The sequence below is a fragment of the Pseudoalteromonas sp. SG45-3 genome (assembly GCF_014164075.1).
GTDB classification, from domain to species: domain Bacteria; phylum Pseudomonadota; class Gammaproteobacteria; order Enterobacterales; family Alteromonadaceae; genus Pseudoalteromonas; species Pseudoalteromonas distincta.
On the sequence record NZ_JACJEN010000026.1, the window covers coordinates 1 to 46,482 of the forward strand.

General features: G+C 38.3%; 45 protein-coding genes. 18 read left to right on the forward strand and 27 right to left on the reverse strand.

All coding sequences use genetic code 11. The features are described 5' to 3' along the window. Positions 1 to 372: 372 nt before the first annotated feature. Positions 373 to 801: an Lrp/AsnC family transcriptional regulator gene (locus tag H5126_RS19375; protein WP_002958609.1), complete on the reverse strand. Its 429-nt coding sequence runs from the start codon at positions 799 to 801 to the stop codon at positions 373 to 375. A gap of 194 nt (positions 802 to 995) precedes the next feature. Between H5126_RS19375 and H5126_RS19380 the strand changes: the two genes are divergently transcribed. From H5126_RS19380 to H5126_RS19395, 4 genes are read left to right on the forward strand one after another with little or no spacing between them, the layout of a single operon-like run. Beyond that, positions 996 to 2,201: an aspartate aminotransferase family protein gene (locus tag H5126_RS19380; RefSeq protein WP_182712441.1), complete on the forward strand. Its 1,206-nt coding sequence runs from the start codon at positions 996 to 998 to the stop codon at positions 2,199 to 2,201. 50 nt (positions 2,202 to 2,251) lie between these two features. Next, the gene (astA, locus tag H5126_RS19385; RefSeq protein ID WP_024595454.1) at positions 2,252 to 3,286 is read left to right on the forward strand and encodes an arginine N-succinyltransferase; all 1,035 of its coding nucleotides are present in this window, start codon (positions 2,252 to 2,254) and stop codon (positions 3,284 to 3,286) included. A gap of 7 nt (positions 3,287 to 3,293) precedes the next feature. Then, entirely contained in the window at positions 3,294 to 4,760 is a 1,467-nt protein-coding gene (gene astD, locus H5126_RS19390) for a succinylglutamate-semialdehyde dehydrogenase (protein ID WP_024595455.1), read from the forward strand. A 35-nt stretch (positions 4,761 to 4,795) separates the two neighbouring features. Continuing rightward, complete coding sequence (locus H5126_RS19395) at positions 4,796 to 5,599, forward strand: DUF1338 domain-containing protein (protein WP_182720911.1); 804 nt, start codon at positions 4,796 to 4,798, stop codon at positions 5,597 to 5,599. A gap of 80 nt (positions 5,600 to 5,679) precedes the next feature. Here the strand turns inward: H5126_RS19395 and H5126_RS19400 are convergent, their stop codons facing one another. Continuing rightward, positions 5,680 to 6,960, reverse strand: a complete 1,281-nt coding sequence (locus H5126_RS19400; protein WP_002958615.1) for a flavohemoglobin expression-modulating QEGLA motif protein — start codon at positions 6,958 to 6,960, stop codon at positions 5,680 to 5,682. A 146-nt stretch (positions 6,961 to 7,106) separates the two neighbouring features. On the opposite strand from H5126_RS19400, the gene H5126_RS19405 reads away from it, so the two are divergent. The 7 genes from H5126_RS19405 (at position 7,107) to H5126_RS19435 (ending at position 13,885) form a co-directional block, all read left to right on the forward strand. Further along, entirely contained in the window at positions 7,107 to 7,364 is a 258-nt protein-coding gene (locus tag H5126_RS19405) for a DUF3081 domain-containing protein (protein WP_008169639.1), read from the forward strand. Further along, the gene (locus H5126_RS19410) at positions 7,364 to 7,669 is read left to right on the forward strand and encodes a hypothetical protein (RefSeq protein WP_002958617.1); all 306 of its coding nucleotides are present in this window, start codon (positions 7,364 to 7,366) and stop codon (positions 7,667 to 7,669) included. Before H5126_RS19405 ends, H5126_RS19410 begins: the two co-directional genes overlap by 1 nt. Positions 7,670 to 8,078: 409 nt before the next feature. Beyond that, positions 8,079 to 8,654 carry a transcriptional regulator BetI gene (gene betI / locus H5126_RS19415; protein WP_002958618.1) on the forward strand — a complete coding sequence of 192 codons (576 nt, stop codon included), beginning with the start codon at positions 8,079 to 8,081 and terminating at the stop codon, positions 8,652 to 8,654. A gap of 1 nt (position 8,655) precedes the next feature. Further along, entirely contained in the window at positions 8,656 to 10,119 is a 1,464-nt protein-coding gene (gene betB / locus H5126_RS19420; protein ID WP_182720910.1) for a betaine-aldehyde dehydrogenase, read from the forward strand. Between the two features lie 11 nt (positions 10,120 to 10,130). Then, positions 10,131 to 11,798 carry a choline dehydrogenase gene (gene betA / locus H5126_RS19425; protein WP_182720909.1) on the forward strand — a complete coding sequence of 556 codons (1,668 nt, stop codon included), beginning with the start codon at positions 10,131 to 10,133 and terminating at the stop codon, positions 11,796 to 11,798. A 158-nt stretch (positions 11,799 to 11,956) separates the two neighbouring features. Next, positions 11,957 to 13,174, forward strand: coding sequence for a BCCT family transporter (locus H5126_RS19430; RefSeq protein ID WP_182720908.1), 1,218 nt, complete (start codon positions 11,957 to 11,959; stop codon positions 13,172 to 13,174). A gap of 9 nt (positions 13,175 to 13,183) precedes the next feature. Further along, entirely contained in the window at positions 13,184 to 13,885 is a 702-nt protein-coding gene (locus H5126_RS19435; protein WP_024603578.1) for a TorF family putative porin, read from the forward strand. Positions 13,886 to 13,968: 83 nt separating this feature from the next. On the opposite strand, the gene H5126_RS19440 is transcribed toward H5126_RS19435, so the two are convergent. The 3 genes from H5126_RS19440 to fdxA all read right to left on the reverse strand — a co-directional run bounded on the left by H5126_RS19440 (position 13,969) and on the right by fdxA (position 18,995). After that, positions 13,969 to 15,723, reverse strand: a complete 1,755-nt coding sequence (locus tag H5126_RS19440) for a putative bifunctional diguanylate cyclase/phosphodiesterase (protein WP_370626122.1) — start codon at positions 15,721 to 15,723, stop codon at positions 13,969 to 13,971. A 568-nt stretch (positions 15,724 to 16,291) separates the two neighbouring features. Next, positions 16,292 to 18,535: a carbohydrate binding family 9 domain-containing protein gene (locus H5126_RS19445; protein ID WP_182720907.1), complete on the reverse strand. Its 2,244-nt coding sequence runs from the start codon at positions 18,533 to 18,535 to the stop codon at positions 16,292 to 16,294. A gap of 136 nt (positions 18,536 to 18,671) precedes the next feature. Then, the gene (fdxA, locus tag H5126_RS19450) at positions 18,672 to 18,995 is read right to left on the reverse strand and encodes a ferredoxin FdxA (protein ID WP_002958626.1); all 324 of its coding nucleotides are present in this window, start codon (positions 18,993 to 18,995) and stop codon (positions 18,672 to 18,674) included. Between the two features lie 194 nt (positions 18,996 to 19,189). Here fdxA and H5126_RS19455 point away from each other — a divergent pair, with 194 nt between their 5' ends. Beyond that, positions 19,190 to 20,797 carry an NAD(P)/FAD-dependent oxidoreductase gene (locus H5126_RS19455; RefSeq protein ID WP_182720906.1) on the forward strand — a complete coding sequence of 536 codons (1,608 nt, stop codon included), beginning with the start codon at positions 19,190 to 19,192 and terminating at the stop codon, positions 20,795 to 20,797. A 95-nt stretch (positions 20,798 to 20,892) separates the two neighbouring features. Then, positions 20,893 to 22,392 (forward strand): amidase family protein, encoded by a 1,500-nt coding sequence (locus H5126_RS19460; RefSeq protein ID WP_182720905.1) that lies wholly within the window; start codon positions 20,893 to 20,895, stop codon positions 22,390 to 22,392. 31 nt (positions 22,393 to 22,423) lie between these two features. Here H5126_RS19460 and H5126_RS19465 read toward each other — a convergent pair whose 3' ends face one another. Next, entirely contained in the window at positions 22,424 to 23,728 is a 1,305-nt protein-coding gene (locus H5126_RS19465) for a DEAD/DEAH box helicase (protein WP_002958629.1), read from the reverse strand. A 129-nt stretch (positions 23,729 to 23,857) separates the two neighbouring features. Further along, a complete protein-coding gene (gene dapA / locus H5126_RS19470; RefSeq protein WP_154902881.1) occupies positions 23,858 to 24,775 on the reverse strand; it encodes a 4-hydroxy-tetrahydrodipicolinate synthase in 918 nt (305 codons plus the stop codon). Between the two features lie 171 nt (positions 24,776 to 24,946). Here dapA and H5126_RS19475 point away from each other — a divergent pair, with 171 nt between their 5' ends. Then, entirely contained in the window at positions 24,947 to 25,600 is a 654-nt protein-coding gene (locus H5126_RS19475; protein WP_138490422.1) for a DUF6058 family natural product biosynthesis protein, read from the forward strand. Between the two features lie 8 nt (positions 25,601 to 25,608). Here the strand turns inward: H5126_RS19475 and H5126_RS19480 are convergent, their stop codons facing one another. The 7 genes from H5126_RS19480 to H5126_RS19510 form a co-directional block, all read right to left on the reverse strand. After that, positions 25,609 to 26,373 carry a 2-keto-4-pentenoate hydratase gene (locus H5126_RS19480; protein WP_165724030.1) on the reverse strand — a complete coding sequence of 255 codons (765 nt, stop codon included), beginning with the start codon at positions 26,371 to 26,373 and terminating at the stop codon, positions 25,609 to 25,611. 138 nt (positions 26,374 to 26,511) lie between these two features. After that, positions 26,512 to 26,916 carry a hypothetical protein gene (locus H5126_RS19485; RefSeq protein WP_002958658.1) on the reverse strand — a complete coding sequence of 135 codons (405 nt, stop codon included), beginning with the start codon at positions 26,914 to 26,916 and terminating at the stop codon, positions 26,512 to 26,514. A 109-nt stretch (positions 26,917 to 27,025) separates the two neighbouring features. Further along, positions 27,026 to 27,184 (reverse strand): hypothetical protein, encoded by a 159-nt coding sequence (locus H5126_RS19490; RefSeq protein WP_007378675.1) that lies wholly within the window; start codon positions 27,182 to 27,184, stop codon positions 27,026 to 27,028. Positions 27,185 to 27,372: 188 nt separating this feature from the next. Continuing rightward, positions 27,373 to 27,717, reverse strand: a complete 345-nt coding sequence (locus H5126_RS19495; RefSeq protein WP_182720904.1) for a hypothetical protein — start codon at positions 27,715 to 27,717, stop codon at positions 27,373 to 27,375. Positions 27,718 to 28,491: 774 nt separating this feature from the next. After that, positions 28,492 to 28,779 (reverse strand): putative quinol monooxygenase, encoded by a 288-nt coding sequence (locus H5126_RS19500; RefSeq protein ID WP_002958660.1) that lies wholly within the window; start codon positions 28,777 to 28,779, stop codon positions 28,492 to 28,494. 78 nt (positions 28,780 to 28,857) lie between these two features. After that, positions 28,858 to 29,673 carry a 2,5-didehydrogluconate reductase DkgB gene (dkgB, locus tag H5126_RS19505; protein WP_154902884.1) on the reverse strand — a complete coding sequence of 272 codons (816 nt, stop codon included), beginning with the start codon at positions 29,671 to 29,673 and terminating at the stop codon, positions 28,858 to 28,860. Between the two features lie 418 nt (positions 29,674 to 30,091). Continuing rightward, a complete protein-coding gene (locus H5126_RS19510; protein WP_039487557.1) occupies positions 30,092 to 31,264 on the reverse strand; it encodes an MFS transporter in 1,173 nt (390 codons plus the stop codon). A gap of 116 nt (positions 31,265 to 31,380) precedes the next feature. Between H5126_RS19510 and H5126_RS19515 the strand changes: the two genes are divergently transcribed. Then, positions 31,381 to 32,268 (forward strand): LysR family transcriptional regulator, encoded by an 888-nt coding sequence (locus tag H5126_RS19515; RefSeq protein ID WP_182692513.1) that lies wholly within the window; start codon positions 31,381 to 31,383, stop codon positions 32,266 to 32,268. A gap of 107 nt (positions 32,269 to 32,375) precedes the next feature. Next, positions 32,376 to 33,416 (forward strand): metal-dependent hydrolase, encoded by a 1,041-nt coding sequence (locus H5126_RS19520; RefSeq protein ID WP_182720903.1) that lies wholly within the window; start codon positions 32,376 to 32,378, stop codon positions 33,414 to 33,416. Positions 33,417 to 33,490: 74 nt separating this feature from the next. Here the strand turns inward: H5126_RS19520 and H5126_RS19525 are convergent, their stop codons facing one another. After that, positions 33,491 to 34,453 (reverse strand): sensor domain-containing diguanylate cyclase, encoded by a 963-nt coding sequence (locus H5126_RS19525; protein ID WP_182720902.1) that lies wholly within the window; start codon positions 34,451 to 34,453, stop codon positions 33,491 to 33,493. Positions 34,454 to 34,776: 323 nt separating this feature from the next. After that, a complete protein-coding gene (locus H5126_RS19530; RefSeq protein WP_039487544.1) occupies positions 34,777 to 35,046 on the reverse strand; it encodes a hypothetical protein in 270 nt (89 codons plus the stop codon). 241 nt (positions 35,047 to 35,287) lie between these two features. Between H5126_RS19530 and H5126_RS19535 the strand changes: the two genes are divergently transcribed. After that, a complete protein-coding gene (locus tag H5126_RS19535; RefSeq protein WP_182712301.1) occupies positions 35,288 to 35,554 on the forward strand; it encodes a type B 50S ribosomal protein L31 in 267 nt (88 codons plus the stop codon). Further along, positions 35,551 to 35,685: a type B 50S ribosomal protein L36 gene (gene ykgO / locus H5126_RS19540; protein WP_002958669.1), complete on the forward strand. Its 135-nt coding sequence runs from the start codon at positions 35,551 to 35,553 to the stop codon at positions 35,683 to 35,685. Before H5126_RS19535 ends, ykgO begins: the two co-directional genes overlap by 4 nt. Positions 35,686 to 35,748: 63 nt before the next feature. Here the strand turns inward: ykgO and H5126_RS19545 are convergent, their stop codons facing one another. From H5126_RS19545 to H5126_RS19595, 11 genes are all read right to left on the reverse strand, one after another. Then, the gene (locus H5126_RS19545; protein WP_002958670.1) at positions 35,749 to 36,135 is read right to left on the reverse strand and encodes an OsmC family protein; all 387 of its coding nucleotides are present in this window, start codon (positions 36,133 to 36,135) and stop codon (positions 35,749 to 35,751) included. An 83-nt stretch (positions 36,136 to 36,218) separates the two neighbouring features. Then, a complete protein-coding gene (locus H5126_RS19550; RefSeq protein WP_002958671.1) occupies positions 36,219 to 36,608 on the reverse strand; it encodes a cytochrome b562 in 390 nt (129 codons plus the stop codon). 169 nt (positions 36,609 to 36,777) lie between these two features. After that, complete coding sequence (locus tag H5126_RS19555; protein WP_002958672.1) at positions 36,778 to 38,556, reverse strand: sugar phosphorylase; 1,779 nt, start codon at positions 38,554 to 38,556, stop codon at positions 36,778 to 36,780. 55 nt (positions 38,557 to 38,611) lie between these two features. Beyond that, the gene (locus H5126_RS19560; RefSeq protein ID WP_002958673.1) at positions 38,612 to 39,832 is read right to left on the reverse strand and encodes a glycosyl transferase; all 1,221 of its coding nucleotides are present in this window, start codon (positions 39,830 to 39,832) and stop codon (positions 38,612 to 38,614) included. Further along, positions 39,825 to 41,570, reverse strand: coding sequence for an HAD-IIB family hydrolase (locus tag H5126_RS19565; RefSeq protein WP_182720901.1), 1,746 nt, complete (start codon positions 41,568 to 41,570; stop codon positions 39,825 to 39,827). Before H5126_RS19565 ends, H5126_RS19560 begins: the two co-directional genes overlap by 8 nt. A 145-nt stretch (positions 41,571 to 41,715) precedes the next feature. After that, positions 41,716 to 42,954, reverse strand: coding sequence for a uracil-xanthine permease family protein (locus tag H5126_RS19570; protein ID WP_182720900.1), 1,239 nt, complete (start codon positions 42,952 to 42,954; stop codon positions 41,716 to 41,718). A 10-nt stretch (positions 42,955 to 42,964) separates the two neighbouring features. Then, entirely contained in the window at positions 42,965 to 43,594 is a 630-nt protein-coding gene (gene upp / locus H5126_RS19575) for a uracil phosphoribosyltransferase (protein ID WP_002958676.1), read from the reverse strand. Positions 43,595 to 43,740: 146 nt separating this feature from the next. Next, positions 43,741 to 44,697: a phosphotransferase gene (locus H5126_RS19580; RefSeq protein ID WP_182720899.1), complete on the reverse strand. Its 957-nt coding sequence runs from the start codon at positions 44,695 to 44,697 to the stop codon at positions 43,741 to 43,743. Positions 44,698 to 44,967: 270 nt separating this feature from the next. Beyond that, positions 44,968 to 45,393 (reverse strand): hypothetical protein, encoded by a 426-nt coding sequence (locus tag H5126_RS19585; RefSeq protein ID WP_182720898.1) that lies wholly within the window; start codon positions 45,391 to 45,393, stop codon positions 44,968 to 44,970. A gap of 82 nt (positions 45,394 to 45,475) precedes the next feature. Beyond that, positions 45,476 to 46,027: a hypothetical protein gene (locus H5126_RS19590; protein WP_182693008.1), complete on the reverse strand. Its 552-nt coding sequence runs from the start codon at positions 46,025 to 46,027 to the stop codon at positions 45,476 to 45,478. 124 nt (positions 46,028 to 46,151) lie between these two features. Further along, the gene (locus H5126_RS19595) at positions 46,152 to 46,340 is read right to left on the reverse strand and encodes a hypothetical protein (RefSeq protein ID WP_182712307.1); all 189 of its coding nucleotides are present in this window, start codon (positions 46,338 to 46,340) and stop codon (positions 46,152 to 46,154) included. Between the last annotated feature and the right edge of the window lie 142 nt (positions 46,341 to 46,482).

Below are 46,482 nucleotides of genomic sequence, written 5' to 3' on the forward strand. Positions count from 1 at the left end.
ATTATCTTCAATTGGGTATATTTCACCAGCTCAATATGAAACAGACTACTATGATAATTTAAACGAGTCAGGTAAAGTGGCCTGACTTAAACAAACTGGTCTCCGATGAACTCGGGGCGATTCACTCCTGCGTTATTCTAATTGCTTACATCCATGTAAGAATAAATAAAAACCGAGCAAAGCTTCCGCGCCCTGCTCACGCCCCCTACCCTGCATCTATGTAGGCAACCAAGAGAAAATAGCGCCTAGGAAGAATCTTTTGGGGGCTGTTAATTTAACCTTGAAGGTTCAACAGACCCTAGCCTTTTTATTATTGACCTAAAGTATACCGAGTGTTCACTTAACGACTAAAAACAAAGGAACTACCCAACCCTAGCGCTTAAATTTAGTTTCTAAAATTACAGAAGATGTTGTTCGCTCCACCCCATCAAGATTTCCTATATCGTCCAACAAATGACTAAGCTGTTCTAAATTTTGAGCTTGGACCACTGCAATTAAATCAAACTCACCACTTATGGCATAGAGCTGTGAAATAGCATCAATTTGCTTAAGCTCAATGTTTGTTTTAGTTGTTAATTTTTGTCTTACTTTTATAGACACATGAGCTGATACCATTTTACTAAGGTAGTCGTCACCGTAATCAACGCTGTAACCTTTAATCACACCGGTTTCTTCTAATTTGAGCATTCGGCTCTGTACTGTTGAACGAGACAAGTCAAGCATTCGCGCAAGATCAGAAATACTCGCTCTTGCATTTGTTTTTAGTACAGAAAGTAGCTTTTCATCTTGTGGAGTTATCATAATGGTTATTTTCTTCGTTATTTTGACTTTTATTTTAATCATTTTTCACAAAATAGCACTGCAATTTTAACAGCTAACCTTCGATAATGACCTCTATAAGAAATAATAACGTGTTTGCTGAAGAATAAAGGCTATATTCTTCTTTGAGTTAGCAACTAATCTTTTATCTAAGCCCATTAAATTTAGGTGTAAAAATGCAAGTAACAAGAGACTTATTTAACGACGTAATGGTACCAAACTATAACCCATCAGCAATTATCCCAGTTCGTGGTGAAGGTTCACGCGTTTGGGATCAAAATAACAATGAGTTCATTGATTTTGCCGGTGGTATTGCCGTTAACTGTTTGGGTCACTGTCATCCTGCATTAGTTAAAGCATTAAAAGAGCAAGGCGAAAAAATTTGGCATTTATCAAATGTTATGACCAATGAGCCAGCACTTCGTTTAGCTCAAAAAATGGTTGAAGCAACATTTGCTGATAAAGTTTACTTTGCAAACTCAGGTGCAGAAGCAAACGAAGCAGCCCTCAAGCTAGCGCGTCGTTATGCATTGGACGTATATGGCGCTGAAAAAACGCAAATTATTGCATTTAATAAAGGTTTCCATGGTCGCACATTCTTTACAGTAACTGTGGGCGGGCAAGCGGCTTATTCAGATGGCTTTGGTCCAAAACCTGCTGACATAGTACATTGTGATTTTAACGATATAGCGGCATTTGAAGCGCTGATCAGCGATAAAACATGTGCTGTTATGATGGAACCATTACAAGGTGAAGGCGGTATTATTTCACCAACAGATGAATTTGCTAAAAAAGTACGCGAACTTTGTACTAAACATAACGCGTTACTTATTTTTGATGAAGTACAAACGGGTGTTGGTCGCACAGGCGATTTATACGCCTATGAAGGTTTAGGGGTTGTTCCTGACATTTTAACAACGGCAAAAGCATTGGGTGGTGGTTTTCCTATTGGCGCTATGATCACTCGTACACCTATTGCTGAGCATTTAAAAATTGGTACTCACGGTTCTACTTATGGCGGAAACGCACTTGCTTGTGCTGTGGCCGAAGCGGCATTTGATACAGTAAATACACCAGACGTACTAAACGGTGTTAAAGAGCGCGAGCAATTATTCCGTGACGGATTAAACGCAATTAACGAAAAATATAACGTATTTAGCGAAGTACGTGGTAAAGGCTTATTAATTGGCGCAGTACTAAATGACAAATTTGAAGGCCGCGCACGCGACTTTTTAATAGCCAGTGCTAATAATGGTTTGATGAATCTTGTAGCGGGTATGAATGTAATTCGTTTTACACCGTCTTTAATTATTCCGTTTGAAGATATTAAAGAAGGCTTAGCGCGCTTTGAAAAAGCCGTTAGCGACGTAGTAAACGGTTAATATAGTTTAAATTAGCACGCCTAATGGCGTGCTATTGGAGCAAGCAATAAATGCAAGTATTACGTCCTATTACTGCCAATGATTTTGACGCGCTTAAACAAATAGCGATTGAATCCGGTCATGGGTTTACCTCTTTACCTGTGGACGATACACAGCTTAAAGAAAAAATTGAACGTGCTGAAAAAAGCTTTGCCAAAAACATTAACCAGCCACTTGATGAAAGCTATTTATTTGTTTTAGAAGACAGTGAAACAGGTGACGTTATTGGCACAACCGCTATAGAAGCCGCGGTAGGTTTATCGGTGCCTTTATATCATTATCATTTGGGTAAAACAGTACACCACTCGCCTACTTTAAATGTATATAACACCGTTGATATTTTAAGCATGTGTAACGACTACACTGGTTGCTCAGAAATATGTACATTATTTTTGCGCGAAAATAGCCGTAAAGGCCTAACGGGTCGATTTTTATCTCGTTCACGCTTTTTGTTTATGGCTCAGCACAGCGAGCGTTTTGCCGATACTGTAATCGCAGAAATGCGCGGTGTTAGCGACGAAGACGGTCATTCTCCTTTTTGGCAATGGCTACAAGAGCACTTTTTTAGTATCGAATTTCCACAAGCGGATCACTTAGTTGGCTTAGGCGATAAGGTGTTTATTAGCGAGTTAATGCCTAAGTACCCTATTTATGTGAACTTGCTTAGTAAAAAAGCCCAAGCAGTGATTGGGCATGTGCATGAAAAAACAAAACCTGCGCTAAAACTATTAGAAAAGGAAGGTTTTGAGCACAGAGGCTACGTTGACTTATTTGATGCAGGCCCAACAGTTGAAGCAAAGCTTGGTAATATTCGCAGCATTCGCGACTCTCAAGTTTGCCCTGTTACGATTGGCGAGCTTGATCACATATCACAAAATAGCTCTGATACGCTGGCCGTATGTAATCAAGGCGTAAGTGGCTTTAGAGCGACATTTACCAAAGACGCACACTACAATCATGCAAAACATACCCTCGTCATTAGCCAAGATGTGGCTAAGGCACTTAATTTAAGCCAAGGAGATGCAGCGCGATTTTTCCGCCTGTAAATAATTTATGAATACACACCTAATTAATAATCAGTGGCATGTGGGACTTGGTCCAGCATTTGAGTCAATCAATCCAAGTAATGGCGATGTGGTATGGCAAGGTAATGGCGCAAACACTGATCAAGTAAATTCAGCTATAAAAGCAGCTAGAGCCGCGCAATTACAATGGGCAGACAAACCACTTAAAGAGCGTATCGCCATTTTAGAAAACTTCGCAGCACAATTAAAAGAACACAGCGAAGAATTTGCTACTATTATTGCACGCGAAACGGGTAAGCCATTATGGGAAACCCGCACCGAAGTGGGCGCAATGACAGGTAAAGTAGCTATATCTGTAAAAGCGTACCATGAGCGTACAGGTACAACCGAAAACCCAATGCCCGGTGCTAAAGCGTTTATTAGACACAAACCGCATGGCGTTGTGGCTATTTTTGGCCCATATAACTTTCCGGGGCATTTGCCAAACGGGCATATTGTTCCTGCAATTTTAGCCGGTAATACTGTTGTATTTAAGCCATCAGAATTGACTCCACACGTTGCAGAATTTACCCTCTCACTTTGGTTAAAAGCAGGTTTGCCAGCGGGTGTTATTAACCTTGTGCAAGGTGAAATTGAAACTGGTAAAGCGCTTGCTTCTCATAAAGATATAGATGGCTTGTTTTTTACCGGTAGCTCAAACACAGGCCACTTATTACATAAACAGTTTGCAGGACACCCTGGCAAAATTTTAGCGCTTGAAATGGGCGGCAATAATCCTCTTATTGTAAAAGATGTGAGCGATATAAGCGCCGCTGTACACGATATTATTCAATCAGGCTTTATTACCTCAGGTCAACGTTGTACGTGTGCACGTCGCTTATTTATTGGAAAATCAGCCAACGGCGATGCTATTTTAGAAAAGCTAATAAGCGCAACTAAAAACATAGTTGTAGACGACAGCTTTGCTACAGAGCAGCCTTTTATGGGTGCAATGATAAGCGAAAAAGCAGCACTGGGTATGGTTGCCGCGCAAAGTGAATTAGTCTCAAAAGGTGCACAAATCCTTGTTGAACTTAAGCAATTAAAACCAGGCACAGGTTTTGTAAGCCCGGGCATTATTGATGTAACAAACATTACCGACATGCCAGATGAAGAGCATTTTGGACCGCTAATTAAAGTGTATCGTTATACCGACTTTGACAGCGCAATTATTGAAGCCAACAACACAAGCTTTGGTTTATCTGCAGGTTTACTTAGCGACAGTGAAGATGACTACACTCACTTTTTAAAGCGCATTCGTGCCGGTATTGTTAACTGGAACCGCCCCATTACAGGTGCCTCCAGTGCAGCTCCATTTGGCGGTATTGGCGCCAGTGGTAATCACAGAGCAAGTGCATACTATGCCGCCGATTATTGCGCATACCCTGTCGCATCTGTGGAGTCAGACAAAGTGAGCTTACCGCAAACCCTAGCGCCGGGCTTAGTAATTGAATAAGCAATAAAACCAAATTTTAGATTTAAGGACTTAACATGAATACTGATGTAAACACATTATTTGAGAACCTTTGGGAAAACTATTTAAACGTAACTCCATCGGCAGATAAAATTCATGACCTTTTAGGGTCAACGCAAAAAGATGACATCATTAACGATCATATTGCGCTGCGTACATTTAATATAGAAAAAGTGGGTCTTGAAAAGCTCGCCGCTCACTTTTTAGCAATTGGTTACAAAGAATGTGGTGAGTACCACTTTGAAGCTAAAAAACTTTACGCAAAACACTATGAGCATAGCGATCCTAATCAGCCAAAAGTATTTATCTCTGAACTATTAGTAGAAAAATGCTCGCCAGAGTTACAAGCCATCGTGACAGATATGGTAAGTCAAATTGACGAAAGTGCAGTTACAGCAGACAACTTTTTATATTCAGGCACGCATTGGCAAGTAAGCACCGATACTTACAAACAACTGCTAGCTGAAAGCGAATATGCAGCGTGGATGTCGGCGTGGGGTTACCGTACCAATCACTTTACCGTAAATATTAATACGCTTGCTAAGTTTGATAACATTCATGATGTTAACCAAGCCCTAAAAGACGCCGGCTTTTCGCTTAATACGTCAGGCGGTGAAGTTAAAGGCTCACCAGAGGTGTTACTAGAGCAATCGTCAACACTTGCTGATGAATACTCAGTTACCTTTAGTGACGGTGATATGAGCATTCCTAGCTGCTTTTATGAGTTTGCTATTCGTTACCCTAAAGCAGACGGCGAGCTTTATACTGGTTTTGTTGCAGCCTCAGCTGACAAAATATTTGAAAGCACGAACGCTCGATAGCAAAACCTAAAGTACCTTATTTTAAAAAGCCCGTTATGGGCTTTTTTTATGTCGATGTGTCGATAAGTTATATTGATTAATTATAAAAATAGCGGTTTATAATCGTTTTCTAACTTTTCAAACGACAAGTCGCCAATAAAACGACCGAAGCTCAACCAAGTTGCCAAACCGCGTAAATCTTTAAAGTGTGGTGGTACAAATTGTGGACTCTCTATTACACCTAAATCATGAAGCTGCGATATTAATCTAAAATCATCTATCGATATTTTACCTACCAGTAATAAAGGAAGTCTATCTATTCGACCAAGCTGTATTGCAACGCGTATTAAGTTATAAACCAGTACAAAGCCTTTAATGTAAGCAATATCTTTTGTAAAAGGCAAACCTGTTGGCGTACTGCCTCTAAATACACGCTGCGCAAGTGTGTAGCTGTCATCTTTTGATAAACCTTGCGCTACGTAGTCACGGTAAATGTCTACAAACTCGGCGCCATCTATTACCTTTGTAACGGCTTGAATACGATTCACTAATTTAGATAAACGCCTTGGAGTTGATTTTAAAGTAATAATTTCGGTAAGGACCGCTAAGCCTTCTTGGGTAATAGTGGAGCTTGGCGTGCCTTTACTCAAACACGTTAAATAAGGCTGAGCTAAACCATTTTGAGTGGTACCGACGTGTATCCACCCTTCGTGAACTTCTAAAATATCAAGTTCGCGCTGAGAAAACTTAACATCTTGATTAAGCTTTATATTATTAGCACCTGCGGCTGCATCACTAACAATACCATCGCTAAGCATTACCTCAACGTTTATGCCTGCCATACTAGCAGTTACTTGCTCAGACAGAATACGCACTGCATCAACAGCATCAATATTTTTAGGGTCGTCAGGCAGTATGTCGGCTATAAGTAAATTTTGCAGCGGTTTATCTAGCATATTAGCTAGCTCAGAAAGTGAGGGCTCACCGGCATGAAATAAATCTTTAGGGTGACCAAATAACTCCACCGATAAGTCATGAAACTCTGGTGTGCCACGATACTCAAGCATACTTAATACTGTTTTATACTCTGTGCACATTTTTCCCATGTATTGAGCTATGGGATTTAACTGCCCCAATTGGTTAATAATGTTACGGTGCAAAGTAGAAAACGCTTGGCGTAACTCGCTAGGTACAAAACCAAGATCGCGCTGTTGATAGTATGCACGATCGATCAGTGGATTTTTTTGACATTTTTGTCTAAAAAACTCCTCTTTAGTTTGTTTATCCCAATTAATAGCATCGAGTATCCTAATAGGCGTTTGCAATGCAATTAATTGATCCGATAACTCACGAGTTTTTAGTAGTAACGCCTTGTCTATCATGGTGTAAGCTCAACAATAAATGAATTTTGAGCATAATTTAAAAAGGCCAAATTACAAAGCAATATCACATTTTTTTAGCTATTGTTTTTAAGATGATCGACCCTCATATCTATATCGTATTAGCTTTTTAATAAAAGGTATAAAACATGAAAAACGAACTCGACAATAAACAGATTTTAGCCGTATATGAACGCATAATTCAAAAAGGTGAAATGACTGATGAAGGCAAACATTATCAGGGAGTTACTGCATATTCAGACGTAGACGGTTACACCGTATATCTACAAGGTAGCGGCGTAGAACTGCGCTTTGGTTTTCATAATACTTACCACCTTGACTACGAGCATGAAAAGCATAAAGACGACTTTTTGAAAAAATTATATAACATTGCAAACGAGAGCTAATGCACCCACGAAAACTAAGACACCGCCCGACCAGTAAGCTCAATACTACTTTTATTAATCAAGTAGTAGAAGAGCTTAAAGCTAATCCAAGTAAAGTCTCTATTATTCAAGACAACCTAGAACAGTACCGTTCTCAAACTCATTTAAAGCGTGGTTTTTTACTGGCTATAGAGCGCTTTGATTGGGTATTTGAAGCAAGCAAAGATATTGATTTCATTTGCCAGCAAATTTTAGCTGATGACTACATTGGCAATAGACTAAGACGTTACCCCCTACTTTTTAAAGGCGTTATTAATAATGCCTAACCTTTCAATACCAAGCGCTTTAAAGCGATAAAACCACAAAGTTTACTCTCCATATAAATTTATTAGAGCACTAAGCAATTGCAGGTTTAGTGTTCTTTTGTATCAAAATAATACTATTAGTACTCTAACTATTATTGTTCTAATGGTTTTTTGACATTTTATTCATTTATTGCTGTAAACAAATCATTACTATTATTAAATTTAAAAATTAAATTCTCAAGCTACTGTTTTAAATAAAATTAAACAAATAAAAACCACATCTTCTTTGTCCTATTAATTGCTCTTTTATTAATGATTAATCTACATTTTGGCATCTAGGTATTTACTTCAGCCTTGAATTGTTAGAGCTATTACCTTAAGCTTATGTTTATTGAACGTTCAATTAATAAAAATTATGCCTAAAGTCGGAATGGAACCTGTCAGACGTCAGCAGCTAATTGACGCAACTATAGAGTCAGTTGCTACTAAGGGACTACAAGGCACAACTATAAACAGCATTAGTAAAAATGCAGGTTTGTCGTCAGGCATCATTAGTCACTATTTTAATGGTAAGCAGGGGTTAATTGAAGCCACGGTTAGATACTTACTAACAAGCTTAAAGCAAGGCTTAATAAGTAAAGTAAATCATCAAACCACTGCCATTGAGCGTTTAATGTTTATTATCGAAGCCAACTTTGCGCTTGTACAACAGCGTAATGATACAACCCGAACGTGGTTAAGTTTTTGGGCGCAATCGATGCATGATGAAGAATTACACAGACTACAAAACGTAAACAGTAAACGCTTGCAAAGTAATTTAGCATTTTCTTTTAAGCAATTAATGCCTATTGAGCAAGCAAATCAAGCTGCAGAACTTAGCGCCGCAATGATCGATGGCCTATGGTTAAGAGCAGTACTGAGTAAATCAGACAATAATCAGTTTAAACACAGTGAAAAGTTAGCAAAGAGCTATGTACTTTCACTTATCAAGCAATATGGAGCCTAGCGTGACTACACCTGTCTATCAAAATTTTATTAACGGCCATTTTCTTGCAAACCAGAGCGGCAAAACATTTGATGTAACAAACCCAGCAACGGGTGAGGTTATTTACGCAGTAGAAATTGCCGACGAATTTATTCAAAACGCAGCCATTGCCAGTGCAAAGCAAGGTTTTGCACAGTGGTCAGCAATGACACCTATTGAACGTAGTCGTATTTTATTAAAAGCAGTGGCTATTTTACGCGAGCGCAATGATGAGCTAGCACTTGTAGAAGTACTCGACACCGGCAAACCAATGCAAGAAGCTAATTGTGTTGATATTGAAACCGGCGCTGATGTAATTGAATACTTTGCAGGCCTTGCGCCAGCACAAGTAGGCCAACAACAAATGGTTGGTGATGACTTTTACTACACACGTAAAGAGCCATTAGGTATCTGTGCGGGTATAGGTGCATGGAACTACCCACTACAAATTGCATGTTGGAAGTCGGGCCCTGCCCTTGCTGCTGGTAATGCATTTATATTTAAACCATCTGAAGAAACACCACTTGGCGCTATTAAACTTGCAGAAGTATTTGTTGAAGCTGGTGTACCTGCAGGTGTGTTTAATGTTGTTCAAGGCGCAGGCGATGTAGGCCAGTGGCTAACGCAGCATAGCGATATTGATAAAGTATCGTTTACGGGTGAAGTAGGCACAGGTAAAAAAGTAGTGGCAAGTGCTGCCGGTACGTTAAAAGATGTCACGATGGAACTTGGTGGTAAATCTCCACTATTAGTATTTGATGATGCCAACATAGAGCAAGCGGTTAGCGCTGCTATGTTAGGTAACTTTTATACGCAAGGCGAAATTTGTACTAACTGTACACGTATTTACGTTCATAAAAATGTATATCAGCAGTTTATTGATGAGCTTAAAGCGCGCACTGAGAAAAACATTATTGCTGGCGACCCACAAGATTTAAATACAAACTTTGGAGCACTTATTTCTAAAAAGCATCAAGAACTAGTAATGAGCTACGTTAATAAAGGCATAGAAGAAGGTGCAACGCTTTTAACTGGTGGTACAACGCTTTCACCAGAATCTGCACCTAATGGCTATTTTGTAGCACCGACTGTGTTTATTGATTGTAATGACGACATGACTATCGTTAAAGAAGAGATATTTGGCCCAGTAATGAGCGTGCTTGTTTTTGACGACGAAGACGATGTGATTGCACGCGCTAACGGTACACACCTAGGCTTAGCTGCTGGCGTATTTACGAGTGATATTAAACGTGCTCACCGCGTAATTCATAAGTTACAAGCCGGTATTTGTTGGATTAATGCATACGGTAACTCACCGGCTGAAATGCCAGTTGGCGGTTATAAGCAATCGGGTATTGGCCGTGAAAATGGTATACAAACGCTTGATCAATACACGCAAACTAAGTCTATTTATGTTGGTATGGCCGACATAGAAAGCCCATTTTAAGGCGCCCTACTATGAGTAATCATTACGACTATATTATTGTTGGCGCGGGTTCGGCGGGTTGTGTTTTAGCCAACCGTTTATCTGAAGATTCAAGTAACCGCGTGTTACTACTTGAAACTGGCGGTAGCGATAAAAGTATTTTTATAAAAATGCCAACCGCGTTATCTATTCCTATGAATAGTGACAAATACGCATGGCAGTTTCATACGCAGCCTGAGCCTCATTTAGATAACCGTGAGATGCATTGTCCTCGCGGTAAAGTATTAGGTGGTTCGTCATCTATTAATGGCATGGTATACGTACGTGGCCACGCAAAAGATTTTGACGAATGGCAGCAACACGGTGCAAACGGCTGGGATTACCAATCGTGTTTACCGTATTTTCAAAAGGCAGAAAGCTTTTACCTTGGTGAAAATACTTACCGTGGTGGCAAAGGCCCGCTTGGCGTTAATAACGGCAACGAAATGAAAAACCCGCTTTACCGCACCTTTATCAAAGCAGGCGTACAAGCCGGTTACGCTTCTACAGATGATTATAACGCGTCGCAGCAAGAGGGTTTTGGCCCAATGCACATGACCGTAAAAGACGGCGTGCGCAGCTCTGCTTCGCGTGAGTATTTAGACCCTGTTAAATCGCGTAGTAATTTAACGATTATTACAGGTGCACTAGCACAACGCGTGATTTTAGATGGTAAAAAAGCCACAGGCATCGAATACAAAGTAAATGGCGACGTTAAAACTGCATATGCTGCAAAAGACGTTGTATTAAGTGCAGGCCCAATCGGCTCTCCACATATTTTACAACTCTCTGGTATTGGTGACACACAAGCGCTTGAAAAAGCAGGCGTTGAAGTACAGCATCATCTACCTGGTGTTGGTCAAAACTTACAAGATCATCTTGAGTTTTACTTTCAATACAAGTGTAAGCAACCTATCACGCTTAACGGCAAGCTAGGCATTGTTTCAAAAGGTTTGATTGGCGCGCGCTGGTTATTAACGCGTTCGGGTTTAGGTGCAACGAATCATTTTGAATCGTGTGCGTTTATTCGCTCAAAACCAGGTGTTGAATGGCCAGATATTCAGTATCACTTTTTACCAGCGGCTATGCGTTACGACGGTCGAAGCGCATTTGCAGGTCATGGTTTTCAAGTACATGTTGGTCATAACAAACCAAAAAGCCGTGGTAGTGTGACTATTGCTTCTGCAAATCCTGAGCAACCACCAACCATTTTATTTAATTACCTTGAACACCAAGACGATATTGAAGGCTTTAGAGCGTGCGTTCGCTTAACACGCGACATAATCGAACAAAGTGCCTTTGATGAATACCGCGATGAAGAAATTCAACCAGGTAAACATATTCAAACAGATGAAGAAATAGATGCCTTTGTACGCCAAGCCGTAGAAAGTGCCTACCACCCTTCTTGCTCATGCAAAATGGGTGAAGATGATATGGCCGTTGTTAATTCAAATACGCAAGTACATGGTATTGAAGGACTACGTGTTGTTGACTCATCTATATTCCCAACAGTTCCTAACGGAAACTTGAATGCGCCTACTATTATGGTTGCCGAAAAAGCAGCTGACATAATTTTAGGTAAAGAACCATTACAGAAATCGGATGTGAATGTTGCCATAACAACAAACTGGCAAGAAACACAACGTAGTACGGAGATCTAACTTTAGCCACATGCTTAGGTTTAGTCTCGTCGGGCTAAACCAATGCGTGCCTTGCAGTGGCACACGATGTAAATAGGTTACGTTGTGTTAATGCGAGAATAAAACAATAAAATACGGAGTGCTTATGAATTATTTTTATTCATTACTGGAGGGTAACAATGACTATTTGGCTTAATGCAGGCATCATTTTTACCTTACTTGCTATTATCACTATTTTAATTAAATGGGGTAATGTTCGCGTAGTAGGTGTAACACCAGTTCGAACCTTTACCTTTATAGCAATACTATTTACTTCTGGCCTAGATGTTGGCCTTATTATGTTTCCTTTAACTGAGTTTGCAGGTTATGCAGACATAAAAGCAAGCCCAGAATACGCGTTTGCAAATCCACTGGCTATTGAGTTTGGCTACTGGGGATTTTTGATCTGGGGATTTTACTTTCTTACGTGCTTTTATTTCTGTGTAATAGAACCTAAAGTGAAATTTTTCGAAATTCCTTGGGTTAGATTTATCAATAACGTTGTAATTATTGGTACATGTGCATTTACCGCTTATTTGCTGCTTACAAACCTACCGTGGTATTTACCCGAATTAGGTGATGGAACAAGTATAGTTTCTGAGTTTTACTTAATTGTGTTTGCTGCTATCTGTTTTGCTGTGTACTCAAGTACTGATATTAAATATGTACGTATTTTAAGTATTTCTACTACGTGGTTATTCTTAGCTTTAATCGCCTTTATGTGGACTGGCGCATTTGTGATAGGTGATGGTCAAATGTCAGCATTTACAGATAACTTAGGTTCTATTGGTACTTACTTTGCAAACATTAATGAATTTGTTTTACCGCTTAATGATTACCATGAGTTTTACTTATTCTGGTGGTTTGCGTGGAGCATAATGATTGGTCAATTTACATCACGCTTTGTTGGTGGACTTAAAACATACCAAGTATTAGCTGCAATGTTGATTTTCCCTTCTATTCCTATTGCGATTTGGTTTAGCGTACTTTATCACTACCATGAAGCGGGCATCCCAACTCAAGGTATTAAAAACTTCGCTATGGTATTTGTAGGTATTGTATTTGTAATTAACTCACTTGATTCGTTAGTGCGTTTATATACAGATAACCTAAACTTTACCGTAAAGCGTTTTGGCAAAATGAAATACATAATCGGAAATGTTGTTGCTCTATCATTACTTACACTATTGTTTAAATTAGAATTTTTACAAATTCAGTGGGTAGGCGCATTAGTTATCGGCTTGTTCTTTATCTGTGCAGCCTTTATTGGTTACAGTAAATTTAAAACAGTAACGAATATAGATAGCTCACCAAAAGCAAACGCAATTGATTACACAAAAATAGACACAGTACACTAGGGATTAATAATGAATAACAAACTAAAACAACTTGTAGTAGCACTACCATTTGCACTTTTATCAACAACTGCAGCAGCTGATTGGTCAACAACAATCACTGCAGCGTCTGACTACACTTTTAATGGTGTAACACAGACCGATAGCGACCCTGCAATTCAAGGCAGCTTAGATTATGCCTTTGATAGTGGTGTTTACGCTGGTGTTTGGGCCTCAAACGTAGATTTTGGTGACGACACTGATTTTGAGCTTGATGCTTACTTAGGTAAATATGTACAACTTGATGAGCAATTCAGCGTTGATTACGGTATCGCTTATTACACTTATCAAGGTAATAACAGTGACGGTAACTACGCTGAAGCTTACACTAAGTTTGGTTATGCAAGTGAATACGGCCAAACTGAGCTTAACTTTTGGTATAGCTGGGATTACTTTGGAACAGGTGCGGGTCATGTAATTTCAATGGTTGCTCACACTTATGAACTAGCTCCAAATCACGCACTACGTGCAAGTTTTGATATTTCAAACTCACTTGATGGTGAAAAGTGGGCTTGGGATACAAACCAGAAAAAATCGTACAAGCACTACCGCCTAGCTTATCAAACAAGCTACGAAGGTTTTGGTATTGAAGTGGCTGCTGAAAACACTAGCTTAGATTACGATTATGCTGATGAGCGTATTGTACTTGCTGTTTCACGCACATTTGATCTTTAATACATTAATTACTGATTAAACAAAAAATGCCACTCTATTTAGAGTGGCATTTTTATTTGTAAAATAACTAACTAACTAACTAGCTAGCTAACAATATCCCACGCACTTGTACCCGATGCAGAAAGATTGCTGGTGTTATTACGTAATACTTTATTGCCTACATTAACTGATGACTCAGGACGGCTCACTAAATACCCCTGAACTGAACTCACACCCATTTTTTTAACAAGCTCAAACTGCCCTATTTCTTCAACGCCTTCAGCTACAATTTTAAGGCCCAGCTTTTGTCCAAGCTCACTAATTGTATTTAATATATCGTTATACTTTTGGCTTTTATTGGCTTGAGCTATGAACGAGCGATCAATTTTAATAACATCAATTGGTAAATCCGCTAATGTACTTAACGAGCTAAAACCTGTACCAAAGTCATCAATTGCAATAGTGATGCCTTCTTCTCTTAATCTACTTAGCTCTTTAATTATTCTAGGGCTGGCTTGAATAAATGTTGATTCGGTAATTTCTAGCATTAAAGACGTCGCCGGTAAGCCGGTTTTTTTTAGCTTCTTCATTATCCAATCATAAATATCACGGTGCTTTAACTGAATGCCCGAAACGTTAACAGATATTTTTACTTTGCGCATACCTGCATTATGCCATGCAGCCATTTGCCGACACGATTCAAGCATAATCCAATCGCCAAGCTCTAATATTAAATTCGACTCTTCTGCTATTGGAATAAATTCTGAAGGTGGGATCATACCTTCAACTGGGTGGTCCCAGCGTGTAAGCGCTTCAAAATAATCAATCATACAATCTTCAACATGTACAATTGGCTGAAAAGATAAGTAAAAATCTTTACACGCGAGCGCTAAACGCAATTCTTCGAGTAAATAATGATAACGGCGCATTTTGTTACCCATTTCTGGCGAGTAAACTTTAAATATTCCCTTACCATCACTCTTAGCTCTGTACATAGCAACATCAGCTAGTTGTAAAAGTGCTTGTGGGGTTGACGCGCTTTCTGGGTAAGCAGCAATACCAATACTGGCACTAATTTTTACTATTTTATTGCCAAGCACAAAGTCTTTTTCAAGCTCACTTAACACGTGCTTCGCAATGTCAACAACTCTGTCGCTATCATCAAGTAGTTCTATAAATATGGAGAATTCATCTCCACCTAATCTTGATAAGTTTTGCTCTAATTGATTAGCGCTATTAATATTACTTAACTTATGGTGACGTAAAACATTTGCAAGTCGACTGGCCACTTGAACTAATATTTCATCACCAAAACTGTGGCCAAACGAATCATTTACTTGTTTAAAGCCATCCAAGTCGATAAATAGAAGCGCACATTTGAGATCTTCCTGATTAGCATGATTTATTTGTCTGTCTATGTGTTCAATATATGCATGGCGGTCAATTAACAGCGTCAGTTTGTCTTGACAAATACTTGTTTGAGTTTGTTTTACATAATTAACTACGTGTGAATTTAAGCTATTTATAGATTGGCTTAAGCTGCTTACACCTAATGGGTTCTCTGCCGGTTTAACTTGTAAATTAAATGCAGTAAGTAAGCTGTTGGCTTGGCGATTGAGCTCCGCTATTTGATTTTTATAATGACGTTTTCTACGTTCTCTACGTAAATAGATACCTGAGCCAAATATCAATATACATAAAAATAAAAAGTTCATGGGTGATGAGAGCGTCATCATGATTAACTTATTAGAATCAGCGGCTACAAATTGGGTATCAGTGGTTTTAATAAGTAAAAAATCAGCTGTTGGCTGCTCAATTATATAATGGCCATTTAAAATGGGATTATACCAAGGAGCCATATCAAGGGAGGTATTCGTGATCTCGAAACTTCGTATATCAATATTAGTCTGAAATAGATTTATACGGTTGATCTGATTAGTTAACTCTATGTTTATGCAGAAACAAAATAGAACTATGATTAAGAAAATAAAACCGAGCGGCTTAAGTTTATTCATAAAAAAAATCCATCTATTTTGCTTCTCCTATCAAACCTATTACCAAAAGCGGATTATATCGCTTGCATTTAGTACTACGCAAGCATTGATATAATCCTAAGCCATTAGAATAACAAAAAATTGTAACGATAATGGATTAACTAACTATATCTACATATAGTATAGATGGGATTAATAAAAATAAACAAAAACGTTTCAATTGTTTAAAATTTAATACATGCGGTATATAAACTTTGTCGTTTTTTCTGCCGCATTAATCTATGCCTCACCACTACAGCTTTAAGTACTTATATTTACTCAACTTTAATCGCATTTGCTCCGCTGTCGTACATCATTTAAAAATTATTCTTGCGCATTATGCATTGCTACTCAAACTAGTAGGAATTATCGCTAATAAAATTATTATTAATATTTAAAGCTGCCATGCATAGCTAACTTTTGTAAATAAGGTACGTTGATCTCGCTCAATATTTTTAAGAGAATCGTCTTGGTAACCTCTATCTGAGTAACCCAAATAAAACAGTGTTTGCGCATTAATTTTATATGAGTAAACAAGCTGACTACCGTAGTCTTTGTTAATTTGGCTAACTTGATAAAAGTAGGCATTTTCGTCTCTATCAATATCTTCAAATTGCAAAATAAGCTTAAGGATTGAACGCATACTAAATTTATAATGGAGCCTAAAATCAACTAAGTTAGCTGTAAATACACGCTCCCCTTGTGGGTTATCTAATTGGCTGTAGTTATGTTTTACATCGAGCTGCCAATGGTCGTTAATGTCCCACACCATTTGGGTTTGGGTGTCAAACGCATCGCCTAATTGCTCATTTGCATAATCAATGCGGCTAGCGTATTCAACATATAATGATAACTTTAAATCTTTAGTGGGTTTAAAGCCCGTATAAATGTAACCAATATTTTGATTATAAAAATTGTCATTATAATTTTCATAACGGTGTACTAAACCAATTTCAAAAATAGATTGTTTTTGACCTTTAAAACTCAAAAAGCCTTCGTATTCTTCTTCAAGTAAGTCGCCATTTTGTGCCCACGTTTTATCCCAGTCAGCTTCGTATGACCACGAGGTAAGTAAATCAGACTCATCTCTGTACCATGTTTGTCCGCCACCAAAGCCTACTTTTTCATAATCGACTTTAGCTTGATAACCTAAATCAGTGCGGTAGTCCTGCCCAATATTTTCATAAGATGCAAATAATTTGTAATCACGTTTATCGCGGGTAAGTTCTAGAGCATAAGCTTCATCTGATTGAGTTTCAGATAAGTTATAGTTTTGAATTAAAAATTCAGAGTTACGAGTATCAGCAGATGACACTTGATACAAAAGAGTATCCGATTGATTAAACCAGTAGGTACCATCCACTGATAATACAGTGTTGTGATAGTCATCACTTTCTCTGTGCGTGCTTGAAATACCAATAGTACCTTGCTGACCTAAGTCATATTGATAACGCCCTGCGGCTGCATTCGTTTTTTCGTTTAAGCTTGCGAAGCCAGAGCCCTGATTCGTTGGCAGTAAAATATTACTATTGTCGTCATCAGCTAGCATTAGCGCATAACTATGATCACCCGTTTTACCCGTCAGCTTTGCACCTAAAGTAGGCTCTGCAATTGTACGTGTGTATAAAAGCTCAAATAAGCTACTTTTAAAGTAAGAAGCACCATCTAAAAAGAAAGGACGTTTTTCAGCGTAATAAATTGAGAAGGTTGTATTTACATCAAGCTCTAAAGAGTCAGTTTCTACTTGCGAAAAATCAGGATTAATTGTCGCGTTTAAAACAGCATCTTTTGTTAAACCCCAGCGTAAATCTAAGCCCACTTCAGTATCTATATCACCCTTATCCCAATCACCTGGCAACGCAGATTTATTATCGTTACGCAGTGTGGTTAATGTAGGTGTTAATTGGATATTTTTACTTGATTCAATGTCACTAAAGCCAACTAACTTATCAAACTGGCAAAGGCTGCATTTCACATTTCTATCAAACCCCATATTTGATAGCTGATATAGCACATCACGTTGATAGTTTCTCATTACAGAAAAACCCCACGTTAGCTCATTTTTATTTTCAGGAAAACGCAATGCTTTAAAAGGAATACGCATTTCAACAACATAACCTTTGTCGTTAATTTGTCCTGCGCTATCCCAAATAGCATTCCATGAGGTATCAGAGCTCCAGCCATCGGTGTCGGTCATTCGTATATCGCCTTGCGCACCCAGCGGGTTCACATGGAATTCATAACCACTGCGTTCATCATTAAATGTATCAATAACAAGAATAACGACGTCGTCTTCCCATAGCGTATCCCGGTCACGAAGTGATGCACGAATTTGCGTAGGGTCTGGGTCTTGTGCAACATAGGCAACATATAAGTTAGTGCCATCTTCGTAAATAAAGGCATCAGTTTTTACAGGAGGAGTGCCTTTTTCGTTAGGCTCATCTTGGTAGAGTAAAGATATACGTGTTGCATTTTGCCAGTGCGCCTCATCCATAACACCATCAACGGTGATATTTAAATCAATACGGGACAAGGATACTTGCTGTTTTTTAGCCGCTACATCAAGGCTTGAAAGTAATAAAGCAAAACTTAAAAATAGGAAGGTAAACTTTTTTATTATAGTTATAAAGTACTGCATAAACATCCATTTAGACTGTAATTACTCATAAGGAGCAACTTAAGCTGAGGATTGTAATTTATCCAGGTACATTTGTTAATACTTTGAAATGAAAAATTAACTATTTAATGATAAAGGAGTAACTAATTGTTATGTATTATGTTTCGAGTAGTTTAAGCTTATCGTCTATGCCATTCCATACATCAGCGTCCTCTGGTGCAGGTTTAACCTCTGTAATGCGCGGCCAGACCAGTGCAAGTTCAGCATTTAATTCAGTAAACTCTTTTTGAGACTCTGGTAGCTCATCTTCTTGGTATATCGCATCAGCTGAACACTCAGGGACACATAAGCCACAATCAATACAATCAATCGGGCTAATTGCTAAAAAATTAGGGCCTTCAAAAAATGCATCTGCTGGGCACACTGATACGCAATCAGTGTACTTACATTTTATACAATTTTCGGTGACAACAAACGCCATACTATTTTAATACCTAAGATTTTGAACAACAGTTGTGGATCATACCCATCCACCCCAAAAATACAATAAATAAGTGCCATATCAGGCTATTTTAACGTAAAATGCGCGCCTAATGTTTGCACACTCGTTGTGTCCTGCATCCCCTTATTGTGAGCGGTAATAATACCCCGCTATGACACCTAAAAGAGATATAAATGATACGTTTAACCGAAATTAAGCTGCCACTTGATCATGACGAAGACGCAATTGGTCAAGCAATTGTAAATAAACTAAAAATCCTACCTGAACAATTGCACAGTTTTAATGTGTTTAAACGTGGTTATGATGCACGTAAAAAATCAGCTATTTTACTTATTTATACACTCGATATAGAAGTTGATAACGAAGCCGAGCTACTCGCAGCATTTGAAAAAGACCAACATGTAAAAGTAGCACCAGACACAAGTTATAAATTTGTAGCCCAAGCTAACAATAATATCAAAGAGCGCCCTGTCGTGATTGGTTTTGGTCCTTGTGGTTTATTTGCGGGCTTATTACTTGCTCAAATGGGCTTTAAACCCATTATATTAGAGCGCGGTAAAGAAGTACGTGAACGTACAAAAGACACGTTTGGCTTTTGGCGTAAACGCACACTTAATACAGAATCAAATGTACAATTTGGTGAAGGTGGCGCAGGTACTTTCTCAGACGGTAAGTTATACAGCCAAGTAAAAGATCCAAAGCATTATGGCCGAAAAGTCATTACTGAATTTGTAGAAGCAGGCGCACCCGATGAAATTTTATACGTAAGTAAGCCACACATTGGTACGTTTAAACTTGTCACCATGATTGAAAAAATGCGCGCTCGTATAATAGAGCTTGGCGGCGAAATTCGCTTTAGCACACGTGTTGACGATATTCATTTAGACGACGGGCAAGTAACAGGTTTAACGCTTTCAAATGGCGAGCAACTAAACACTCGACATGTTGTATTAGCCGTTGGCCATAGCGCACGTGACACGTTTGATATGATCCATAAAAAAGGGATTTATGTTGAAGCAAAGCCATTCTCAGTCGGTTTTAGAATCGAACATAAACAATCAATGATCGATGAATGTCGTTTTGGCACAAATGCAGGAAACCCAATTTTAGGCTCTGCCGATTATAAACTTGTTCATCACTGCGACAATGGCCGCACGGTTTACAGCTTTTGTATGTGCCCAGGTGGCACAGTAGTCGCGGCAACCTCTGAAGAAGGCCGTGTTGTTACCAATGGTATGAGTCAATATTCACGAAGTGAGCGCAACGCTAACAGCGCTATTGTGGTAGGTATATCACCAGAGCAAGATTTCCCTGGTAATCCACTTGCCGGAATAGACTTACAACGCAAACTTGAAGAGCAAGCGTATGAGCTTGGTGGTAGCAACTACGATGCACCAGCACAGTTAATTGGAGATTTCTTAAAAGGTAAATCATCTGCAGACTTAGGTGAAGTACAACCCTCTTACACACCTGGTATTAAGTTAACTGACTTGAGTAAAGTGTTACCACAATTTGCAATTGATGCCCTTCGCGAAGCGATACCAGCGTTTAATAAACAAATTCGTGGCTTTTCAACTAACGACGGTTTATTAACCGGTGTGGAAACACGTACTTCGTCGCCTATTAGTATTAAGCGTGATAAAACATTCCAAAGTATTAACACCAAAGGGCTTTACCCTGCTGGTGAAGGCGCAGGTTACGCTGGCGGTATTTTATCAGCGGGTATTGATGGTATTAAAGCAGCTGAAGCAGTCGCACTGTCTATGTTAGAAAGCGCTTAAACCTCTTTTTTAAGCTGTTTATCGAAAAGCCTCACTTTGTGAGGTTTTTTTGTGCTAAATGTATAGAAAATAATAACAACTCAAGCACCTCAACAATGATCAAAACATTTACCTTTTCGTTGCTTAGTGTATTAGCAATTTTTAACGCTAAAGCACAAGAGCTAAAAACCATCGATGAAATCCACAGTGCATATAAAAATAATTCTATTAATGCACAGCAACTCACCCAAAATTATATAGACCGAATTAATAAACTTAACCCACAATACAATGCAGTTATTAGTATTGAGCCTACAGCGATTGCTCAAGCTAAAACGTTAGATGAACTTGCCGCCAAAGGCACTTGGACAGGTCCATTACACGGAATACCTGTACTTCTTAAAGATAATATAGAAACAAAAGGCACACTTCCCACAACGGCTGGCTCTTTAGCACTTAAAAATAACGTTACTAATAATGATGCTTTTGTTGTTAAACAACTACGTAATGCGGGCGCTATAATTTTAGGTAAAGCTAATTTAAGTGAATGGGCAAATTTTCGTTCATCCTATTCATCGTCAGGCTGGAGTGCCGTAGGCGGACAAACACATAATGCGCACGATGTAACACGTAACCCATGTGGTTCTAGCGCAGGTTCTGCTGTTGCAGTAGCACTTAACTTTGCGCCCATAGCATTAGGGACTGAAACAGACGGTTCAATTACGTGCCCTGCCTCAGTAAATGGAGTTTATGCAATAAAACCGAGTATGGGCCAAGTATCACGCTCAGGTGTTGTGCCTCTTTCTAGTAGTCAAGACTCAGTAGGGCCGATGGCGCATTCACTTAAAGATGCATTGCTGGTTTTATCAGTTTTGCAAGGTGAAGACTCCCTTGATGCAACAACTACAGGGTTTAAATTAAATACAGGTAATCTAAAATCAAAATCGTCACTTATTATTGGTGCACTGCCTAGCGACAAATTTACAGTTGAAACGCAGCGCCTTTATGCCAAGCAGTTACAAGCATTAAAACAGGCTGGGCACACTGTTATTAATGTAGATATTACTGACAACTTAGATACGCTATTTGTTGATGAATACTATATTTTACTTTACGACTTCAAAGCCGAAATTAATCACTACCTCGCAAGCACTCCAGCACAAGTGGCTGTAAAAAGCCTAAAAGCACTTATTAATTTTAATATTCAAAATAAAAATACAGAAATGCCCCACTTTGAGCAAGACATCCTAGTTCAATCTCAGGCTATTGATTTAACTAACAAACAAAAATACCAAGAGACTAAAGAACGCTATCGCACTTTAGCAACGACAGCCATTGTTAATGTATATAAAAACAACAAGCTTGATATTGTTATAGCGCCTACAGTATCACCCGCCTGGAAGACAGACTTAGTTAATGGTGATAATTTTAATGGTAGTAGTAGTTCGTTATCTGCTATTGCAGGCACAACGCACATAACTCTGCCTGTCGGAAAAGTAAGTGGTTTACCGGTTGGTTTGTCCATAATAGCAAATAAAGAGGGCGAGCAAGCGGCTTATTTATACGCAAATATTATTGATGAGGTGTTATCACCAGGCACAAAAAAACCTGAGTAAACTCAGGTTTTTTTTAACTAAACGGCGTTAACTATGACTTTTTAAGTGACAGTTTTTCGCCTTTTAAGCTTTTACGAACGCTTGAAATACGTGAGCGATTTACTGCTCTCGCTTCACCGGTTGCTTGTCCTGATAACTTGTTAGAACGTGTACGGCGTAAATGCGCTGGTTTTTTACCAATTTTATCAATTAGTACTTCACGGTTACTTACTTCGTAACCTTCTAAATATACACGTTTGATTTTTTGACCGATTAACGTTTCAATTTCAAACAAAGTGTTTTCTTCTTCGCGGCTAACAAATGAGATTGCTTGACCTTGGCGACCAGCACGACCTGTACGGCCAATACGGTGAACGTAATCTTCTGCAAGCCATGGTAAATCAATATTAATTACACGAGGTAAGCCATCAATATCAATACCACGAGCAGCCACTTCTGTAGCCACTAATACACGTACTTTGCCTTCTTTAAACTCACGTAAAGCACGACGACGGTTACCTTGAGATTTGTCACCGTGGCAAACGCCTGCCGGAATACCATCAAGGTTAAGCTCTTTAACAAGCTCATCAGCCGTTTCTTTCATGTTTACAAATACAAGCACTTGTTGCCAGTTTTTCTTACCAATCAATTCAGAAAGTAGCTCTTGCTTACGACGTTCTTCAACAGGGTAAACAACATGCTCAACAGTACTTGCTGTACTGTTAGTTTGATCAACACGCACTATTTCAGCTTGTTTTAATACTTTAGATGCAAATTGTTTAATTGCTGCAGGGAAAGTAGCAGAGAAAAGTAAAATCTGGCGCTCTTCTGCACAGCTTTTAATCACGTTTTGCATGTCTTCAATAAAGCCCATATCAAGCATACGGTCGGCTTCATCAAGAACAAGGTGCTTAACACTTGCAAGGCTTAAGTTACCTAAGCGAATATGATCAAATAAACGACCTGGTGTTGCAACAACAATATCTACACCTTCTTTTAAAGCGTTTGCTTGGCCGGCGGTACTAACACCACCGAATAAACTAACGACTTTAAGTGATGTATGCTTTGCAAAATCTCTAAAATTATTTGCAATTTGTTCTGCAAGTTCACGCGTTGGAGCAAGTACTAACGCATGAGGTGCATTCGTTGTGCTGAGTTCAGACTCAACCAATTTTTGGATGATAGGTAAAGCAAACGCGGCAGTTTTGCCGGTACCAGTTTGTGCACTGGCTAAAACGTCTTTACCTTTACGAACAGCAGGGATTGCTGCGCGCTGAATGGGCGTAAGAGTGTGATAGTTAAGTTCGTCCAACGCCTGGATGATTTCAGGAGCGAAACTAAAAGATTTAAAATTCATGCTGTATAACCTACGGCCACATTATCAAGGGTCGCAAATTATACAGCAAAAACGAGTCAACAGTTAGCTTTAAACTGGATTAAAAGCTAAAAATTAGTTTGTTAAGTCATTAAAATATTGATTATCAACTCAAGAAAGCGTTAATACCTCATTTTGTTTTAATAACTGTGCTTTACCACCGACAACTTCACGTTCGTTAAGCTCATTTATTAATGGCAAACCTACTTTTTGTTGCTCATCACTAAGCGGTAAATACGGTAATCTAAATACTGGATTTACTGCACCTGTCATCATCATCGCAGTGTTAATAGCAATAGGGTTTGGCTCACAGAACAACCAGCTCATTAATGGTTGTAATGACGTATTTAACTCATCATTTTTAGTATCCATTAATTGGCGAAACAACCCAGGAATAAGGTTAGAAGTAACCGAAATAACACCGTGAGCTTTGTGTACATGACGAGCATCATGTGCTTCATCGTCGTTACCCGACCAACACGCAATGCCTTGCTGCTCATACTGTGCAATGCGCTCATTGCCGCCACATTCTTTAATACCAATTAGGTTCGAGTGCTGTGCTAATGGTTCAATAATATCAGGTGTTAGGTCTTGACCTGTGCGACCGGCTACGTTGTAAATAAAGGCAGGTCCAATATCAAGTACGCGTTTAAAGTGCTCTTTAACACCCGCGATTGACGTACGTCCGTAATATGGGTTAATTTGCAGTGCTGCATCCATACCGCTGGCAAAGCCATATTTAGTTGCTTTAATCGCTTCACGGGTGTTGTTACTACCGGTATTACCAACAATAATCAGTTTGTCACCATATTTGTTTGCACTGTGCGCTATAAGCATTAAATGCTCTTCCCAGTTCATTAACTGGCCTTCGCCTGTTGTGCCACCGACTACAATGCCATCAACGCCCGCTGCAATTTGTATTTCAACGAGTTCATCGTACTTTGCGAGATCAATTTCACCGTTTGCTAAATATGGCGTTTTAATAGCTGTAATAAGGCTTGCTTGTTTAATTTTCTCTAGGGTGCGCATAAAAATTCATTATTTATAAAACTTGCGCTATTTGTAACATACTTGCCGGTATTTTTGGAGGTATAAGCGCACATTTAATTATAAAATCGCTTGTGTTATTGAGTTTGGTAATACAAAATGAATAACTGTATATATGAACAGTATTTTATTTTTAACGATACCAGAGGCTTTATGCGTTTATCTGACTACTTAGCAACTCATTTTTATAACACCGATGAACTGTGCCAAGCATTAAACATAGATGCAGATACACTTTTAGCTTGGCAAGAGCGAAGTGTGTTCCCCAAACCAAGTTACTGTATTAAAAGTCAACTTAGCTGCAGCTCATATTCGGGTTTGTATGAATGCGAAGAATATGACGACTATTATCCGCGCGGCTGTGTTAATTGGGGGCAAGGTCTTTTAAAACAAAAAATAGAATCATCAAGCCATGCTTTTAATTATTTTGCGCAGCAATATACTGCAAGCCTAACTAAACTCGCTCAGCAAGGATTTACGTTTAGCGAAGAGCTATTTGGCTGTGAAATAGACGAGCACTTACAGCAAGTTTGGCAACAGTTTTTATGCAGTAAATATGGCGTACTTACTCAAAATGGATTAATAGACGAAATAGTCTCGGTAGACATTGGCAGGCTATTAGTTGACGACATTACAGAACTGCGCAGTAAAGCGAGTTTAAACCAAGAAGAAAGAGCGCTATTACACCCCGCCATAAAGCTTTTAAACAAAGCGCTAGGGCATGGCGCCGATCATGAAAAACAACACACATTACGCACCCGCTATATAGATGCGCTTATTTTAAAATATGATTTATCTATTAAGTAACGCTAAATTTACTTTGATAAAAACGTAGTGCTAACAGACCCTAAGTCTTCGTAACTAACCGTGGTTAACTGATCTGTATTAAGCTCAACAACACCACAATAAGAGCCTGTTATAAACACTTGCCCAGTTTTTAAATTAATTCCCTTTGCTGATAAGTAATTAACCGCCCAATAAAGTGGAAGCTGCGCAAGTTCTGCAGGATGCACACCTGCAAAGTTTAACTCCAGCTCAGTTTGCTTAACGTTAATATTTACAGTATTTGCGTTATACGCTTTGGCTTTATCTATTTGTGGGCCTAAATACACGCCTTGATTAGATAGGCCATCAGCCAGCTTTTCAATGTGAGTGCTTGGAGTGCCTTCATCAAACCTTTTTTGAATAAGCTCAAGTGCTAAATGGGCGCTGGCAAATGCAGTATCTACGTCTTCATTTGTATAGGTTTTATTACTTGGTAAATCGCTTTGTAAAATAAATGCAATTTCTGGTTCTATCAGCGCTTTGTTATTTGTTGTATACAGTGGGCAATTTTCAGCTTGTTTTATAGGTGCATGTAAAAGAGGCGCTAATATAATTGAGCCATCATCTAAAGGCAGCATACACTTCCAGCCATATACAGTTTGATCATTTAAATAAATCATCAACTTTTGTACTTCTATCGCATCGTCAGTCGAGTCTAGTACTAACTCTTTAGGAAAGTTTGAACGTGCTGGGTTTTCTTCTCTTTGTGCTAATAAGTGAGTAGCAATTAGTTTTAGCTGTATTGAGTTGTTCACATAAATCTCTTTAAAATACGTTACTGGTTAAGCAGTAAATAGGAAGGATTACATTATTAATGTATTAGCTTAGGCATTGGAACATCATGTTAAATGCCTATAATTAAAATTGTATTGAAAACAAAGCGTGGCAATTATTTAAGTATCAATAGATTTGAGAGAGCGTAAAAATAGCCCTAAGCCACCAAACGCTAAAATTATAATAACAATCAAATCAAACGACGTCATAGTTCGCATACTAAATCGAACACTCGATATAACACCAAATATGAGTGCGGTTAACGAGCCAAGAGATAGCACCCAGCCTAAAATATTTTTAGAATTATAAAAAATCAGACCCACACCAAAAATAAATGGGATCATAACCATGCCGCCTGTAACGCCAAAGCCACCTAAAGCATTAACACTATAAATGCGAGAACTTAGTCCAAAATTAGAGGTCACCGAAATTGCGTTTAGCAGCATATAAAAGCCACCGCACATCATAATTAAACCAATAAAAAAATGCCCAATACCACCAGAGCTTCCACCAGCACCTTTCATTATTAATTATTCCTTTTATATTTTTGACTTAATAGTTTTAGATGGTAATTGCTCGAGTATTAACATTGACCGCAATCTACATAATCAATCAGTGCACACGCGAAAATACTTATCGCGTAATTACATGCCAAATAACATAAAACCAAGATAAAAAACCGTGCAAAATTGCCCATAACACAGACTCATTAGCACTCCATGAAATAGCAATTGCTAGGGCCGTACCAAAAGAGACTCCATATTTTACTATTTCATTTCTTGAGTTTCTCATTAGTTATATTCCTAATTTTTAACTTATACCAATCTGCTTATATATGGGGTCTATTTAACGTTAAGAAAATTACGCTAGAACTAGGCAAAAATTTTTATATCTAGTTGTTCTAAATAAAAAATTTTTAACGACGTTATAGTGCAATTTAATTCGTTAAATTGATCAAAGATTTATGCAGATTGGTATTATTAGCTGCTTGATTTGCTTACTAAAACTGACAGCTCTTTACCATCAATATTAATACTTGCTTCTTTGCCTATTTCAACAATTAAAGAGGGAGCCATATGTTTTCCACCTAGTTTTAGGTCAGTTACTAAACTAACAGTAGAATCATCAATTGGCGTTACTGTAAGAGCAAAACTATACGAATTATCAACTGAAACTGACGCCTCTTCGTTTGAATTGACTACTAAAGTAGGCGAGCCAATTAGGTTTTTATTATCATAAAATTTGGCATTCACTACAAAACTATCATTAGCTTGTGCAAATGATAAAAAGCCTAACAACGCTATTATTGCGATTAATTTTTTCATTATTATTTCCATATAAATTGATACAGCTAAAGGCTATTAAAGCTTTATTAGCTGTGATTTTTCAGCTAGCAATTTACCAACTAATGATTAAAAAACTTATGTTTTAGCTCTGATGAAGTAACCAACACCCAGTGAACTAATATAGAACAACACTCCAAATACACTAATATCAATGAGTAGCTTTAGAATGTCAAAAGTATCTGTAAACACAAGATACTCAAAAGCAAATAAGTGAAATATAACTTTTGATCCGAAATACGCAGTTAATAAAGGGATTACAAAAATAAGAATAGATTGATTTGATTTATTAATTTCCATACCCATGTCTCCATTATTAGTTTAATTAACTCAGCTCTAAAAATATAACACACAAAAAATATATAAATAGTTTGCTATTTTGAGTCTCTTATTCAGTACCACTCGAACTATTTACGGCTGACTAAAATGCCATGTTATATTTCTATAATTTACACCAGAGAACTTTAATGTAAACAACAAATTAAATAGGCTATTTATTAGAGTGGGTTGTGATAGCAAAACGACTCTTAATAAAGTTATGAACCTCTTTTGATTTCGAAGCACTACGAATGCGAATTAACAAAAAAGAGTCCTAATAGGTTTCATTGATATTGGCGAAGTTGGGTATTTAGGCAGGTTGGAGTGTAAGAATAAAAGGTGATGTAAGATAACAGCACCTATTTGAGTATTTACTTTATGATATGTAATTTAGCTAAGTATTTTAATACGTACCATAATAGGCACTATAAAAAGAATTTAACCAATTGATTTATATACATCAATACTACTATTGGTTAAAAGCCCAGTAACTTGCGTACCAAATGCTTTAAAGTGTGGCTCGTTTTTATGCGCTTCAAAGTGCTCGTCAGACGCCCACTGTTCGCTAACAACATAATCGGTATGTTCATCATCACTTTTTACAGATAGTTCATAACGTAAGCACCCTACTTCTTGGCGCGATGACTTTTGTAAGTTTTCAAGTGCTGTAAGCATCACATCTGCATCAATATTTTTGCACGACAGTGCCGCTATAACCGTTAACATGTGTATTCCTTTTAAAAGTTAAGGTGTAGATAATCTACACCTTAAAATATTTAGTTTAACTTTGCGTTTGAGGTAAGTTTACTGATCCCACTGCGGCGCAAAGTCTGGTGTTGCTTGGCGGTCGCCACAATCAAGACCATCAATGCGGGCTATGTCTTCATCATCTAACTTAACGTGGTCGTTAAAGTTATCTTCTAAGTTTTTGCGCTTAGTTGATGATGGAATTGTCGTCATGCCGCTTGCGTTAACCCATGCTAAAACAACTTGTGCTGGACTTGCATCGTGCTTTTTAGCAATGTCGATAATGGTTTGATCTTTAAGTACTTTGCCTACTACAAATGGCATGTACGCTGTCACGTGTATATCGTGCTGAGCACAAAATGCACGCAATTTAGTATTAGTTAAATATGGGTGAACCTCAACCTGATTGGTAAATATTTCACGCGAGTCAAGTGTTTGCATTGCTTCATTTAAGTTTGCAATGGTGAAGTTTGATACACCAATGTGCTTAGTTAAACCAAGCTGCTTCGCTTTTAGTAATTCAGTGAGGTATTCACTCATTGGCTCGTCGTTAGCAGGCGATGGCCAATGAACTAGCAGTAAGTCGACCGAATCAACTTGTAGCTTTTCAAGTGACTTTTTAACGCTTGGGATAAAGTCGCTTTTATTTAATTTGTTATTCCACACTTTGGTGGTTAAGAATATTTCACTGCGCGGAATATTACTATCTTTTATGGCTTGACCTACTTGCTCTTCGTTGCCATAAATTTGTGCGGTATCAATATGGCGAAACCCAACTTCGAGTGCCATTTTTACTGAGTTATAGGCAGTGTCGCCCTCTAAGCGGAATGTTCCCATACCTAGTTCTGGCATTTCTATTACACGTTTTGTCATGGTTTATCCTTATAAAATAATCGGTTTTGAAATACAAACTTTTAAAAGTTTTACGAAATACACCTTTTACTTCTTATTACGACTGTCACTTAAAAATCTATGACCTCATAACATGTATGAGGTCATTAATTTTAGTTTCAAGGTTAGGGTCTGTTAATCTTTAGAGATTACATTTGCAGCAGTGTATTTGGTATTTAGGCAAGGCAGAGCCTATGCAGTGTGGTTGTTCCACATTAATAGGCGATAACGCAGCATAAATGCCAAATACGCGCTGCCTGTAGGTTCTTCCTAGGGTGGATTTACTCTTTGTCCCTCGATTTTTACTTAGCCCACTAGGTTACAAACCTCGCTCCGTGATTAAATCATCCCTAGATTGAACAAATTTAATCCTAAAAGGTCAACAGACCCTGCTAAGGCTTTATGCTTGCTGAATTTCACGTTTATCAAGCATACCGCTGTAGCGTGTAACACCAAGTGCTAAAACAGAGATAACGGCGCCTATCCATGCTGTATCTTGCAGGGTCATGTTCTCTACTACGCTACCGCCAATAATTGAGCCAAGTGCAATACCAATATTAAATGCGGCTATGTTTAAACCTGATGCAACATCTACCGCATTGGGCGTGTGCTTTTGCGCTTGCTTTACTACATAAAGTTGCAAGCCTGGCACATTACCAAAAGCAAATGCGCCCCATACTAAAATAGTAAGTACAGCAGCAATTTTTGATTCCATCGTAAAAGTAAATATCAGTAAAATAATACTCAAAGCGCTGAATATAATGCTCAGTGCGCTAATTGGGCCGCGTTTGTCGGCCAATTTTCCACCCCAAATATTACCTACCGCTACCGATACACCGTAAACAAGCATTATTAAGGCAATAGCCGAAGGCGCAAAACCTGTTTGTTGCTCTAAAATAGGTGCTAAATAAGTAAACGCTGTAAACGTGCCGCCATAGCCCAATATCGTCATTAAATACACCAGTAATAAACGCGGTTTTACGATTACTTGTAGTTGCTCTTTAAACGTCGCTGGTATTGATTGTTTTAAATTTTTTGGCACTAAAATAGAGCTGCCGATTAATGCAATTAAACCTAATACCGACACAACTAAAAACGTTGCACGCCAACCAAAGTGTTGTCCAATCCATGTACCTAGTGGCACACCAGTTACGAGTGCTACAGTAAGCCCGGTAAACATAATGGCTATTGCACTGGCTTCTTTGTCTTTGCTTACTAGACTTGTGGCAATCATCGATCCGATTGAAAAAAACACACCATGGGCAAGCCCCGTTAAAATGCGCGCAAGTATTAATGTTTCGTAACTTGGCGCTTGCCATGCAAGTAAGTTACCTAAAACAAATAAGCCCATTAAGCTTATTAGTACCACTTTACGATTCCAACGACCCGTTAAAGCCGTTAGCACCGGCGCACCGATGGCAACGCCAACCGCATATAAACTTACAAGCAAACCTGCTGAAGGTAGGCTTACGCCTAAGTCGTTTGCAATGGTGGGTACTAATCCCACTATTACAAACTCAGTTGTTCCGATTGCAAATGCGCTTAAGGTAAGCGCCCACAAAGCCAATGGCATAGTTATATCCTCATTAATATTTGAAGAATGTAGTTTGGCTAAAATATCGTTTGCAAAAAATAGCATTAGTGACAAAATACTTTTGTTAATAATGCAAAGATGGTGTTGGTATACTTATGGCAGTTCATTCAAAAACTGAAGATTTAGAAACGTTTATAACGGTAGTAGATTGCGGAAGCTTTTCCGGGGCGGCTAACTTGCTCGATCAGCAGGTGGCTAAAGTGTCGCGAGCTGTATCACGCCTTGAAAATACACTGCAATGTACTTTGCTAAACAGAACAACACGCCGGTTAGAGCTTACCGAAGAAGGCCATACTTTTATAAAATTTGCACGCGAAGGGTTAAATACGCTTTATACCGGTGAAGAAGCCATAAAGCTTTTAAAACAAGCGCCAAGTGGCAAGCTGCGAATAGATGCGGCAAGCCCTTTTGTATTGCACCAACTTACACCTTTAATTGGCGAATTTGCCAAGCAATACCCCCACATAACGCTTGATATAACCTCACACGACAGCATTATTGATTTACTTGAACATAAAACCGATTTAGCCATACGCATTGGTGATTTAAAAGACTCAAATTTACATGCTCGTAAACTTGGCAGCAGCCAGTTACGTATTGTAGCCAGCCCAGAATATATAAAAAACAACGCAACAATTACGCAAATAGATGACTTACAAAATCACAAGATAATTGGTTTTAGTGACTCCCCTAAATTAAACACTTGGCCGTTAGTAAAGCCCGCTTTATTTACGTTTTCGCTTAGCGCAAGCAGCGGCGAAACAGTGCGGCAACTATGTATTGCAAACCAAGGCGTTGCGCTACTTTCTCACTTTATGATTGGCAATGATCTAAAAACAGGTAAATTAGTTGAAGTGTTACCCAGTGCAGTTAGCTCACCTAATAACCGAGAAATTATACAAGCCGTGTATTATAAAAATAGTGCGGTATCGTCTCGCATTACAGCGTTTTTAGATTTTATAAAGCCCAGGCTTAGTTTATAAATTTTGGGCATTGATGTGCTTATCAAATATTTCACATTATTTTTTGACGCTTTTTAATAATCAAAAAGTATAAATAATAAAAGTCGCAATTAAAGGTATTAATCAAAATGGATTCTTTAACGCAGGTAGCATTAGGTAGTGCTGTAGGTTATGCGGTATTAGGCAATAAAATAGGTCGAAAAGCCGTTTTATGGGGAGCAATTTTAGGCACACTTCCTGATTTAGATGTATTTTTGCCTTATGGTGGCTCTGTAGAAGCATTTACTTACCACCGTAGCTTTAGCCATTCGTTATTAATACATTTATTAATTAGTCCGCTCATTGTATGGCTAATATTAAAAATACACGCGGGAATGCAAATTTATAAAGTGCGCTGGTTTTGGCTAGTATTTTTAAGTTTATCTACACATGCCATATTAGACAGCCTAACGGTATACGGTACACAATTACTTTGGCCTTTTACTGAGTACCCCTTTGCGGTTTCTAGTGTGTTTATTATTGACCCCGCTTACACGCTTCCTTTATTAATTGGCGTAATATGTACGCTAATACCCAAAATACAAGCAGCAACGGCTTATCATATAAATGCAGCGGCCTTAGTTTTAAGTAGTCTATATTTATTTTGTGCTTTAATTTTAAAAGTAAGTATTGATGACAAGGTAAAAACAGCACTCAACAACAGGCAAATACCAGTAAATGCTTATATTAGTACGCCTGCCCCGCTAACCACTTTGCTGTGGCGTATTGTTGTGATGTCTGACGGACAATACTACGAAGGTTATGCATCAGTATTTGACGTGCCCAACGATGTTACATTAACGCCTTATCAAACAACGCCTTCATTGTTAAATAATATTAGCGATGAATGGGCTATAAAGCGCTTGCAGTGGTTTACTAAAGGGTTTTATTCGGTGCGTCAACAGCAAAGCAGTATTGTACTTTCTGATTTACGTATGGGCATGGAATGCAACTATGTGTTTAATTTTGTAGTGGGTCAAAAAAATGATTCAGAGGTGAGCATTGGTAACTTTGAAAAAATAAGTCAAAGACCAAACTTAAGCAATCTTCATAAAATATGGGACAGGATTTGGCAACCAAATGTGTCTTTAGCATCACCCTCTGCAAAAAATGACTGCAATAGCCAATAACTACCTATTATAAGATTCGTACTAGCATGAGGAAGTTAAGTGAAGTTCAAGCAGCAATTAAACTAAATAGCTCACTAAAGTGATTGCTGCTTTTTTTGCTGATACATTGCAACATCAGCATCTTGAATCATATCCTCAACCGATTTACCTGTATCGTATTTAAAGTGTGTTACCCCTACACTGTAATCAATTTTGTATGGCTTATTTAATGTATTATTGGCATGCGCAATTGCATCCGCAAACCTTTGTAAAACAAACTCAGCTTTTGTTTCATCTAAATCACTTAGCATTACTACAAACTCATCTCCGCCAAGTCTGCCTATTACTTCACAATCACAAAATGAACTAAGCATAATTTGCGCAAATTTATTCAATACAAAATCGCCTTCGTGGTGTCCATAAACATCATTAATTTGTTTAAACTTATTAAGATCAAACAATATAAACGACATTGATACTTTGTTTCGCCTACATACATTTAGCGTATGCTCAGCAAGGTTCAAAAAGCCACGTCGATTAGAGATTCTTGTTAACTCATCAATTGTAGCTAGTTGAACTGATTGAATCTCTTGCTCAACCAACGTGCCTAAATCTCTTAGTAATTGTTTTTCTTCATCATTAAGGTGTCTAGGTTTATTATCGGCAAGGCATAAAGTGCCTATAATAACCCCTTGCCTTAATTTTAAAGGAAAGCCAGCATAAAAGCGTACTTTAGGATCGCCTGTAACAAAAGGGTTATCAAAAAACCTTTTATCTTGGGCTGTATCTGGGATTATTAAGAGCTCGTCTTGATTTATGGTATGGCCACAAAATGAGGTTTCGCGAGGAAGCTCAGGCGCATCAAGCCCCTGCCTAGATTTAAACCATTGGCGGTCTTCGTCAATTAAAGTAACCAATGAAATAGAAACATTAAACATACGCTTGGCAATACGAGTAACACGATCAAAGCGCTCTTCATGCGACGTATCTAGAATTTTTAATGTTTTTAACGCATGTAATCGCTCTGCTTCGTTACTTGGGATCTCAGGTTTAATCATTAAAGCTCAATTAATTTTAAGTGTTTTATGAATTACGAAATGGGAGCGAATATTTTCGAGTATATAACCCATAAACTTATTTAAATTATAAACAGTCTGTCTATTAAAACTAGAACATTACCTTAAAATAGCAATAAATACTTATGAATATCAGTAAGTCGTACCTAAATAAAGATAAGATTAAATCCGCAAAAAATTATGATGAAAACAGGTGGGAGTAGTGGTTGATACAACATTACTACTTTCTAGTTAAAAAGTAGTAGTGGCTATTTAGTTTTATTTAAATAACCACTGGATTTGGCATACTTACAAAAATAAACACTTTAATTTTGGTGCTCATATTGTCCACGGTAAACTTCAAATACTTTTAAAACAGTATGTTGCTCTTTAGTTAGGTTATCAAACCAAGTATCAAACAGCTCATCATCTTCTTGCTCACTAAGTGCCATATACCTTGCTAGTAACTCTACAATATCATTGTGGTTGCAGGTTAACGGATTTACTTGTTGCGCCAAGGTACTGTGGTCGCGCTCTCTTAGGGTTTCCATCACCCCTTGGTCAATTTGTTCTTGTTGTTGTGTTGCGTCACTCATACATAACCTCTGTAATAACTTTATAACCGTATTTGTTAACGTTTTAACTCTTAAATATAGTTATAACAGCCTAAACGCCAATAGCCAGCATTTTTAATTCAAGTGCTTATTTTTTGATTTATTTGCACAAATAGCCAGCAATTACGCCCCTTTTGGGGAGCATTTAAATAATTTGCAATGAGAGAATAAATACGTTAAATTAAAATGATACATTATCACATATCATTTATTGAGGCGTATTATGAAACCAAATATTCATCCTGATTACCAAGTGGTTGCTTTTCACGATACTGCTGCCGATTCTTACTTTATTATTGGCTCAACCATTAAAACAAGCCGCACAGTAGAAATAGACGGTAATACTTATCCATATGTACCTATTGACGTATCAAGTGACTCACATCCATTTTATACAGGCAAGCAAAAAACTGTTGCTACAGATGGCCGTGTTGCACAGTTTAACCGTCGTTTTAAAAGTTTATCGACTGTTAAAAAGGAAAAGGTATGAAAGTATTAAGTTCCCTAAAAAGTGCGAAGCAACGCCCGGGGTGTCAAATTGTAAAACGCAAAGGTCGTGTATTTGTAATTTGCAAAAACAACCCACGCTTTAAAGCAGTACAAGGAATGAAAAAGAAATAAGTTAAGCCGTGGGGCACTATACATAATTAGGTAGCCTGTTAAAGCTACCTAATTTAGGGAGGATTATTTTACCACTACTGAAAACTCTGGCACTGCCTGAATTACTTTTTTTACCGTACAGGTATTAACGGCTGCAATAAGCGCCTTTTTATATTTATCAGGAAAACCGTCTGGTAGGTTAATCTCAATTGAAAATAACTTTTTACCGTTATCATCTACATTTTCATTATTTTGAGTAAGCGTCATACCTTGCGTTGAAATATCACGCTGCTCACAAAATTTACGTGCATAAAAACCTGCACATAAAACCATACTTACTAAAAAGTAATCAAACGGTTCAGGATGCTCTGCGTTGCCACCAGCGTTTACACTTTGATCGCTGATTACTTCTAGGTCGCCAAATTTAGCGCTTTGCTTTTGGCCTTCTAACATTGAAACTGAAATTTCCATTGTGTTTCCTTATATTTATTGCTGCAGATACTTTTAACGCAGTTAGCTTAAAAGTAGCGACTAAAGATACATATAGTTTAGGTTTATGAACCGAACAGTAATTCAAAGAACCCTGGAGGCTCATGTAGCTCATGATATTTTTTACGTAAATTATCTATGTTTTTTAACGGTTCTTTTGCTGCACTTAGACCCTGCTCGTTCGCTGCTTTTTTAGCAAGCTCAGCTTGGGCAATCACTTTATCAAGGCCCTGCAATGACTGCTCAGGCTTTTTGTAAAACTTACCTGTTTTACTTACTTTTACTAGCTTTATAAATTCATCAATCGCAGTATTAAATTCACTAAGTTGAGTTGCCTGTACTGCTTGTTTATACGCAAGGCCCGTATTTTTCATATTTATTTCAAGATCGACAGGTTCCTCGGCTAAAACCAATGAGCTAAATAATAACGTAATAGCTAAATAAAAATACTTCATGAAAAACCCTATAAATAAAAGAAGGCTAATTGTATCAATTATGCTCATAAAAGTAACTCAACAGATATAGTGAACCGTTAAGTGCTGTAAAGGGGCTTTACAGTAAGTAACTACAACGTTTAGACAATAAAAAAGCCTGCATTTGCAGACTTTTATAATGAGTTAAAGCTTATTTAATATTACTCAGCCACACGCTTTGGTATGGTTCTAGCTCTATCGTTAATTGGCTTTCTTCAATCGTTTTATCTGCCACCAAATCAAACCACTTTTGGGTGTTAATTAAGTTTAAGTCGGCCAATGTGAGTGTTTGTGGTTTATCGCTAATGTTATAAACACAAAATATGCTTTGCCGTCTGTCTATACTTTGTCGCCAAAAACCAAATAATCCCCCTGCTAAATGCAGCGTAAACTGTGTAGCATTTGGGTGGAAGGCACTTTGCTTTTTGCGTACTGCCAATAAACTTTTTATGCCGTTAAACACTTTATGATGATGACTGTACTTTTCACCAATTGCCGCCAGTAGCTTTGACTCTTGCCAACGATGGCGGTTAATAGCACGGTTATGCTGTGAATTTTCAAAGCGTTCGTAATCGTTAGTTGTACCCAACAAACTATGGATATAAAGCCCTGGGATACCTTCAAGCGCAAACATAATTGCGTGAGCACACATAAATCGCTCCAGGCCAAACTTATCTGGGCCATTGTGCGTCCCTTGGAGAGCATCAAATAAAGCAATATTTAGCTCGTACGGTGTATGCGTTCCATCGTTACTGGTTCGCATAGATACACGACCACCAAATTGCATAGTGGTACTTACAAGTGACGCCACTTCACTGGGTTGTAATAAACCTTCAATTGGTCTGAGCCCTATTCCATCGTGCGAGGCTATAAAATTAAAGTATGCCGTACCATTTTGCGCAGGCGGCATGCTCATCATCCAATGCTTAATTGCAGTGCTATCGCCACTAAGTAATGTATGAAGCAATAAAGGCGGCAGTGCAAAGTTATAAATACTGTGCGCTTCGTTGGCATTACCAAAATAAGACAGGTTTTCTTGATTTGGAATATTGGTTTCGGTAATTATAACTACGCTCGGCTCTGCGTGCTCAATAAGTGTTCGCATTAGCCTTACGGCTTCATGTGTTTGCGGCAAGTTAATACAACTTGTATTAAGCTGCTTCCACAAAAATGCGACCGCATCGAGTCTAAATAAACGCACACCATTGTCTAAATAGTGCCTAATTATTCCCACAAACTCTTTAAGTACCTCGGGGTTTGCAAAATCAAAATCAACCTGATCGTGACTAAAGGTACACCACACATGTTTTTCGCCGCTTGGCGTAGTTACAGTATTTAATAACGATGAGGTTCGCGGGCGTACAACTTGGCTTAAATCATCCGTTAAGCTGGCCGTTTTGAAATAGTCTTTCCCCGGGTGTAAATCATTTAAAAAGTTCTCAAACCATACACTTCTGCTTGAGCAATGGTTAATAACCAAATCCGCCATTAGCTTTACATCTTTAGCGATATTTTGAATATCTCCCCAATCACCCAAGGACTCGTTCACTTGCACGTAGTTCATTACGGCAAAGCCTTCGTCTGAGCTGTACGGGTAAAATGGCAATATGTGCAGCGCATTTAGCTGCATATCACATTGCTCTTTTATAAACCTGTGTAGTGTTTTAAGCGGTGCCTCCATTGGGCTCGATACGGCAAATTCACTATCATCGTGTTTAATAATAGAGTCGCCATAAGCAATCAATACTATATCTTGTTCATCCCACCGGTTTGTATGGGGTGTCGGGTCGCGCAGTGCATTGCTACCTAGTATAATTTTAATGAGTTGCTGAGCAAGCTCAGTAACCGATAAAGGCAGCTCAACACCCTCATAAATAATATGAAGATGTTGCTCTACTCGTTGTAAAAATAATTCGCTAACTGTGCTCACATGCGCCCCTAATATTTATTGTTTAGACTTATAGGCTAATTAACCTGCACGCAGGTTAACTATATTCTTCGTTATCTAGCTCTACGGCTTCTTTTAAGCGCTCAAGTACGTCTGGCATTGCTGATACAACACGGTTCCAACTTGGCACAAATGGCGCTTCCATTGGGTTTTCTAAAAAGTGTTGCCCTGCTTCCATAATATTTTGTGCAAACATTTCTACTGCTTTTTCTTCTTGGTGTACATCAAGCGTTAACCCGTTCATTAGCGCGTCGTTATGATACGTTTCTATAAAATCTAAACCGATACGGTAATAAGTCGCTTTTAATGAACGAATTGTTTCGCTGGTAAAAGTAACACCTTGAGTCGCCAGCTTTCTAAACAATGCCTTAGTAATATCAATCGACATTTTAGACAAACCTGCACTTTGATCATCAAGTGAAAGTTCTTGGTGCTTATGGTCATAATTATCGGCAATATCTACTTGGCACAAGCGGTTATGCGAATAGTTACGATACATTTCACTCAGTACGCCTATTTCAAGGCCCCAATCACTTGGGATACGAATATCGTTTAATACATCGCGTCTAAACGAAAACTCACCTGCAAGTGGGTATCTAAAAGAGTCCATATATTCAAGGTAGTCGGTATTGCCTAAAATTGTTTTAAATGAGCGAAGCAATGGCGTAACTAATAAGCGCGATACACGGCCATTAATTTTGCCATTAGCAGTACGCGGGTAAAACCCTTTACAAAATTCATAGTTAAAACGCGGATGCGCAACGGGGTAAATTAAGCGAGCAAGTAGGCTTCTGTCGTAGGTTAAAATATCGCAATCATGCAGCGCGATAGACTCTACTTCTGCTGTTGCTAATTTATAACCCATGCAATACCACACATTACGCCCTTTACCCAGCTCACGTGGTGCAACACCTAGCTCTTGTAATTCTTTATCTAGTGCTTGTAAGCGTGGGCCGTCGTTCCATAATACTTTATGGTTTTGGTTTAGCTCTTTAAAAAAGCCTAGTGCATGACGGTACTGTGCTTCGTCGGCTCTATCTAAGCCTATCGTAATTTGTGATAAATATGGTACTTCGCGTAATTCACTAACTATATTTTGCAGCGCAGGGCCTTCAAGTTCACTAAATAACGAAGGAAGTATTAACCCCATAGGGCGCTGCTTACTAAAAGTAAGTAGCTCTTTTTCTAGGTCTTCTATTGGTCTGTCGGCAATATTATGTAGTGTTGTAATAATGCCATTTTGGTAAAAATCAGCCATGAGATGTTTGCTCCTCAGAAATACTTAAAATACTGCTAATACACGGCAACGACGTTATTTCTTCAATCCAGCCCAGCGGTGCTGGTGATTGAGAATATCGTGCTTTGTTGTGCGACAATTTAACCGGCTTTTTACTCGCCGGATTGGCAATAATAATGGCGATATTTGCGTGCTCTAACATTTGCTTATCGTTATCGCTATCACCCAGTGCTATAACCGTGAGAGGCTTTCTGAAATGATGGGTAAACTGTTTAACTAACCACTGCTGTGCAGCGCTTTTATCGGTATTTTTGGCAATATGAATGAAGCGTCCACCAATTTTTATATCGTAGCCGAGTGCTTCAACGTCGTTTACAAAGGCTGTGAGTAATTCGTCATTGCCATACCAATAAAGAGGGTCTGAATAATCGCGAGTTTGTGCGCGTCTTGCTTGTGCATCGTTTAGCCCGGTAAGCTCTGATATTTGCTCACTCGATAAGTCACTAAACAATTTGTAATGCGCTTTATAATCCGCCTTTAAAGTATTTAAATCATTTAATAAACTCGATAACGGCTTTGCCATTGCGTAGCACCAATAAGCGCCTACTTTTTTACAACCAATTGGCTTTAATTCAAAATAGTCTTCTGGAATAAATACCGCTGCACCGTTTTCGACAATAAAAGGCTGTCGAATATTTAAATCGTTTTTAAGCTCTATAACTTCGCAAAAAGTTTTGCTGGTATTAAACACCACAGGAATATGCGCATTTTGCAGCTGCTGTAATAACTCACTGATATTATTTGTATTGTAATCGGCGTGATCGAGTAATGTACCGTCCAAATCTGTAAAAATAATAGGTTGAAGGGTGTCATCACTTGTTAGGTGCATACCGCTAATATCTCGGTTGCTATCAAGTTCAATTAAAGCATTTGCTTTAGCGCTCAGTGTGTTTAAGTTCTCACGCGTAATGCGCTCAAAATGAGAAATAAAATACACCAATTGCTCGTTAGTCATGGTGCCTGAGCCTTCACCTTTTTTGGCTATTAGCTTTTGTTCTTGCTCTTGTCGCCATGTAAAAACATCACTAAAACTCGGTGCTTTTAGCATAACTGTATAATCAATTAGGTTAAAAACGGCTTTATATTCATTTGCCAAACAGCTATTTACACAGCGGCGCCAAACGCCTTCTTTATCAAACTGTTGCTCTAACTCGTTAAGCGGCTCACTCAATGAAAACAGCGGTTGTGGCTCACTGCCTACGCACCACCCTTCTAAAATAACAATATCAACTGGCTTTTCATTTGTTAGCCAATCACTTGTTGGCACGCAGTCGTCTTCGTGTTTATTAAAACGGGGAAGCGGTACGTTTACCTCTCCTGCCAGTAAATTAGTTATTGTGCTATTCATTAACGCTACGTCGTGAGTACCCGGTACTCCGCGAGTAGTAAAAAGAGGATGTACGTCTTTGGCAAGCTCAGTACGTGCTTCTTTTGCTAAATAAAAGTCATCAATAGACAATGCAACACTGTTAAGTGGTGTGTTTTTAGAAAACCACGTAACTAAAAAATCTGCGAGTGTTGTTTTTCCTGAGCCCTGGCATCCATTTATGGCAACAAAAATAGGAGTATTTGTTTTTTTAGATTCGAGGATGTCATGCGCAAGTGGAACAAAATATTGCTCACTCAAATATTGATACTTTAAAGGCAGTTGGTGTTTTGCTAAAAACGGGGTTATATCCACAATATTGGCCTCTGACATAGTAACTCCTTTGCATACGATGCGTTCTGGAAATTAAATGCAGATACTAGACCATTATTATTTTTGTATATTTATTAATAGGTTAAAAAAATAGCGCATTGAAAATGCGCTATTTTGGTGCAATACTTTTAACTTACGTGCACTATTAACTCTCTTGAGGCTGCGCCTTAGGTAATACAAGGTTGAGTATAATGCCTAAAATAGCGCATAAACTTACGCCCTCTAAACTAAATTGGCTACCACCTATATGCATACCGCCAATACCGCACACCAAAATAAGTGCAACAATACTTAAGTTACGTGGTGCTGTTAAATCATCGCCCGACTTAACTAATGTATTTAAACCCACTACAGCAATAGAGCCAAAAAGTAGAATCATAATGCCGCCCATTACAGGTACAGGTATAGTCTGTAAGCCAGATCCCATTTTAGCAACAAAGGCTAAAATAATGGCGATAATGGCTGTCCACATCATTACTTTAGGATTGAAGTTTTTGGTAAGCATAACTGCTCCCGTTACCTCTGAGTAAGTAGTGTTAGGCGGGCCGCCAAATAATGATGCTGCAGACGTCGCAAGGCCATCACCAAATAAAGTACGGTGAAGCCCAGGTTTTTTCAAAAAGTCTTTATTGGTTACTTGGCTAATAGCCATCATGTCACCAATATGCTCAATTGCAGGTGCTATTGCTACAGGCACCATAAACAAAATAGCCTGCCATTTAAACTCAGGCCATGTGAAGTTTGGTACAGCAAACCACTGTGCGTTAGTTACTGCGTCAAATTGCACAACGCCCATACCAAGCGATAAACAATAACCCGCAACAACCCCTGCCAGAATAGGTATAAGCTTAAATACGCCTTTTCCCCACACTGCAAAAATAAGCGTAACCACTAACGAGAACAACGAAATATAAATAGCACTGTTGTAATCAATAATTTGAATACTTCCGTCGCCACTTTTACCCATCGCCATATTTACAGCAACAGGTGCAAGCGCTAAACCAATAACCATAATTACAGGGCCTACAACCACAGGCGGTAAAATTTTATGAAGCGTTGCAACGCCCTTAAATTTTACTAATAAACTTAAAAGCATATAAGCAAAGCCCGCTACCATTAAGCCGCCCATAGTGGCTGGCACGCCCCACATTTGCACAGCGGCAATAATGGGTGCAATAAAAGCAAATGATGAAGCTAAAAATATAGGCACTTGGCCTTTAGTCACTACCTGAAACAGCAAAGTACCAATGCCAGCGGTAAAAAGCGCAACATTAGGATCCAAGCCCGTTAAAAGTGGCACTAATACCAGTGCACCAAATGCTACAAACAGCATTTGCGCGCCTGTTAAAATAGTTTTTATTGAAAAGGTGTCATTATTTTGCACTTAAAGACTCCTAAACAGTACCGAATATTTTGTCGCCCGCATCGCCTAAACCAGGGATAATATAGCCCTTTTCGTTTAAGTGGCTATCTACAGAGGCTGTAAATATTTCTACGTCGGGATGTGCTGTAAGTGTTTTTTCCACACCTTCTGGTGCAGCTACTAATACAATTACTTTGATTTCTTTACAGCCTGCTTTTTTAAGCATATCGATTGTGGCAATCATTGAGCCACCGGTTGCAAGCATAGGGTCAATAACTAAGCTTAAGCGCTCATCAATATTACCAACAAGCTTTTCAAAATATGGTACTGGCTCTAGCGTTTCTTCGTTACGTTCAAGACCAACAACACTTACTTTAGCGGCTGGTAATAACTGCATAACACCGTCCATCATGCCAAGACCAGCACGCAAAATAGGCACTACGGTAATTTTTTTACCTTTAATATGCTCTACTTTTAATTTATTGCCATCCCAGCCTGTAATTTCGTTATCTTCTAACTGTAGGTTTTTAGTTGCTTCGTAGGTTAATAAGGTTCCAACTTCAGAACATAATTCACGAAAGCTTTTAGTACTAATACCATGCGCTCGCATTAGGCCTAGTTTATGTTGAACAAGAGGGTGAGAAATAACGTGAATTGCCATGATATAAACCTACTGATACAAGAATTTGCAGTATTTTATATTAAAAAAGGTCATTTGACCTGTAGTTTTAAAGAGATTTTCATACATCGTGCCAAAATGTATTGTTTTGCTTGATATTTATGCAAGAGATTAGCAAAACCTGTTTATTAAATGTTACCCGCTAACCAGCTGTTTACTTGCTGTTGCATATAACTATTTATTTTTTGATGCTCGGGGCTCCACCCAGCTAAAAATCGATAAAAGTCAGCCCATGCAGCAGGCCATAAAGCGAGCCAATTGTCAGCTATTTTACTTGCTGGTGCCCAAGGGTGATAAGCTGCAATAGCAGCCTTTAAATTATCAAAATAATACACAAGGTACTCATCAGCGCACTCGTGTAATTGTGCATCACTTAAGCAACTGGTCATAAAATACATTACATCAATTATCCCAGAACCTGCACCTATATACTGAAAATCATAACCGAGTATTTCATCGCGCTCATTTGCTGCAAAGTTAGCAAGTTTTGCATCGCCATGAATCAGCGTTTTATACGTACAACTTTGTAGCTGCTCATCTATTTTATGTGCAGCATTTTTAATATCGGACTTTTTATCAAGGTTATCTTTTAGTTTATTAAACTCATCTGGGCGCGTGCTTAAATGCCAGTAGTTGCCTTGCTGCCATAACCCTTCAGCGGGTTTACTTAAGTTAAACGCATGAAAGTGTGCAAGCCACCTTAATATAGCTTTAACATGTTGTGGCCCTGCTTGAGTAAACCCATGTTTGGTGAAATCCTTAAACACCAGCGCATATTCATCATCTTTATTAATTGCACCTATACATTCAATACTTTGCGCATGTACTGGTAAATGCTGGCTATAAAGCTTATAAAATGTGTATTCAACACTATATGAGTGCTGCTTTCTTTTAAGCGCAAATTCGCTTTGTTTAATTTTAGGATGGTTTATATAACTGGGTATTTTAATCGCTTTAATAACGCAGGCTTTATCATCAAGCTGGCACTGCACAATACTGCCACATCCACTCCAAAGTGATGTAAGCGTATCGCCAATTTCAATGTGCTTAAAGTGAGGTTGTAATAAAGGAATGTAAAATGCCATAGCTATATTAAGTAATTAAGTTTTTTGTAGTTTAACATTAGTGGACGTTTTTAATAAAACTAAGGCATAAGAAAGCTCCACTTGGTTTTATACAAGTTTGTATGTAAATAGTGGCCAAAATCACTATGCCACAACACTTTGATTTTAAAATTAACTGGATAAAACCATGTCTTCCTAGGTTGAGTATATTTAGGCATTTTAGCCTCTTCAAAGTGATGAGGAGGTGTCCACTAAAACGGGTGAGGAGCAATGTCCTGCTTGAATGGTTTGTTATGTAACCTTTATACCACTTTCCTCAAAAAAATTTTCTAATTTACTTTTATTAATGTTTGATAGAAAAGCAAAAGATCTAAAGGTAATACCGACTTTAGATTTAAAGTCTATTAGGTGACCCAGCGGACCAAGATTATAGGAGCGTATTTCTTGAAGTGAATCAAGTGCAATGTCATCTTTAAAAAAGCCATAACCGTAAAAGTACAACCTATTTTGATGAATTTGAAAAACAGGCTTACTTAAGGCTCTAATAGACCAAACCCAAAGGATAAAACCAACACCAAATAAAATAATCAAAGTAAAATCTAAACGATAGTTAAGCAAGCTAAGTAATAATTCATCATCGCTCCTATTACGAGCCTCTAAGAAATAAACACCTAAAAAGGTTCCTATCGGAACTCCAGGTATTACCCAGATGTACATTAAGAATGCTTTCCACATTGGATAATGTTCTGTGGACGAGTTTCTCCAGAATTTCACAATTCTTCCTTGGTTACATAACGCGCTAATCAGTCGAGCCGTTGTTTGGCGTCGGCTGCATTTGCTTGTTAGCTTGAATATACTCTAATCCCATTTCTTTTTTGCATATATCTCCGCTCTCAAACTTTTCATCAGAATAAAATAGTGCACCAATTATCTTATTATTTGTTGGGTTAAAAGACACACTTAACGAATCAACTCCCTTAGCTTCATTGCGATTGATTTTTAAAGTCAAAGAGGTTTGGTTTTCTGTGCGTTGCATTTTAACGTGTGTAACAGAAGAAACTTGGTAAAAAGCAGGATACAGAATTAAGGAAGAACTGAACGCGTTAATTAAGGCTTGTTTATCATTCCACTCTGGAATTGATTTCTTATACCTTTCCATTGCAGTTAAGTAATCATGATATTCATCTATTCGATCAGCAGAGTGATAACTTTTTGATAGGTTCTTAACGTCATAAATATAATTATTGATTTGAATAAGCTCATCACTTGAGCATACGTTAGCGAAACTCCCTGCTGTGAAAGTCGAACTTAGTAGCAATACTAAATGACTAAGTTTCATATTTGAAAACATACGCCTCCCTTCAAGCTAACGCTTACATAAGCGGAAAATTATAGTTGGCTAAAATTTTGAGGAACGAAAAAGAGCCAACTGTAAATTTTCCGTTTGATGTTCTTGTTAGTTGCAAATAGTCAATTTAACCTTTGTCTACTTTTTGCTTTTTCTTGAGAGAAAAACCAAATACTGCACCTACCGCCATACCAAAAAGAACACCTAATAAAATATTCTGGATGATAATTCCTATTGCAACACCTATTGATATGCCAATAGCTAAACCAAACTTTATCGGGTTTTTTACCGCACCTGTTTTATTCCAATTACTCATCAGAGTTCCCTTTGCAACTAGACATAATGACTCCCACACGGTGTTAGCCTCCGCTTTTCGTGGGTTAGCTTAATTCAAAGCCAGAGCCATAATTAGTTTGTCAATTAACTAAACAGCAGAGGCTAACATGAATAAACATAGC

Bases quoted from the DNA above. Each gene is read 5' to 3' on its own strand.
- H5126_RS19410 (WP_002958617.1), top strand. From the start codon at position 7,364: ATGCACCCACGAAAACTAAGACACCGCCCGACCAGTAAGCTCAATACT.
- H5126_RS19495 (WP_182720904.1), bottom strand. From the start codon at position 27,717: ATGAAAAAATTAATCGCAATAATAGCGTTGTTAGGCTTTTTATCATTT.
- upp (WP_002958676.1), bottom strand. From the start codon at position 43,594: ATGGCAATTCACGTTATTTCTCACCCTCTTGTTCAACATAAACTAGGC.
- astD (WP_024595455.1), top strand. From the start codon at position 3,294: ATGAATACACACCTAATTAATAATCAGTGGCATGTGGGACTTGGTCCA.
- H5126_RS19405 (WP_008169639.1), top strand. From the start codon at position 7,107: ATGAAAAACGAACTCGACAATAAACAGATTTTAGCCGTATATGAACGC.
- H5126_RS19545 (WP_002958670.1), bottom strand. From the start codon at position 36,135: ATGGAAATTTCAGTTTCAATGTTAGAAGGCCAAAAGCAAAGCGCTAAA.
- H5126_RS19535 (WP_182712301.1), top strand. From the start codon at position 35,288: ATGAAACCAAATATTCATCCTGATTACCAAGTGGTTGCTTTTCACGAT.
- H5126_RS19550 (WP_002958671.1), bottom strand. From the start codon at position 36,608: ATGAAGTATTTTTATTTAGCTATTACGTTATTATTTAGCTCATTGGTT.
- dkgB (WP_154902884.1), bottom strand. From the start codon at position 29,673: ATGACAAAACGTGTAATAGAAATGCCAGAACTAGGTATGGGAACATTC.
- H5126_RS19515 (WP_182692513.1), top strand. From the start codon at position 31,381: ATGGCAGTTCATTCAAAAACTGAAGATTTAGAAACGTTTATAACGGTA.
- astA (WP_024595454.1), top strand. From the start codon at position 2,252: ATGCAAGTATTACGTCCTATTACTGCCAATGATTTTGACGCGCTTAAA.
- fdxA (WP_002958626.1), bottom strand. From the start codon at position 18,995: ATGGCGTTTGTTGTCACCGAAAATTGTATAAAATGTAAGTACACTGAT.
- H5126_RS19375 (WP_002958609.1), bottom strand. From the start codon at position 801: ATGATAACTCCACAAGATGAAAAGCTACTTTCTGTACTAAAAACAAAT.
- H5126_RS19500 (WP_002958660.1), bottom strand. From the start codon at position 28,779: ATGTTAACGGTTATAGCGGCACTGTCGTGCAAAAATATTGATGCAGAT.
- H5126_RS19485 (WP_002958658.1), bottom strand. From the start codon at position 26,916: ATGAAAGGTGCTGGTGGAAGCTCTGGTGGTATTGGGCATTTTTTTATT.
- dapA (WP_154902881.1), bottom strand. From the start codon at position 24,775: ATGCGCACCCTAGAGAAAATTAAACAAGCAAGCCTTATTACAGCTATT.
- H5126_RS19565 (WP_182720901.1), bottom strand. From the start codon at position 41,570: ATGTCAGAGGCCAATATTGTGGATATAACCCCGTTTTTAGCAAAACAC.
- H5126_RS19560 (WP_002958673.1), bottom strand. From the start codon at position 39,832: ATGGCTGATTTTTACCAAAATGGCATTATTACAACACTACATAATATT.
- H5126_RS19530 (WP_039487544.1), bottom strand. From the start codon at position 35,046: ATGAGTGACGCAACACAACAACAAGAACAAATTGACCAAGGGGTGATG.
- H5126_RS19380 (WP_182712441.1), top strand. From the start codon at position 996: ATGCAAGTAACAAGAGACTTATTTAACGACGTAATGGTACCAAACTAT.
- H5126_RS19595 (WP_182712307.1), bottom strand. From the start codon at position 46,340: ATGAGTAATTGGAATAAAACAGGTGCGGTAAAAAACCCGATAAAGTTT.
- betI (WP_002958618.1), top strand. From the start codon at position 8,079: ATGGAACCTGTCAGACGTCAGCAGCTAATTGACGCAACTATAGAGTCA.
- H5126_RS19400 (WP_002958615.1), bottom strand. From the start codon at position 6,960: ATGATAGACAAGGCGTTACTACTAAAAACTCGTGAGTTATCGGATCAA.
- H5126_RS19455 (WP_182720906.1), top strand. From the start codon at position 19,190: ATGATACGTTTAACCGAAATTAAGCTGCCACTTGATCATGACGAAGAC.
- H5126_RS19525 (WP_182720902.1), bottom strand. From the start codon at position 34,453: ATGATTAAACCTGAGATCCCAAGTAACGAAGCAGAGCGATTACATGCG.
- H5126_RS19435 (WP_024603578.1), top strand. From the start codon at position 13,184: ATGAATAACAAACTAAAACAACTTGTAGTAGCACTACCATTTGCACTT.
- H5126_RS19475 (WP_138490422.1), top strand. From the start codon at position 24,947: ATGCGTTTATCTGACTACTTAGCAACTCATTTTTATAACACCGATGAA.
- H5126_RS19460 (WP_182720905.1), top strand. From the start codon at position 20,893: ATGATCAAAACATTTACCTTTTCGTTGCTTAGTGTATTAGCAATTTTT.
- H5126_RS19430 (WP_182720908.1), top strand. From the start codon at position 11,957: ATGACTATTTGGCTTAATGCAGGCATCATTTTTACCTTACTTGCTATT.
- H5126_RS19585 (WP_182720898.1), bottom strand. From the start codon at position 45,393: ATGTACATCTGGGTAATACCTGGAGTTCCGATAGGAACCTTTTTAGGT.
- betA (WP_182720909.1), top strand. From the start codon at position 10,131: ATGAGTAATCATTACGACTATATTATTGTTGGCGCGGGTTCGGCGGGT.
- H5126_RS19520 (WP_182720903.1), top strand. From the start codon at position 32,376: ATGGATTCTTTAACGCAGGTAGCATTAGGTAGTGCTGTAGGTTATGCG.
- H5126_RS19580 (WP_182720899.1), bottom strand. From the start codon at position 44,697: ATGGCATTTTACATTCCTTTATTACAACCTCACTTTAAGCACATTGAA.
- H5126_RS19445 (WP_182720907.1), bottom strand. From the start codon at position 18,535: ATGCAGTACTTTATAACTATAATAAAAAAGTTTACCTTCCTATTTTTA.
- H5126_RS19465 (WP_002958629.1), bottom strand. From the start codon at position 23,728: ATGAATTTTAAATCTTTTAGTTTCGCTCCTGAAATCATCCAGGCGTTG.
- ykgO (WP_002958669.1), top strand. From the start codon at position 35,551: ATGAAAGTATTAAGTTCCCTAAAAAGTGCGAAGCAACGCCCGGGGTGT.
- H5126_RS19395 (WP_182720911.1), top strand. From the start codon at position 4,796: ATGAATACTGATGTAAACACATTATTTGAGAACCTTTGGGAAAACTAT.
- H5126_RS19590 (WP_182693008.1), bottom strand. From the start codon at position 46,027: ATGTTTTCAAATATGAAACTTAGTCATTTAGTATTGCTACTAAGTTCG.
- H5126_RS19510 (WP_039487557.1), bottom strand. From the start codon at position 31,264: ATGCCATTGGCTTTGTGGGCGCTTACCTTAAGCGCATTTGCAATCGGA.
- H5126_RS19490 (WP_007378675.1), bottom strand. From the start codon at position 27,184: ATGAGAAACTCAAGAAATGAAATAGTAAAATATGGAGTCTCTTTTGGT.
- H5126_RS19440 (WP_370626122.1), bottom strand. From the start codon at position 15,723: ATGGCTCCTTGGTATAATCCCATTTTAAATGGCCATTATATAATTGAG.